Annotated in this window: 54 protein-coding genes and 1 pseudogene (1 of these 55 only partly in view); 26 read left to right on the top strand and 29 right to left on the bottom strand. The window is 68.6% G+C overall.

The window, feature by feature from the left end; genetic code table 11:
• The 3 genes from VFQ64_RS11645 to VFQ64_RS11635 all read right to left on the bottom strand — a co-directional run.
• Positions 1-1121, bottom strand: partial view of a Do family serine endopeptidase gene (locus VFQ64_RS11645; protein ID WP_325103492.1) — the 5' portion only. The gene continues 430 nt to the left of window position 1, outside the view; 1121 of the gene's 1551 nt are visible here — the first part of the coding sequence; its start codon is at positions 1119-1121; the stop codon falls past the left edge of the window.
• Positions 1122-1265: 144 nt separating this feature from the next.
• Positions 1266-2138, bottom strand: coding sequence for a protease modulator HflC (locus tag VFQ64_RS11640; protein ID WP_325103491.1), 873 nt, complete (start codon positions 2136-2138; stop codon positions 1266-1268).
• Entirely contained in the window at positions 2135-3256 is a 1122-nt protein-coding gene (locus tag VFQ64_RS11635) for a protease modulator HflK (RefSeq protein WP_325103490.1), read from the bottom strand. Before VFQ64_RS11635 ends, VFQ64_RS11640 begins: the two co-directional genes overlap by 4 nt.
• A 58-nt stretch (positions 3257-3314) precedes the next feature.
• On the opposite strand from VFQ64_RS11635, the gene VFQ64_RS11630 reads away from it, so the two are divergent.
• The 3 genes from VFQ64_RS11630 to VFQ64_RS11620 all read left to right on the top strand — a co-directional run bounded on the left by VFQ64_RS11630 (position 3315) and on the right by VFQ64_RS11620 (position 5283).
• Positions 3315-4256, top strand: coding sequence for an Mrp/NBP35 family ATP-binding protein (locus tag VFQ64_RS11630; RefSeq protein WP_325103489.1), 942 nt, complete (start codon positions 3315-3317; stop codon positions 4254-4256).
• Between the two features lie 125 nt (positions 4257-4381).
• The gene (locus VFQ64_RS11625; RefSeq protein WP_325103488.1) at positions 4382-4813 is read left to right on the top strand and encodes a CoA-binding protein; all 432 of its coding nucleotides are present in this window, start codon (positions 4382-4384) and stop codon (positions 4811-4813) included.
• 29 nt (positions 4814-4842) lie between these two features.
• The gene (locus VFQ64_RS11620) at positions 4843-5283 is read left to right on the top strand and encodes a hypothetical protein (RefSeq protein ID WP_325103487.1); all 441 of its coding nucleotides are present in this window, start codon (positions 4843-4845) and stop codon (positions 5281-5283) included.
• 205 nt (positions 5284-5488) lie between these two features.
• Here VFQ64_RS11620 and VFQ64_RS11615 read toward each other — a convergent pair whose 3' ends face one another.
• Genes VFQ64_RS11615 through VFQ64_RS11605 form a run of 3 tightly spaced genes read right to left on the bottom strand, consistent with a single transcriptional unit; the run spans position 5489 to position 7502 of the window.
• Positions 5489-6796 carry a homoserine dehydrogenase gene (locus VFQ64_RS11615; RefSeq protein WP_325103486.1) on the bottom strand — a complete coding sequence of 436 codons (1308 nt, stop codon included), beginning with the start codon at positions 6794-6796 and terminating at the stop codon, positions 5489-5491.
• A gap of 2 nt (positions 6797-6798) precedes the next feature.
• Positions 6799-7035 (bottom strand): hypothetical protein, encoded by a 237-nt coding sequence (locus tag VFQ64_RS11610; RefSeq protein ID WP_325103485.1) that lies wholly within the window; start codon positions 7033-7035, stop codon positions 6799-6801.
• Positions 7032-7502, bottom strand: a complete 471-nt coding sequence (locus VFQ64_RS11605; RefSeq protein ID WP_325103484.1) for a vgr related protein — start codon at positions 7500-7502, stop codon at positions 7032-7034. The genes VFQ64_RS11610 and VFQ64_RS11605 overlap by 4 nt, the downstream gene beginning before the upstream one ends.
• Positions 7503-7627: 125 nt before the next feature.
• On the opposite strand from VFQ64_RS11605, the gene VFQ64_RS11600 reads away from it, so the two are divergent.
• Positions 7628-9577: an OPT family oligopeptide transporter gene (locus tag VFQ64_RS11600; RefSeq protein ID WP_325103483.1), complete on the top strand. Its 1950-nt coding sequence runs from the start codon at positions 7628-7630 to the stop codon at positions 9575-9577.
• On the opposite strand, the gene VFQ64_RS11595 is transcribed toward VFQ64_RS11600, so the two are convergent.
• The 4 genes from VFQ64_RS11595 to queF form a co-directional block, all read right to left on the bottom strand.
• Positions 9574-10251, bottom strand: a complete 678-nt coding sequence (locus VFQ64_RS11595; RefSeq protein ID WP_325103482.1) for a hypothetical protein — start codon at positions 10249-10251, stop codon at positions 9574-9576. The two genes, VFQ64_RS11600 and VFQ64_RS11595, sit on opposite strands and share 4 nt — an antisense overlap.
• Before the next feature lie 83 nt (positions 10252-10334).
• Entirely contained in the window at positions 10335-11618 is a 1284-nt protein-coding gene (locus VFQ64_RS11590; protein ID WP_414712898.1) for a glycoside hydrolase family 130 protein, read from the bottom strand.
• A 48-nt stretch (positions 11619-11666) separates the two neighbouring features.
• Positions 11667-13925, bottom strand: coding sequence for a glycosyltransferase family 4 protein (locus VFQ64_RS11585; RefSeq protein WP_325103481.1), 2259 nt, complete (start codon positions 13923-13925; stop codon positions 11667-11669).
• A gap of 122 nt (positions 13926-14047) precedes the next feature.
• Positions 14048-14506 (bottom strand): preQ(1) synthase, encoded by a 459-nt coding sequence (queF, locus tag VFQ64_RS11580; protein ID WP_325103480.1) that lies wholly within the window; start codon positions 14504-14506, stop codon positions 14048-14050.
• Positions 14507-14549: 43 nt separating this feature from the next.
• On the opposite strand from queF, the gene VFQ64_RS11575 reads away from it, so the two are divergent.
• The 4 genes from VFQ64_RS11575 (at position 14550) to VFQ64_RS11560 (ending at position 19414) form a co-directional block, all read left to right on the top strand.
• On the top strand, positions 14550-16097 hold the full coding sequence (locus VFQ64_RS11575) for a cryptochrome/photolyase family protein (RefSeq protein WP_325103479.1): 1548 nt from the start codon (positions 14550-14552) through the stop codon (positions 16095-16097).
• 21 nt (positions 16098-16118) lie between these two features.
• Positions 16119-16970 (top strand): 3-mercaptopyruvate sulfurtransferase, encoded by an 852-nt coding sequence (gene sseA / locus VFQ64_RS11570; protein WP_325103478.1) that lies wholly within the window; start codon positions 16119-16121, stop codon positions 16968-16970.
• Between the two features lie 200 nt (positions 16971-17170).
• On the top strand, positions 17171-18364 hold the full coding sequence (gene metC, locus VFQ64_RS11565) for a cystathionine beta-lyase (protein ID WP_325103477.1): 1194 nt from the start codon (positions 17171-17173) through the stop codon (positions 18362-18364).
• A gap of 162 nt (positions 18365-18526) precedes the next feature.
• Positions 18527-19414, top strand: coding sequence for a TorF family putative porin (locus VFQ64_RS11560; protein WP_325103476.1), 888 nt, complete (start codon positions 18527-18529; stop codon positions 19412-19414).
• Between the two features lie 55 nt (positions 19415-19469).
• Here the strand turns inward: VFQ64_RS11560 and VFQ64_RS11555 are convergent, their stop codons facing one another.
• From VFQ64_RS11555 to VFQ64_RS11505, 11 genes are all read right to left on the bottom strand, one after another.
• On the bottom strand, positions 19470-19877 hold the full coding sequence (locus VFQ64_RS11555; RefSeq protein ID WP_325103475.1) for a DUF3035 domain-containing protein: 408 nt from the start codon (positions 19875-19877) through the stop codon (positions 19470-19472).
• Positions 19870-20427, bottom strand: a complete 558-nt coding sequence (gene lspA / locus VFQ64_RS11550) for a signal peptidase II (RefSeq protein WP_325103474.1) — start codon at positions 20425-20427, stop codon at positions 19870-19872. The genes VFQ64_RS11555 and lspA overlap by 8 nt, the downstream gene beginning before the upstream one ends.
• Positions 20424-23339, bottom strand: a complete 2916-nt coding sequence (gene ileS / locus VFQ64_RS11545) for an isoleucine--tRNA ligase (RefSeq protein WP_325103473.1) — start codon at positions 23337-23339, stop codon at positions 20424-20426. Before ileS ends, lspA begins: the two co-directional genes overlap by 4 nt.
• Before the next feature lie 109 nt (positions 23340-23448).
• Entirely contained in the window at positions 23449-24426 is a 978-nt protein-coding gene (locus VFQ64_RS11540; protein ID WP_325103472.1) for a bifunctional riboflavin kinase/FAD synthetase, read from the bottom strand.
• Positions 24427-24537: 111 nt separating this feature from the next.
• Positions 24538-25020: a dihydrofolate reductase gene (locus VFQ64_RS11535; RefSeq protein WP_325103471.1), complete on the bottom strand. Its 483-nt coding sequence runs from the start codon at positions 25018-25020 to the stop codon at positions 24538-24540.
• Positions 25017-25148, bottom strand: a complete 132-nt coding sequence (locus VFQ64_RS11530; RefSeq protein ID WP_325103470.1) for a hypothetical protein — start codon at positions 25146-25148, stop codon at positions 25017-25019. Before VFQ64_RS11530 ends, VFQ64_RS11535 begins: the two co-directional genes overlap by 4 nt.
• Before the next feature lie 63 nt (positions 25149-25211).
• Positions 25212-26006: a thymidylate synthase gene (locus tag VFQ64_RS11525; RefSeq protein WP_325103469.1), complete on the bottom strand. Its 795-nt coding sequence runs from the start codon at positions 26004-26006 to the stop codon at positions 25212-25214.
• A 64-nt stretch (positions 26007-26070) separates the two neighbouring features.
• Positions 26071-26775: a class I SAM-dependent methyltransferase gene (locus VFQ64_RS11520; protein ID WP_414712897.1), complete on the bottom strand. Its 705-nt coding sequence runs from the start codon at positions 26773-26775 to the stop codon at positions 26071-26073.
• Between the two features lie 9 nt (positions 26776-26784).
• Entirely contained in the window at positions 26785-27912 is a 1128-nt protein-coding gene (gene prfB / locus VFQ64_RS11515) for a peptide chain release factor 2 (protein ID WP_325103467.1), read from the bottom strand.
• A 72-nt stretch (positions 27913-27984) separates the two neighbouring features.
• Positions 27985-30474, bottom strand: coding sequence for a penicillin-binding protein 1A (locus VFQ64_RS11510; protein ID WP_325103466.1), 2490 nt, complete (start codon positions 30472-30474; stop codon positions 27985-27987).
• A gap of 67 nt (positions 30475-30541) precedes the next feature.
• Positions 30542-31780 (bottom strand): N-acetylmuramoyl-L-alanine amidase, encoded by a 1239-nt coding sequence (locus VFQ64_RS11505; protein WP_325103465.1) that lies wholly within the window; start codon positions 31778-31780, stop codon positions 30542-30544.
• Between the two features lie 469 nt (positions 31781-32249).
• On the opposite strand from VFQ64_RS11505, the gene VFQ64_RS11500 reads away from it, so the two are divergent.
• From VFQ64_RS11500 to VFQ64_RS11475, 6 genes and pseudogenes are all read left to right on the top strand, one after another.
• Positions 32250-35045, top strand: a complete 2796-nt coding sequence (locus tag VFQ64_RS11500) for a ribonuclease E/G (protein ID WP_325103464.1) — start codon at positions 32250-32252, stop codon at positions 35043-35045.
• Between the two features lie 198 nt (positions 35046-35243).
• Entirely contained in the window at positions 35244-36608 is a 1365-nt protein-coding gene (locus VFQ64_RS11495) for a M48 family metalloprotease (RefSeq protein WP_325103463.1), read from the top strand.
• Positions 36605-37303, top strand: a complete 699-nt coding sequence (locus VFQ64_RS11490; RefSeq protein WP_325103462.1) for a DsbA family protein — start codon at positions 36605-36607, stop codon at positions 37301-37303. The genes VFQ64_RS11495 and VFQ64_RS11490 overlap by 4 nt, the downstream gene beginning before the upstream one ends.
• A gap of 93 nt (positions 37304-37396) precedes the next feature.
• Complete coding sequence (locus VFQ64_RS11485; protein WP_325103608.1) at positions 37397-38326, top strand: ABC transporter ATP-binding protein; 930 nt, start codon at positions 37397-37399, stop codon at positions 38324-38326.
• A complete protein-coding gene (locus VFQ64_RS11480; protein ID WP_325103461.1) occupies positions 38323-39084 on the top strand; it encodes an ABC transporter permease in 762 nt (253 codons plus the stop codon). The genes VFQ64_RS11485 and VFQ64_RS11480 overlap by 4 nt, the downstream gene beginning before the upstream one ends.
• Before the next feature lie 3 nt (positions 39085-39087).
• A pseudogene (locus tag VFQ64_RS11475) lies at positions 39088-39741 on the top strand (DUF429 domain-containing protein); the annotation flags it as partial.
• Between the two features lie 108 nt (positions 39742-39849).
• Here VFQ64_RS11475 and VFQ64_RS11470 read toward each other — a convergent pair.
• The 4 genes from VFQ64_RS11470 to VFQ64_RS11455 form a co-directional block, all read right to left on the bottom strand.
• Positions 39850-40605 carry a CPBP family intramembrane glutamic endopeptidase gene (locus tag VFQ64_RS11470; protein WP_325103460.1) on the bottom strand — a complete coding sequence of 252 codons (756 nt, stop codon included), beginning with the start codon at positions 40603-40605 and terminating at the stop codon, positions 39850-39852.
• Positions 40598-41584, bottom strand: coding sequence for a class II fructose-bisphosphatase (gene glpX, locus VFQ64_RS11465; protein ID WP_325103459.1), 987 nt, complete (start codon positions 41582-41584; stop codon positions 40598-40600). Before glpX ends, VFQ64_RS11470 begins: the two co-directional genes overlap by 8 nt.
• A 71-nt stretch (positions 41585-41655) precedes the next feature.
• Positions 41656-42483 (bottom strand): 2,3,4,5-tetrahydropyridine-2,6-dicarboxylate N-succinyltransferase, encoded by an 828-nt coding sequence (gene dapD / locus VFQ64_RS11460; RefSeq protein ID WP_325103458.1) that lies wholly within the window; start codon positions 42481-42483, stop codon positions 41656-41658.
• The gene (locus VFQ64_RS11455) at positions 42480-43157 is read right to left on the bottom strand and encodes a pyrimidine 5'-nucleotidase (RefSeq protein WP_325103457.1); all 678 of its coding nucleotides are present in this window, start codon (positions 43155-43157) and stop codon (positions 42480-42482) included. Before VFQ64_RS11455 ends, dapD begins: the two co-directional genes overlap by 4 nt.
• Positions 43158-43264: 107 nt before the next feature.
• Here VFQ64_RS11455 and VFQ64_RS11450 point away from each other — a divergent pair, with 107 nt between their 5' ends.
• Positions 43265-45577: a S8 family peptidase gene (locus tag VFQ64_RS11450; RefSeq protein WP_325103607.1), complete on the top strand. Its 2313-nt coding sequence runs from the start codon at positions 43265-43267 to the stop codon at positions 45575-45577.
• A gap of 152 nt (positions 45578-45729) precedes the next feature.
• Positions 45730-46350 (top strand): glutathione S-transferase family protein, encoded by a 621-nt coding sequence (locus tag VFQ64_RS11445; RefSeq protein WP_325103456.1) that lies wholly within the window; start codon positions 45730-45732, stop codon positions 46348-46350.
• Positions 46351-46462: 112 nt separating this feature from the next.
• Here the strand turns inward: VFQ64_RS11445 and VFQ64_RS11440 are convergent, their stop codons facing one another.
• Together VFQ64_RS11440 and VFQ64_RS11435 are read right to left on the bottom strand one after the other, a co-directional pair.
• On the bottom strand, positions 46463-46765 hold the full coding sequence (locus VFQ64_RS11440; protein WP_325103455.1) for a hypothetical protein: 303 nt from the start codon (positions 46763-46765) through the stop codon (positions 46463-46465).
• Positions 46766-46784: 19 nt separating this feature from the next.
• Complete coding sequence (locus tag VFQ64_RS11435) at positions 46785-47333, bottom strand: hypothetical protein (RefSeq protein WP_325103454.1); 549 nt, start codon at positions 47331-47333, stop codon at positions 46785-46787.
• Between the two features lie 123 nt (positions 47334-47456).
• On the opposite strand from VFQ64_RS11435, the gene VFQ64_RS11430 reads away from it, so the two are divergent.
• Positions 47457-48149, top strand: coding sequence for a DUF1013 domain-containing protein (locus VFQ64_RS11430; RefSeq protein WP_325103453.1), 693 nt, complete (start codon positions 47457-47459; stop codon positions 48147-48149).
• Positions 48130-49236, top strand: a complete 1107-nt coding sequence (locus VFQ64_RS11425; protein WP_325103452.1) for an MBL fold metallo-hydrolase — start codon at positions 48130-48132, stop codon at positions 49234-49236. The genes VFQ64_RS11430 and VFQ64_RS11425 overlap by 20 nt, the downstream gene beginning before the upstream one ends.
• A 9-nt stretch (positions 49237-49245) precedes the next feature.
• Here the strand turns inward: VFQ64_RS11425 and VFQ64_RS11420 are convergent, their stop codons facing one another.
• Positions 49246-49701, bottom strand: a complete 456-nt coding sequence (locus tag VFQ64_RS11420; protein ID WP_325103451.1) for a hypothetical protein — start codon at positions 49699-49701, stop codon at positions 49246-49248.
• Positions 49702-49773: 72 nt separating this feature from the next.
• Complete coding sequence (locus VFQ64_RS11415; RefSeq protein WP_325103450.1) at positions 49774-49989, bottom strand: CsbD family protein; 216 nt, start codon at positions 49987-49989, stop codon at positions 49774-49776.
• Positions 49990-50148: 159 nt separating this feature from the next.
• Between VFQ64_RS11415 and VFQ64_RS11410 the strand changes: the two genes are divergently transcribed.
• The 8 genes from VFQ64_RS11410 to tgt all read left to right on the top strand — a co-directional run bounded on the left by VFQ64_RS11410 (position 50149) and on the right by tgt (position 56898).
• Positions 50149-50397 carry an exodeoxyribonuclease VII small subunit gene (locus VFQ64_RS11410; RefSeq protein WP_325103449.1) on the top strand — a complete coding sequence of 83 codons (249 nt, stop codon included), beginning with the start codon at positions 50149-50151 and terminating at the stop codon, positions 50395-50397.
• Positions 50398-50407: 10 nt separating this feature from the next.
• Positions 50408-51304, top strand: a complete 897-nt coding sequence (locus tag VFQ64_RS11405; protein WP_325103448.1) for a farnesyl diphosphate synthase — start codon at positions 50408-50410, stop codon at positions 51302-51304.
• Positions 51305-51402: 98 nt separating this feature from the next.
• A complete protein-coding gene (gene coaD / locus VFQ64_RS11400) occupies positions 51403-51903 on the top strand; it encodes a pantetheine-phosphate adenylyltransferase (protein WP_325103447.1) in 501 nt (166 codons plus the stop codon).
• 62 nt (positions 51904-51965) lie between these two features.
• Positions 51966-52718: a peptidylprolyl isomerase gene (locus tag VFQ64_RS11395; protein ID WP_325103606.1), complete on the top strand. Its 753-nt coding sequence runs from the start codon at positions 51966-51968 to the stop codon at positions 52716-52718.
• A 7-nt stretch (positions 52719-52725) separates the two neighbouring features.
• A complete protein-coding gene (gene queA, locus VFQ64_RS11390) occupies positions 52726-53766 on the top strand; it encodes a tRNA preQ1(34) S-adenosylmethionine ribosyltransferase-isomerase QueA (RefSeq protein ID WP_325103446.1) in 1041 nt (346 codons plus the stop codon).
• 991 nt (positions 53767-54757) lie between these two features.
• A complete protein-coding gene (locus tag VFQ64_RS11385; protein ID WP_325103445.1) occupies positions 54758-55102 on the top strand; it encodes a metalloregulator ArsR/SmtB family transcription factor in 345 nt (114 codons plus the stop codon).
• Positions 55103-55189: 87 nt separating this feature from the next.
• On the top strand, positions 55190-55588 hold the full coding sequence (locus tag VFQ64_RS11380; protein ID WP_325103444.1) for a DUF6006 family protein: 399 nt from the start codon (positions 55190-55192) through the stop codon (positions 55586-55588).
• A gap of 176 nt (positions 55589-55764) precedes the next feature.
• Positions 55765-56898: a tRNA guanosine(34) transglycosylase Tgt gene (gene tgt, locus VFQ64_RS11375; RefSeq protein ID WP_325103443.1), complete on the top strand. Its 1134-nt coding sequence runs from the start codon at positions 55765-55767 to the stop codon at positions 56896-56898.
• Positions 56899-57048 lie beyond the last annotated feature (150 nt).

Here is a 57048-nt window from a genome sequence, read left to right as displayed (position 1 = left end):
TTGGCACGGATCACGTCGAGACGCGCCGTGCCGCCAGGCGGTACCGCCGCGACCAGCCGCGACAGGCTCTGATCAGGGGTGACCGGGGTCCCGTTGACCCGCGTCACCACGTCGGCGGCACGCAAGCCCGCGCGCGCCGCCGGGCCGGTCGGCTCGACCCGCGCGATGATCTCGCCCTGGTTCTTGGGGATACCCAGCGCGGCCGAGTAATCGTCGTTGATCACGCCGCCCAACGTCACGCCGATATAGCCGCGCGAGACGCGCTGGCCCTTCATCAGCGTGTCAATGATCGGCTTGGCCTGCTCCGCAGGGATCGCAAAGCCTATACCGATATTGCCACCAGCGCCCGAGCCCAGGATTTGCGAGTTGATGCCGATCACGTCACCCTGCAGGTTGAACATCGGCCCGCCGGAGTTGCCCTGGTTGATCGCCGCGTCGGTCTGGATAAACTGGTCGTAGGCGCCGAGCCCGGTCGAGCGGTGCAGCGCCGAGACGATGCCAGCGGTCACCGTGCCACCGAGCCCGAACGGATTGCCGATCGCCACCACCCAGTCGCCGACCCGCGCCTGCTTCGAATCGCCGAAGCGCACGAACGGCAGCCCGCGCGCGTCGATCTTGAGCAGTGCCAGATCAGAATCGGGGTCACGCCCGATCAGCCGCGCGGTGTATTCCTTGCGGTCCGGCAGGGTGACGGTGATCGCGTCCACGGTAGCGCCCCGCGCGCCGGGCGCGACGACATGGTTGTTGGTGACGACATAACCGTCCGCCGAGATGATGAAGCCCGAACCCAGGCTGGCACCCTCGCGCCGGGTGGGGGCGCCGCCGCCCTGCCCCTGTCCCTGGCCGAACAGCCCCTCGAACGGCGTGCCGCTGAACGGGTTCGCCTGGGTCTGCTGGACGATCGTCTGCTTGGTGGAGATGTTGACCACCGCCGGCTGCAGCTTCGCGACCATGTCGGCAAAGGACAGCGGCGCGCCGGGACGCGGCGCGGCGGCCTGGATGGTGCCGGGCTCGTTCTGGGCGATACCGGGCATCGTCTGTGCGTCACCCGGCTGAAGCGCCAGGGTGGCGGTAGCGCCCCCGAGGAGGAGCGCGGAAGTGATGGCGAATGCGTAGCGCACTGGGGGAGTATCCTCTTCGCTGAGGTCCTTGGGACCACATCTGTAATCGCCTCGAGAGGCTGAATGCTTATTGAATGTGGGCTCAGCGAATGCCGATGCAAGAAGGGCCGCTACTTCCCTCTCCCGCGGGGGGAGAGGGAAAGATCAATCCTGCCCACGCCCGCCGAACTGCCGCAGATAGCTGTTCCCCGGCGACAGGATGATCGACGTCGCGCCGTTGCCCTCCGTCGGTCCGCCATCGGCACCGAACGTGCGGCGATAGCTCTGCATCGCGCGGTAGAAGTCGTATGCGCTCGCGTCCTTGTTGAACGCCTCGGCATAGATGCGCGCGGCCTCGGCGTCGGCGCGCGCACGGATGATCTGCGCCTCGCGCTGGCCCTGCGCCCGGATCGTCGCCGACTGCTGCTCGCGCGCGGTGCGCATCGCCTGCAGCGTCGAATCGAGCGGCGAGCCGGTCGGCAGATCGGCATGCTTGATCCGCACGTCGACGATCTGCACGCCATACTGACTGGCGAGCCGCTGCAGCCCCGCCTGGATGTTGTTCATCACGACTTCGCGATCGCGCGTCAGCAGCACCGCAAAGGGCTGACGGCCGAGTTCGTTGCGAATCGCGTTGCCGAGCAGCGGTCGCAGCGACTCTGTCACCCGCGCCTCGGTGCCGGCGGTGATGACCATGCGCAGCGGGTCGACGACGCGGAAGCGCGCGAAGGCGTCCACCTCGAGCCGTAGCTGATCGGACGACAGCACCTGCTGGTTGTCCTGCTCGACGTTGAGCACGCGCTTGTCCACCCAGACGATGCGGTCGAGCAGCGGGATCTTGGCGATCACGCCCGCGCCCGTCCGCCCGAACACCTCGCCTGGCCGGTATTCGTTGACCGTCCGCACCGGGTTCTGGAGCCGCAGCACCACCGCCTGCTCTGTCTCCGGCACGATCGCGAACGTGGACGCGGCGATGATGACGGCGAACAGCGCCGCGATGCTGAGGAACACCGGATGGCGGAGAATGGCGGCGTTCACTGGGCTGCTCCCGCCTGCGGGGCAGGCTGTGCGGTCTGTACGCTCGGCTCCACCAGCCGCCGGTTGCGGTCGAGCGGCAGGTATGGCGTCACGCCCGGCGTCTCGACGATCGTCTTGTCGGTCTTGGCGAGCACGGCTTCCATCGTTTCATAATACATGCGGCGGCGCGTCACCTCGGGGGCAAGGCTGTACTGCTCGTAATAGGCGTTGAACGACGCGGCCTCGCCCTGCGCCAGCGCCAGCTTCTGCTGTGCGTACGCCTGCGCCTGGTTGCGCAGCGTCGAGACGTACTGCTGCGCCGCCGTCACGCCCTTGAACGCGTCGTTGACCGCCTCGGGCGGATCGGCCTGGCGGATCGCGACGCCCTGGATGCGGATGCCGGAATTATATTCGTCCAGGATCTGCTGCATGCGGATCTGCACCTGGCTTTCGACGCCCGCGCGACCCGGGCCGATCGCCTCGTCGAGCGTCACGTTGGCGACCGCCTCGCGCACCGCGCTCTCCGCCGTCGCGCGTACCGTCGCCTGCGGCTCGGCGAGCTGGAAGATGTAGTCCTCCGGGTTCGCGATGGTCCAGCGCACCTGATAGGCGAGGTCGACGACGTTGCGGTCGCGGGTCAGCACCAGATTCTCGCCGCCGCCCTCGGGGAACACCTCCTCGCGGATCGCCGACACGTCGACCTTCTGCACGCTCGCGAACGGCGCCGGCGCAGTCAGCTGGATGCCCGGCTCCAGCGTGCCGCCGTAGCGGCCGAAATAGGTCACCACCGCGCGCTGCTGCGGCGCGATGTTGTGGAACGACGTGAAGATCAGCCAGATCATCAGCAGGATGCCCGCGCCGATCAGCCACAGCGACTTGGCGTTGGGCCCGCCCGGCAGGCCGGTGAACGGATTGCCGCCCCCGCCACCGCCGCCGGCGGTACGCGCCTTGCGCAGGAACTCGTCGAGCGCGGTCGGCCGCTGCGGCGGCTTGCGCCCACCCGGCGGCACCGACCAAGGATTGCGCGGGCCGCCGCCGCCGCCGCCCTCGCCACCATCGCCGCCGCCGCCCCAGGGGCCCTTTGGCGTGTCGATCGAGAAGATGCGGGGTCGCGCGAACAGGCGCTGAAGGAAGTTCATGATGCTTTTATAGGGACGCGGGCTCGCGAAAAACAGTGGGCGCTCCTATGCGCCTGCCATGACCGATCAACACAGGATAACGGCGGCGATCAGCGCGGTCGCGGGCGAGCGCGCCAGCGTGCGCGTTGACGGCGAAGGCCGCGTCGGCGTGGTGCTCGACGCCACTGGTTTGGGCCAGGCCGAACGCGACGCGCTGGAGCAGCGCATCCGCGTGGCCGCCGGTGTCGCCGACCTCCGCATCGTCGTCACCGCCGCGCGCGTCGAGCGTCGCCTGATCGCGGTCGCCAGCGGCAAGGGCGGGGTCGGCAAGTCCACCCTCGCCGCCAACCTCGCCATCGCGCTGATGCGCGGCGGCAGGCGCGTCGGCTTGGTCGACGCGGACATCTACGGCCCCTCGCAGCCGCGGCTGATGGGCGTCGAGGGCACACGACCCACCGCGCGTGACAAGCGGCTCGACCCCGTGCCGACGCCGTCGGGCGTGCCGCTGCTGTCGATCGGCCAGCTGGTCGAACCCGGCAAGGCGATCGCGTGGCGCGGTCCGATGACCGCCGGCGCGCTCAGCCAGCTGGTCGACGCCGACTGGGGCGCGGTCGACACGCTGGTCGTCGACCTCCCCCCCGGCACGGGTGACGTCCAGATCACGATGATCCAGAAACACCGGCCGGCCGGCGCGGTGATCGTCTCGACCCCGCAGGACCTGGCGCTGATCGACGCGGCCCGCGCCATCGACCTGTTCCGCACCGCCGGCGTCCCGATCATCGGCCTGGTCGAGAACATGGCCGGATACGCCTGCCCCCGCTGCGGAGAGTTGTCCGATCCCTTTGGCCAAGGCGGCGCAGAGGCGGCCGCCAAGGCACTCGACATCCCCTTCCTCGGCCGCGTGCCGCTGGAGATCGGTATCCGCACCGCGTCTGACGCGGGGCAGCCGCCGGCGTTGCGCGAGGACCGAGTGTTCGCCCCGATCGCAGCACAGATCGCGGAGTGGCTGGCGACCAACTGAGCACATCGTCATGCTGAACTTGTTTCAGCATCCATGCGCGACGGGTTGCCCGGGGCAGCGTCTCGCATGGACCCTGAAACAAGTTCAGGGTGACGGAGGTTGATGCGGCAACCGGAGGACGAACCATGCCCCTCACCACCGACGCCGAGATCAAGGCCCTGCTCGAATCCGCCCGCACCATCGCGCTGGTCGGCGCCTCCGATCGCCCCGACCGCCCCTCCTACCGCGTGATGGCGACGCTTCAGCAGCACGGTTACCGCGTCATCCCCGTCAACCCGCAGATCACCGGCGAGCACGTCCATGGCGAGTTCGTCTTCCGCGACCTCCACCAGCTCGGCGACCGGATCGACATCGTTGATATCTTCCGCCGCTCCGACGCGGTCGGCGAGGTGGTGGATCAGGCGATCGCAATCGGCGCCAAGGCGGTGTGGATGCAGCTCGGCGTCATCGACCAGCTCGCCGCCGCCCGCGCCGAAGCGGCGGGACTGCAGGTGGTGATGGACCGCTGCCCCGCCATCGACATCCCGCGGTTGGGCGTCGCGACGATCGCCGCATAAGCGCCGCATTGGCCGGGCACCCTGCCGCGATGATGATCCTGGCTCTTCTGCTTCAGGCCACGACGCCGGCCACCGGTGCCGCGCCCCCGGAGAAATTTTCGATCCTCGCCGAACCCTGCGCGCCGATCGTCCGTGACGGGCAGGAAGTGGTGGTGTGCGGCAACAACCCCACCGCGTCGCAGCGCCTGCCGCTTCCGGCAGAGGCGGTATCCACCACCGGCGTGCCGTCGAACAAGTATCTCACCGGCACCGGCGCGCTCGCAGCTGAGCCGGCCCCCTGCGCTACCCTGCAGGGCGGTTGTCAGGTCGGCTTCGGCCCGCCGATCGGCCTGCTCGTCGGCGCCGCGGTCAAAGGCGTCGGCAATGCCCTCAAGGATCGCCGCGAGGCAAAGGCGAAGCAGCGCGACGGCAACCGACGCGTGGCGATCGACCTCGCCGCGACGGGTCCGGCGGGGCGGATCGAACCCTGATGGGAAGACGGAACACGGGTAGGGCGCACGACACCCTGCCTCCCGTGCCACCCTCCGCGGCGAAAGCCGGGGCCCAGATCGGGTATCCGGCAAATCCAGCTTCGCATTCCCGGCGCGGCCGACCGGGCCCGGGCGACCGCCGGGGAGGTCACGGTCAGGCCCGCCGGAATTGCTCCCTACTTCCTACTCTCCACTCCCCACTCCCCTACCCTAGGATCGGCATCCACAACGGCTGCCCAACCAGACTGACACTTCCGCGCAGCCGCTCTAGCGCCGCCGCCACGCATCGCTCCGGCCCCTCATGAGTGACGATCGCCACCAGCACGGTGCCGTCCGAGCCGGAGTCCGATGGCGCCTCGCGCTGGATCAGGCTGGCGATCGACACGCCCGCGTCGCGCATCGCTGCCGCGATCTCCGCCAGCACGCCGACCCGGTCCGCCACCGCGAAGCGCAGATACGCGCGTCCCCGCCGCTCGCCGCTGTCCACCGCCGCCGCCTCGCTCAGCGCCGCCGCGGGCATCGCATAGGGCGGCCCGAACTCGCCGCGCGCGATGTCGATCAGGTCCGCGACCACCGCGCTCGCGGTCGGCCCGTCGCCGGCGCCCGGCCCCTGGAACAGCAGCCGCCCGACAAAATTGCCCTCCACCACCACCGCGTTGGTCGAACCCGTCACATGCGAGAGCGGATGGTCGAGCGGCACCAAATGCGGATGCACCCGCTGGAACAGACCCCGCCCGTCGGCTTCGGCCACCCCGATCAGCCGCACCCGGTGCCCCAGCGCCGCGGCCTCGGCGATGTCGGCGCTGAGCACCTGGCGGATGCCGCTCGCCTCGACCGCGCCGAACGCCGGCTGCGTGCCGAAGGCGAGGCTGGCGAGGATCGACAGCTTGTGCGCGGCGTCCACCCCGTCGATATCGAAGCTGGGATCGGCCTCCGCGAAGCCGCGCGCCTGCGCCTCGCCCAGCACGTCGGCGAAGTCGCGGCCGGTCGCTTCCATCTCCGACAGGATGAAATTGCAGGTGCCGTTGAGGATGCCATAGACGCGGCTCAACGCATTGGCCGCCGCACCTTCGCGGATGCCTTTCACCACCGGCACCCCGCCCGCGACCGCCGCCTCGAACTTGAGCGCCACGCCCGCGCCCTCCGCCGCCTGCGCCAGCTCCAGCCCATGATGCGCCAGCATCGCCTTGTTGGCGGTGACCAGGCTCTTGCCGCCCGCAAGCGTCGCCCGCGCCAGCGTCAGCGCCGGCCCGTCGGCGCCGCCGATCAGCTCCACCACCACGTCCGCCCCCTCGTTCCGGGCCAGCGCCGCCGTGTCGTCCACCCAGGCGAACCGGTCCAGATCGAACCCCCGGTCCTTGCTCCGATCGCGCGCCGACACCGCCACCACCTCGATCGCGCGCCCGGCCCGGCGCGCGATCAGCGCGGCGTTGGCATCGAGCAGTCGCACCACGCCGCCGCCGACGGTGCCCAGCCCGGCCAGCGCCACGCGCAACGGCTTGCTCGTGTCCATCGTCATGCGAAAAAGCGCGCGGTCAGCCGACGCCAGGCGAGTGACAATGCCGCATAGAGCAGGATGGCGATGACGATGACCGCCAGGTTGGTGCCGATCGTTGCGCTGTCCGGGGCGGGTGGGGACGCCGGATTCCGGTCGCCGCGAAAGAGCGCGTCGGCATAGACGACGGCAAAGGCGACCCACCAATAGATCGCGGTCAGCACACTGCCGGCAAGAGCGACGATGGACCGCTTCATCGGCCGCTCCTCGGCAAGAAGGGAATGACACGCTCATAGTCCGCCAGTGCACCGCTGCCATGCACCGCCGGCAACCCGTGCCGCAGACGATAATAATCCCCCACGATCGAAGCCTGCACCTCGATCCCCTGATCGAGGAACCTGAGCGACGACTGTGACAGATCGCCATAATCATAGTTGCGGTTTAGGATGCCGCGCGTCCGCACCCACATGCCCTGCTGGCTCTGCCAGACATGGGTCAGCTCATGGATCAGCCATGCCGCATCCGACGCGTTACCCGAGAAGTCGGGCTTGTAGGATTCTACCGGGAAGTAGATCTGGCCATTGGGCGTGATGGCGACATCGGCGGGCTGGAAGAAATACGCCTTACCGCGATTGACGATCACCTTCGCGTAATCGATCGCGGCCCCGAAGATGGTTCTCGCCTCCCGGATTTCACCCGCCGTAAGCTGGCGTGACTCACTCATCTCTTGTCCTTCGGCGCGACGCCCGATTTGCGTGGAAGGAATAGCCGATTGCGGCAAGGGCGCAACGCCCGACCTCGGCCGTTCGCCACCTTGCTCGTCGGACCCTTTGCCGTAAGGTCCGCGACATGGTCACCGTAAGCCGCCCTACCGCCGAACTCACCCTCCGCGGCATCATGCTCGGCGGCGTCATCACGCTGCTGTTCACCGCCGCCAACGTCTATCTGGGGCTCAAGGTCGGGCTGACCTTCGCCACCTCGATCCCAGCGGCGGTGATCTCGATGGCGATCCTGCGCTATCTGCCCGGCGCGACCATCCTCGAGAACAATATCGTCCAGACCGTCGCCTCGGCCGCGGGCACGCTGGCGGCGATCATCTTCGTGCTGCCGGGGTTGGTGATGATCGGCTGGTGGAACGGCTTTCCCTTTCTGCTCACCGCCGGCATCACCGCGACCGGCGGGCTGCTCGGCGTCATGTTCTCGGTACCGCTGCGTCGCGCGCTGGTGACCGGCAGCGACCTGCCTTACCCGGAGGGTCACGCCGCCGCCGCCGTGCTCAAGATCGGTGCCGGCAGCCGCGAGGGCGAGGCGGAAAGCGCCGCCGGGCTCAAGGTCATCAGCGTCAACGCCCTGGTCGCCGCGGCTTTCGCGATCCTCACCCAGACCCGACTGGCGGCGGGCGAGGCGACCACCTTCCTGCGCGTCGGCAGCGGCGCGACCACGGTCTCCGCGGGGTTGTCCTTCGCCCTGATCGGCGTCGGCCACCTGGTCGGGCTGTCGGTGGGTCTCGCGATGCTGACCGGCATAGTCATCGGTTTCGGCGTCGCGCTGCCGCTGTTGACCGCCGCCGCGCCCGCCGTGAGTGATATCTCGACTTGGGTCGGCGGCGTGTTCCGCAGCGACGTTCGTTTCCTCGGCGCCGGCGTGATCGGCGTCGCGGCGCTGTGGACGCTGGTCAAGATCGCCGGCCCCGTGCTCGGCGGCATCCGTTCCTCGATCGCGGCGAGCCGAACGCGCGGGGGCGACGCGGCGATCGCGCTGGAGGAGCAGGACCTGCCCTTCCCCGTCATCGTCGGCGGCTCGCTGCTGATTCTCGTCCCCATCGCCTGGCTGCTGTGGACCACACTCGCCGGCGGTCCGCTCGAACCATTCGCGCTGACGCTGATCGGCGGCGCGCTCCTCTTCGTACTCGTCGCCGGGCTCGTGATCGCGGCGGTGTGCGGCTACATGGCCGGGCTGATCGGCGCATCCAACTCGCCCGTGTCCGGCATCGGCATCCTGTCGGTGCTCGCCGCCGGGCTGATGCTGGTCGGGCTGTTCGGTCGCGATCAGCCGCCCGCCACCACCGAGGCGCTGGTCGCCTATGCGCTGATCGTCACCGGCATCGTCTTCGGCGTCGCCACCATCTCCAACGACAATCTCCAGGATCTGAAGACCGGCCAGCTGGTCGGCGCGACGCCGTGGAAGCAGCAGGTCGCGCTGATGATCGGCGTGCTGTTCGGCTCGCTCGTCGTGCCACCGGTGCTGCAGCTGATGATGACTTCCTTCGGCTTTGCCGGGATGCCGGGCGCGGGGCCGAACGCGCTGGCGGCACCGCAGGCAGCGCTGATCTCCGCGCTGGCGAAGGGGGTGCTGGGCGGCGACCTCAACTGGACGATGATCGGCTATGGCGCACTGGTCGGCGCCGGCGTCGTGCTCGCCGACGAGCTGCTCGGCCGCGCCGGCAAGCTCCGCCTGCCGCCGCTCGGCGTCGGCTTGGGCATCTACCTGCCGATGGCGGTGACGCTGCCCGTCGTGCTCGGCGCGGTGATCGGCACCGTCTACGAGGGCTGGGCGCAGCGGCAGCGCGACCCCGACTACGCCCACCGCATGGGCGTGCTGACCGCAACGGGCATGATCGTCGGCGACTCGCTGTGGGGCGTCCTCTTCGCCGGCATCGTCTATGCGAGCAACAGCGACGCCCCGCTCGCAGTGATGGGCTCGGACTTCGAAACCGGCGGCCTGTTCGTCGGCCTCGCCGTGTTCGGCGCACTCATCGCCTGGCTCTACCGCCGTACCCGCCGCGCGGTGCTGGCTTAGTCGCTGACGGTCCAGCCCTGCTTTGTCTCACGCCCGCGCACCGGCTGCGCGGCGCGGAGTGCTGCCGCCTGACGCTCCGACGCGCTGGGCTCGATCGGCAGCGTCAGCACCGGCATCGGCACCGGCATCGGCACCAGCTGCACCGCGCCCACTCTCGCCGCGGGTCGGGCGGTCGCCACGACCGCGCCAGCGCCGAACCCGGAATAGATGACGCGCCGACCATAGCGGTCGATGTGGTCCGTCACCGCCACGCCCCGCTCGAAGCCACTGTCACCCGACAGCCGCCGCAGCACGGCGGCGACATCGGCGGTATAGCAAGTGCCGGGCTTCTTCGACCGGCATGCCGTCGGCGCGGCGGGACTGCGGCTCGGCAGCACGTCGAGCTCGGCATAGGACAGGCCCGGTCCCCGCGACGCCTTTCCGCCTAGGAACTGGACATAAGGGTAGCCGGCTTCGCGCGCCCGCTCGGCGGCGCGGTATACGGCCATGTCGACGCCGTCCCCCCGCCGGGTGCGCGCCTTCACCCGCCACACCCCGTCCTTGGCGAATTCGTCTTCATAGCCGAACTTGTAGCCGATCCCCTTCCACCGTTTGGCGGGACCATAGTCCGATTCCTGCGCCGCGGCGTGGCCGGCGAAGCTCAGGGCGGCGAGACAGATCAGGATGCGTTTCATGGGGCGGGCTCCGGGTGCAGGCACGCTGCCTAGCCCGCACCGCTTAACCTCGGGTCAAACCCGATGGTTACCGCGCGCGCCGTTCACATCGCCGCCAGCAGCTCCTTGATCGACACGAACGCGAATCCGATCGAGCTGTCGGCGATACCGTACGGCAGGAACAGCTGGTCGCCATGCTTCATCGCGCCACAGGAATAGACGACGTTGGGTACATAGCCCTCCCGGTCCTGATCCTTCGCCGCTAGGATCGGCTGCACGGTGCGGCCGAGCACCTTGGCCGGATCGTTCTTGTCGAGCAGCGCCGCGCCGATCGAATATTTACGCATCGCGCCGACGCCGTGCGTCAGCAGCAGCCAGCCTTCGTCCAGCTCGATCGGAGGGCCACAATTGCCGATCTGCACCAGCTCCCAGCCGAACTTCGGCGTCAGGATCTTGGCCCCGTCCTCCCAGTGGGTCAGCTGATCGGACTTGAGCAGGAACAGGTTCTCGCCGTCGGACCGCCCGATCATCATATACTGGCCGTTCACCTTGCGCGGGAACAGCGCCATGCCCTTGTTGCGCGCCGCGCCGCCGGTCATCGGCACCAAGTCGAACGCGCGGAAGTCGCGGGTGCGCATCAGCTCCGACTGGATGACCGAGCCATTGTAGGCGGTATAGGTGCCGATCCACTCGACGCCGTCATCATCATGCTCGAAGCGGACGATGCGCAGGTCTTCAAGCCCCTTCGACTGGGCGGTGGTGATCGGGAAGATGACCGTGCCCGATAGCGTGCTGTCGCGATGCCGGTGGACCGTCACCGCACCCGTCGGCATCTCAGTCTCGCCCGTTCCGACCGCATCGGTGGCAGTGGCGAAGGGCGGCTCGGGGGCCAGTACCAGATGACCGTCTTCGGTGATGATCCCCTCGCGAAAGGCGACGGACGAAATGTGTCCCTCCCCCACCGCGCGCATCGACATCAGCATCCGCTGCGACCCCGCGGGCATGCCCGACTGGTCGAAATGCGGCACCGCGCTGGGGTTCATCAGCGCGGCGGCGGCATAGCTGTATTCGTGACAGAAATAGGCACCGATCAGCTGGCGTTTCTCGTCGCCGATCTCCTCGCCCTTCAGGTCGAGCATGTCCTCGATCTGGTCATAGCGCGTCATGAACACGCGCCGGGTCTGCCAGTGACGCGCCTCAAAGTCCTTGAGCACGATCTCCAGCTGGTTGCGCGCCTCCTGCGGGGTCATCTGCAGGACTTCGCCGACCAGCCGCTCGGTCCGGCTCGGCGGCCCGCCATGCCCGCCCCAGGCAATGTGGAACGGTCGCACCACGACGCGCGACGGGTCCGCATGCAGCCGGAAGTCCTGGTAATGGATGTCGATCAAGGAAGCCTCGTCTGCACTCGCGCCGGAACCGGCCGGCGCGAGACGAGGCTACGCAGCGGCGTGGCTGGGTTCTGGCACGTTCGCTTGGGCCTTTCCAAGCCCGGAAATGGCACAGGACGCGAGTTGCAGCGCCAAAATCGACTCGGCACCTTGATTGCGGTTAAGTCCCGTCGGCATCAGCCCGTCGAAGCAGCCGCCATCCTCCGCGCTCGCGAGCGGCAGGTCGAGGTCGTTCGCGCCCAGAAACCAGTGGTAGGCACGCTCCGCCTCCGCCACCCAGCGCTTGTCGCCGGTGGCACGATACGCCTCGACACAGGCATCGACGGTCGCCTGCGCCTCCAGCGGTTGCTGGTCGAACTGCAGCGGCTCCGCATAGGGGCGGTGGAAGCTTTCGGTGCCGACGGCCCGGAACCGACCCTCCGGCGAGGTCTGCTTGCCGACGATCCATTCAAGCGTCGACAGCCCGCATTCGATCAGGTCCTGCCGCTCCAGCGCGCGTCCCGCCGCGATCAGCCCCTGCGGCAGGCGGGCATTGTCATAGGCGAGCACGATTTCGAACCACTGCCATTCCGGCCGTCGCGCTTCGTCGAGCATCGCGCGATGCGTGTCGGGGAAGCGGCGCAGGATCGACAACGACAGCTCATGCCCCGGTCGCGCCTCCAGCATGGCGGCAGCGCCGAGCATCGCGAACGCCTGCGCCCGCAACGAGCCGAGCTCGAGCGCCAGGCTCGCGGTCTCGTCGAACAGCACGGTCGCCCAGTCACGGTGCTTCTTCTCGCAGCCGTCGCGCGCGGTGACACCCAGCGCCCACAGCGCGCGGCCGTTGGAATCCTCCGACCCGACATCCTCGCACCAGGTCCGGTCGAAGCGCATGAAGTTGCGATACCGCCGCGCCTCCGGGTTCCAGGCGTACTGGACGAACGAGGCATAGATCGTCGTCCACTTGTCGCGCTGCACCGGATCGAGCTCGGGCATCGCGCTCATCAGCATCAGCGCGCGGGCATTGTCGTCGATACAATAGCCATGACGCCGGTCGGGCACCGAATAGATCGAGTGCTGCAGCATGCCCGTGGCGTCGCTCATCCGCTCGACTGCCGAGAAGTCGGGCGCGAGCGGCTTTGCCAGCTGGGTCCGGGCTGCGAGCCGGCGCGGCCGCGCGGCGACCGCCTCTCGTGTCGCGGCCATCGTCGCTTCCGCCAGCCGCGGCCAGATCATCGTCCGCCCGCGCGCATAGGCGCGCTCCGACAGAGCGCGACGGCCGGCGTCATCGGACAGCAGCCGATCGATTGCACCCGCGAAACCCGCGACATCGTCGAACGGCACCAGCACGCCATGCTCCTCGTCGAGGATCTCGGTGGCATGGACATATGGCGTGGAGACCACCGCCTTGCCGACGCCGACCGCATAGGACAGCGTCCCGCTCGTGATCTGCGCCGGGTTCTTGTACGGGGTGCAATACAGGTCGGCCGCCTGCAGATAGTCGATCAGCCGATCATAGACGACGAACTCGTCGATAAAGGCGACATGGTCCGCGACCCCGCGCTCGGCGGCCAGCGCCTTCAGCCGGTCACGATACGCCTCGCCCTCCTTGGCGACCAGATTCGGGTGGGTGGCGCCGAGCACGACATAGAGCAGGTCGGGATGCCGGTCGGCGATCGCGGGCAGCGCCTCGATCACCGTCTCGATGCCCTTGCCCGGCGACAGCAGGCCAAAGGTGAGGACGACCTTGCGCCCCTCCCAGCCGAACCGGTCCTTGATCGTGTCGGGATCGACCAGTGCGCGGTCGGGAACGCCATGCGGGATCATCACGATCTGGCGCGGGTTGGCGCCGTAGACGCGAGTCAACAGGTCGCGCGCGCGCTCCGCCATCACCACCACGCGCGCGGCACGTCGCAGCAGTCCCTCCATGACGCGGCGCTGATCGGCGTCGGGCTGCTCCAGCACCGTGTGCAGCGTCACCACCAGCGGCAGCGTGGTGCGATCGAGCAGCGTCAGGATATGCTCGCCGGCCGGACCGCCGAAGATGCCGTATTCGTGTTGCAGCCAGATCGCGTCGGCCCCGGTCGCCTCGATCCGCCGCGCGGTTTCCGAATAAGCGGCGCGGTCCTGCTCGGCGATCGTGGCGGTGACTTCGGGCGGATAGTCATAGCGTCCGGGGCGGTCGTCCATCGCATAGACGTCGACTGCCACGTCGGGGCAGCGCGCGCGCATCGCATGGAAGACGTCGGTTGTGAACGTCGCGATGCCGCATTGCCTCGGCAGGAAGTTCCCGATCAGAGCGATCCGCCTGATGTCCGCCTTATGCATTGTCGCTAAACGCCTCCGCCTTGGGTCGAACCTTGCTCCGGGATGAACAATCAAGACGGAATATGGTTGCGTTCATGCTGCATTGCAACACGCGCTCGGTCGCGCGCCCGCGCCACTTCGGCTCAGCCGCGACCGCGGTATGAAGGCACCCCCTGGTCTGGTAGCCACAGATCAGCAGGTGGCGCGCCCGACTGCCAGAACACGTCGATCGGGATGCCGCCGCGCGGATACCAATAGCCGCCGATCCGCAGCCAGGATGGGCCCATCTCCGCGAACAGCCGCTCGCCGATGCCCACCGTGCAGTCCTCGTGAAACGCCGCATGATTCCGGAAAGCCCCGAGAAACAGCTTCAGCGACTTCGACTCGACGATCGTCTCGCCCGGCACATAATCGATGACGAGGTGCGCGAAGTCGGGCTGTCCCGTCACCGGGCACAGGCTGGTGAACTCAGGGACGGCGAAGCGGACGAGGTATGTCGTTCCCGGCCGCGGGTTGGGCACATAATCGAGCACCGCCTCGGCAGGTGATGCAGGTAATCGGCTCGGCTGGCCGAGGTGTAGGGGCTGGTTGGAGTCCATCATCGCCTTCCCATTTAGCGGGTGCAGCAAGGAATTGCGAACGCCCGTGCCTGTCCTCGTCCCCATCCTCGGCGACCAGCTCTCCCCCGACATCAGCGCCCTCCATGGCGCCGACCCAGCGACCACGGTAGTGCTGATGGTCGAGGTCGCCGACGAGACCACCTACGTCCGCCACCACAAGCAGAAGCTCGCCTTCATCCTGTCCGCGATGCGTCACCATGCGGCGGCCCTGCGCGAGGCGGGCTGGCGGCTCGACTATGTCGCGCTGGACGACCCCGACAACAGCGGCAGCTTCACCGGCGAGGTCGCCCGCGCGATCACCCGCCACGCCCCCGACCGCATCTGTGTCACCGAAGCGGGCGAGTGGCGCGTCGCCGCGATGCTCGACCAGTGGCAGACGCTGTTCGGTATCCCCGTCAAGGTCCGCCCCGACACCCGCTTCCTCGCCGGTCATGCCGAGTTCGCGGATTGGGCAGACCGCCAGAAGGGCCGCCTGGTGATGGAGGGCTTCTACCGCCGGATGCGCGAGAAGACCGGCCTGCTGCTGGACAACGGCAAGCCCGCCGGCGGCAGGTGGAACTTCGACAAGGAGAACCGCAAGCCGGCGAAGGGCGACCTGTTCATGCCGCAGCCCCTCGCCTTCGCACCCGACGCGATCACCGCCGAGGTGCTCGATCTCGTCGCGCGCCGCTTTCCCGACCATCCGGGCAGCCTCGACGGCTTCGACTGGGCCGTCACCGCCGCCGACGCCGAACGGCAGGCGGACGTCTTCTTCGCCCAGGCCCTGCCGCTGTTCGGCGACTTCGAGGACGCGATGCTGACCGGCGAGCGCCATTTGTGGCACTCGATCCTTTCGCCCTATATCAACGCCGGGCTGCTCGACCCTCTCGACCTGTGCCGCCGCGCCGAGGCCGAGTATCGCGCCGGCCGTGCGCCGTTGAACTCGGTCGAGGGCTATATTCGCCAGATCATCGGCTGGCGCGAATACATGCGCGGCATCTACTGGTGGACCGGCCCCGACTATGTCCGCCGCAACTATCTCGAACACACGCGCAACCTGCCGAGCTGGTACTGGACCGGCGACACCGACGCGCATTGCCTGAAGGAAGCGATCGGCCAGACGCTCGCCACCGCCCACGCGCATCATATTCAACGGCTGATGGTCACCGGCAATTTCGCGTTGCTGATCGGCGCGGACCCGGCGCAGGTGCACCAATGGTACCTGGAAGTGTACATCGACGCATACGAGTGGGTGGAGCTCCCCAACACGCTGGGCATGAGCCAATATGGCGACGGCGGCCTGCTCGGGACCAAGCCGTACATCTCGTCGGGCGCCTACATCACCCGCATGTCCGATTACTGCGGCAAATGCCGGTACGACGTGACCAAGCGTGTCGGCGAGGATGCCTGCCCGTTCAACGCGCTTTACTGGGATTTCCTCGCCCGGCATGAGGACAAGCTGCGTCCGAACCCGCGGCTGCGGATGCCGTACCGGACCTGGGATCGCTTCTCGCCCGCGGCACGGCAGGCAACCCGTGCACAGGCGGCGGCGTTCCTCGACAATCTCGACGCACGCGGCCCCGGCGGCTACTGACCGGCAAACAGGAGAACATGCATGGACGCGCTGGTAACGACGGATTGGCTGGCTAACGAGCTCGGCGCGAGCGATCTGCGCGTCGTCGACGCGACCTATGTCGACGCCGCATCGGGGCGCGATGCAGCGGCCGAATATGAAAAGGCGCACATTCCCGGCGCGGTGTTCATGAACCTGGGCGAGCTGCGCGACACCGACACCGACCTGCCGATGATGCTGCCGCGCCCGGAGAAGTTCGCCAGCCGGATGCAATCGTTGGGCCTGGGCGACGGCAGCCGCATCGTCCTCTACGACGACTCGCCTTGGAAGACTTCCGCGCGCGCCTGGTGGATGCTCCACACCTTCGGCGCGCACGACGTCGCGATCCTCGACGGCGGGCTGGCCAAGTGGAAGGCAGAGGGCCGCGACATTGCGTCGGGCAAGGAACAGCTCCGCCACCGCCACTTCACCGTCTGGGCCGACGACAAGGGCGTCCGCACGCTTGAGCAGATGAAGGCGCTGCTCGCGTCCGGCCCAGGAGAGGAGGGGGAACAGGTGCTCGACGCGCGCTCCGCCGCCCGGTTCACCGGCGAAGAGGCGGATCCCCGCCCCGCCACCCACGCCGGCCACATGCCCGGCGCAAAGAACCTGCCCTATACCGGCATCTTCAACGCCGACGGCACCTACAAGACCGGCGACGCGCTGCGGCAAGCATTCGAGTCCGCCGGCATCGACCTCGATCGGCCGATCGTCACCACCTGCGGCTCGGGCATCACCGCCTCGACGCTGGCCTTTGGCCTCCACCTGCTGGGCAAGGACGCCGCGCTGTACGACGGCAGCTGGTCGGAATGGGGTGCCGACCGCACGACGGCGAAGGTGATGGGCGCGGCCTGATTTCCCGCTGTCCTACAGGCCTGCTTATGGTCATGAGGCGCCCATGACCTTGTCCGAGCCCGCCTTCCACTCCACCCGCGGCGGCGCGGTGAGGCGAGGAACCGACATCGGAGCCATAAACTTCGACAAGTTCGAAGCGCGGGCGGGGAGCGGCAAATCGACGTCGAGCGCGCCAACTTCGACAACTTCGGGGCGCGGCCGTGGACGATGACGACCTCTCCCCCGCCACGCGCGTCGTCACCGCCGGCCGGCGGGCGGAGTGGACGCAAGGGATCGTCAACCCGCCGGTGTGGCGCGCATCGACCATCCTCTACGACGACGTCGCGCATCTCCGCGCGGCGGCGGGCAAGGACTCGCACCACCGGCTCTATTACGGCCGGCGCGGCACGCCGACGCAATGGTCGCTCGCCGACGCGCTGACCGAACTCGAGCCGGGCGCGCAGGCGACCTTCCTCTACCCGTCGGGCGTGGCGGCGATCGCCGCCGCCTTGCTGTCGGTGCTGTCGACCGGTGACGAGCTGCTGCTGGTCGACTCGGCCTATGATCCCACGCGCAGCCTCGCCAACGGGCTGCTCAAGCGCATGGGCATCACCACCCGCTTCTTCGACCCGCTGATCGGCGCCGGCATCGCCGAGCTGATCGGCGAGCGCACCCGCGCCATCCTGCTCGAAAGCCCCGGCAGCCTCACCTTCGAGGTCCAGGACGTGCCCGCCATCACCGCCATCGCGCGCGCGCGCGGGATCGTGACGCTGCTCGACAACACCTGGGCGACGCCACTGCTGTTCCCGGCGATCAAGCACGGCGTCGACCTGTCGATCCTCGCCTGCACCAAATATGTCGTCGGCCACTCCGACGCGATGCTCGGCGCCGTCACCGCGACGCCGGAGCACTGGGTCAAGCTGCGCGACACCAGCTTCCAGCTCGGCCAGGTCGCGAGCCCCGACGACTGCTGGCTCGGCAGCCGCGGCTTGCGGACGATGAGCGTGCGACTCGCGCAGCACGGCCGCGCCGCGTTGGCGATCGCGCAGTGGCTGCAAACGCGGCCCGAAGTCGCCGAGGTGCTCCACCCTGCCCTTCCCTCCTCTCCGGGGCATGAGGAGTTCGTGCGGGACTTCGCCGGTGCCAGCGGGCTGTTCTCCTTCACCTTCGCCGGCGGCACCGATGCGGCTCGGGCCACGTTCGTGGATGCGCTGCGGCTGTTCGGCATCGGCTACAGCTGGGGCGGCTTCGAGAGCCTCGCACTTCCGGTCGATCCGGATCGCCACCGCACCGTCACGCGGCCGCCCCGCGCCGGACTGATGGTGCGGCTGCAGATCGGCTTGGAGGACACGGGCGATCTGATCGGCGATCTCTCCCGCGGCTTCGACGCCTGGCACGCTGCACTGCGGCAGTAGAGCAACAACTGTTCCACAAACGCCTTCTACACGCACGGAAGTTGTTGCCGCATTCGCCGACGCCTGTCATCGCCCATCCAACGCGACCGACGCTGCTCGACCCGAACAGAAGCAGCGCGCGCGTGCAGGCGGGGACATCGTTTCCAACGAAAGGGAAATTCGATGCGCTTCACCACCCTCCTCTGCGGCAGCGCCATGCTCGCCGTCGCCGCCCCTGCCTTCGCGCAGGACACGGCCGTCCCTCCCGGCGTGTCCACTGACACCGCCGGCGAAACCGCTCCGCCCGCACCGATCACCGTATCGGGCTCCGCCACGTTCGTCTCCGACTATCGTTTCCGCGGCGTCTCACAGTCCGATAAGGATCTCGCGGTCCAGGCCGGAATCACCGTCACTCATGAAAGCGGCTTCTATGTCGGCGCATGGGGCTCCAATCTCGCCGGCTGGGGCACCTTCGGCGGCTCCAATGTCGAGCTCGACCTGATCGGCGGCTACAAGCTGCCGGTCGGCAACGGCGGCACGCTCGATGTCGGCCTGACCTGGTACATGTATCCGGGCGGCGCGGACGAGACCGACTTCGCGGAGCCGTATGTGAAGCTGTCGGGCACGATCGGACCGGCCAGCCTCACGGCCGGCGTCGCCTATGCACCGCAGCAGGAAGCACTGGGGCGCTGGTACGCCAATGGCGCGGCGGCGGCGGCGGGCGTCTTCACCGATCCGGGCGACAAGGAGGACAATCTGTACCTCTGGGGCGACTTCGCCGCCGGCATCCCGGCGACGCCGTTCACGCTGAAGGCGCACATCGGCTATTCGGACGGCAACAACGGCCTCGGACCCAACGCGACGTCCGTCGCGCCGACCGGCAAATATTGGGATTACTCGATCGGCGCAGAGGCGACGTTCAAGGGCCTGACGTTCAACGTCAGCTATGTCGACACCGACGTCAGCACCGCCGACGCGGCCTATCTGCAGCCGTCTTTCAGCCGCGGCCAGGACGGCACGGGCTCGATCGCCGACGGCATCATCGTCGCTTCGGTCACCGCCGCCTTCTGAACCGGAAGCTCCCGCCTCGGCGGGAGCTTCTCCTTTGCGGCGTCGGTCGGTGCCGTTACTTCGGCGCGGTGGCCCGCGCGTCCTGTCCGTCGCCTTCGGGCGCCGCGACGATGTCGCGCGTCGTCGATCCCTTGTCGACGACGCTGGTCTTGGCATCGATCGACGAGCGGATACCCGGCTCCGCCGCGTCGCGACCGGCCGCGCCGATCACGTTCTGCTCGGAAGCACTGCGCGCGGCCGTGCCGCCGAACAGCGCGTCGAGCGCCTGCTGCGAGGGGTTGTTGTCCTGCGGCCGCGCAGCACCCGGCGCCGGCGGCACCAGCGCATAGTCGGGCGGGATCACCAGCGGCGCCTGCCGTGCGACGGCGAACTCGTCGGGGCCCGAGCCCAGCCGCCGCGCGCCGCACCCGGAGAGGAGGGCCGCACAGGCCAGGCCCGCGATCAGCGGCATCATCTTACGCATTCGAACTCTCCACATCGGCACGGCCGTCGCGCCCAAGCAGGGCGCGCACCAGCAGCACGAGCACCCCTATCGTAATCGCCGCGTCCGCGACATTGAAGACCAAAAAGGGTCGCCATTCTCCGAAGTGCAGATCGGCGAAGTCGATCACGCAGCCCGGATACTGGACCGCGCCCGCGGTGATCTTGCCCAGTACGCCCTCGGGGATGACGCGGTCGGCGATATTGCCGATCGCGCCGCCGAACACGCAACCCAGCGCCAGCCGGTCCGCCGCGCTCTTCTCGCGCCACAACCACACCAGCACCGCGATCGCGATCCCGGACGTCACCAGCGTCAGCGCCACCCGCACCCATTGCGTGTCGCTATGATCGCCAAGCAGCCCCAGCGACACGCCGCAATTGGCGAGGAAGGTCAGCCGGAACACCGACGTCACCTCGCGCGAGGCGCCGAGATAATCGAGGTCCAGCCCCTCGGTGACCCAGTATTTGGTCACCTGATCGAGCACGAAGACCAGCGCGGCCGCGATCAGCGCCGCGCGCGGAAAGCGGCTCACGCGACCACCGTCGTGCATCGCGCGCACAGCCCGTCGTCCACGTCGGGCAGATGCCGCCAGCACCGCTCGCATTTATCGAACGCAGTGCGCGCCACCGCCAGCTCACCCACGTCGACCCGTGCGACGATGAACGCCTCCGCCAGCGCCTCCGCCGTCAGGGGCAGCGCGGGCACATGCACCTCGGCCTCCAGGCTCGACCGCACCGTCTTCTCCCGCCGCAGCGGTTCGATCGCCTCGGTCACCTGCGCCCGCAGCGCCAATACCTCGTGCCACTTCTCCGCCAGACCCGTATCGGCCTCGACCGTCGGTAGCTCCGGCCATTCGAGCAGATGCACGGACCCGTCCTCGGACGGATAGCGCGCCTGCCACACCTCCTCGGCGGTAAAGCACAGCACCGGCGCCGCCCAGCGCACCAACGCATGGAACAGCGTATCGAGCACGGTGCGGTACGCCCGCCGCTTCGGGTCCGCCGGCGCGTCGCAATACAGCGCGTCCTTGCGCACATCGAAGAAGAAGGCCGACAGCTCCTCGGCGGCGAAATCCGTCAGCAGCCGCATGTAGCGGTTGAAGTCATACCCCTCCGCCGCCGCGCGCAGCTCGCCGTCGAGCATCGCCAGCCGGTGGAGAATATACCGCTCCAGCTCCGGCATCTCCGCCGCCGCGACCCGCTCCGTCTCGTCGAACCCGTCGAGCGCGCCGAGCAGATAGCGAAACGTATTGCGCAGCTTGCGATAGGCGTCGGACGCGGTCGCCAGCACCTCCTTGCCGATCTTCACGTCCTCGAAATAGTCGGTCGACGCGACCCACATGCGCAGGATGTCCGCGCCGCTCTCGCCGATCACCTTCAGCGGATCGACGACGTTGCCCAGCGACTTGGACATCTTGCGCCCCTTGTCGTCGAGCGCGAAGCCGTGGGTCAGCACCTCATCATAGGGTGCCCGTCCCCGCGTGCCGCAGCTCTCGAGCAGCGATGACTGGAACCAGCCGCGATGCTGGTCGGAGCCCTCGACATACAGGTTCGCGCGCACCCCCTCGCCATAGCGCGCCTCGATCGTGAAGGCGTGGCTGGAGCCGGAGTCGAACCACACGTCCAGAATGTCGCGCTGCGGCTCATAATCAGCAAGATCGTGCTCGGACCCGAGCAGCGCCTGATGATCGGCGGTGAACCACGCATCCGCGCCCGCCCGCTCGAACGCCGCGACGATGCGCGCGTTGACGGCGGGATCGTTCAGATACGCCCCCGTCTGCCTGTGGACATACAGCGCGATCGGCACCCCCCACGCCCGCTGGCGCGAGATCACCCAGTCGGGACGCCCCTCCACCATCGCCCGGATACGGTTCTCGGCGCGGCCGGGCACCCACTTGGTGCGCGAGATTGCATCAAGCGCGAGTTCCCGGAGCGTGGGAGCGTTGGACCCATGCCCTTCGACTTCGCTCAGGGCGAACGAAGATTGGGAGGCCGCCCCCACCCCGTTCGTGCTGAGCGAAGTCGAAGCATCGCTAGCATCCTCGCCACCTCCGTTCGTGCTGAGCGAAGTCGAAGCACCTCGCCCACCGTCCATCGGGATGAACCATTGCGGCGTCGCGCGCTGGATCACCTTGGCCTTCGACCGCCACGAGTGCGGATAGCTATGCTTGAAGTCGTCCGACGCCGCGAGCAGCGCCCCGGCCGCGCGCAGGTCCGAACAGATCGGACCGTCGGCGGCGACGAACTTCTTGTTGATGACCGAGCCCTGGCCGCCCAGCCACGCCCAGTCCGCCCGGTACATCCCCGCGCCATCGACCGCGAACACCGGGTCGATGCCATGCTGCTTGCACAGCAGGAAATCGTCCTCGCCATGATCCGGCGCCATGTGGACCAGCCCAGTGCCCTGATCGGTGGTGACGAAGTCCCCCGGCAACATCGGCCGCGGCCGGGCGAAAAACCCGCCGAGCTCGTGCATCGGGTGACGGACTACCGCGCCCGCCAGCTGATCGCCCGAGATTGAGGCGAGCGGCGTCACCGTGCCGACGCTATCGCCGATTTTCAGTACGACGGGGTGCCCGATCCGTGTTCCGAAGCTATCGAGCAGGTCCTTGGCGACCAGCAGTGTGTGCGGGCCCTCCGCCATGTCGTCGAAGCGAACGAGCAGATATTCCACCGTCGGCCCATACGCCAAAGCCTGGTTCACCGGGATCGTCCACGGTGTCGTCGTCCAGATCACCGCATGCGCGCCGACCAGCTCGGGCGCGTTCGGCGCCTCGACGATCTCGAACGCCACGTCGATCTGCGTCGACACGACGTCCTCATACTCGACCTCCGCCTCGGCCAGCGCGGTCTTCTCGACCGGCGACCACATCACCGGCTTGGCGCCGCGATACAGCTGGCCGCTCTCGGCGAACTTGAGTAGCTCGCCGACGATGGCCGCCTCCGCCGCGTGGTTCATCGTCAGATACGGGTCGGCCCAATCGCCCATGACCCCCAGCCGCTCGAACTGCGCGCGCTGCACCGCGACCCACTTCTCGGCATAGGCGCGGCACTCGGCGCGGAACTGGTCGACCGGCACCTGGTCCTTGTCGAGCTTCTTGGCGCGATAGGCCTCCTCGACCTTCCACTCGATCGGCAGGCCGTGGCAGTCCCAGCCCGGCACATAAGGCGCGTCCTTGCCGAGCAGGGTCTGCGAGCGGACGACGATGTCCTTCAGCACCTTGTTCATGGCATGGCCCATGTGGATGTCGCCATTGGCATAGGGCGGGCCGTCATGGAGGATGAACCGCTCCCGCCCGGCGCGCTCGCGCCGCAGCCGGTCGTAGAGGCCGATGGTCTTCCACCGATCCAGGATCGCCGGCTCCTTGGCGGCGAGGCCGGCCTTCATCGGGAAGTCTGTCTTCGGCAGGAAGACGGTGTCTCTGTAGTCGCGCTGGTCAGTCATGGATGCGCGGGCCTTAGCGTAGGATGTTTCCTACGTCACCCGGCCACACCCGCCGTCATGCTGAACTCGTTTCAGCATCCATGCGCGACCGCCGGCAACTGGCCCGACGTTAAACGTCGCATGGACCCTGAAACAAGTTCAGGGTGACGGACAGCTTGGATGACCCCGCGAGCACCGCCCGCGCCCGCGCGCAGTCCTGCTCCATCTGCGCGGTCAGCGCGTCCAGCCCATCGAACTTCGCCTCCGGCCGCAGATACTCGACCAGCTCCACCTCGATCCGTTGCCCATAGAGATCGCCCGAGAAGTCGAAGAAATACGGCTCCAGCAGCTCCTTGGGCGGCTCGAACGTCGGCCGCACACCCAGGTTCGCGGCGCCATCCAGCACCCGTCCGTCGGGCAACCGCCCGCGCACCGCATAGATGCCGTAGGCCGGCCGCAGGTAACGATCGAGATCGAGGTTCGCGGTGGGATAGCCCATCGTGCGGCCCAGCTTGTCGCCATGCCGCACCACGCCTTCGATCGCGAACGGCCGGGTCAGCAGCCGCGCCGCCGCACCCGGGTCGCCGGCCTGCAAGGCATGGCGGATGCGCGACGACGATACCGGCACCCCGTCCAGCGCCACCGGCCCCACCGTCTCCGCCGCGAAGCCGTGCTGCGCGCCCAGCGTGGCCATCACCGCCGTGTTGCCGCGCTTGGCATAGCCGAAGGTGAAGTCCTCGCCGGTGACGACACCGCCCACGTCGAGCCCGTCGACCAGCCGCTCCGCCACGAACTGCTCCGCCGTCAGCGCCGCCAGCGCCGCATCGAACCGAAACACTACCATGGCATCGGCGCCGGCGACCGCGAACAGCCGCTCGCGCTGGTCGAGCGTGGTCAGCCGGAACGGCGGTGCGTCCGGGCGGAAGAACCGCACCGGATGCGGATCGAAGGTCGCGACCAGCGCCGGCCGCCCCGCCGCGCGCGCGCGCTCGATCGCACGCCCGACCACCGCTTGATGCCCCAGGTGGAAGCCATCGAAATTGCCGAGCGCCACCACCCCGCCCCGAAGCTCGGCCGGGGCCGCGATGTCACCTGCGAGGCGCTGCATGGGAGAGGCTATAAGGGGCGGACTCGCTGCCTTCTACCCCTCCCCGACGGAAGGCGGGGCCCAGTCCGCGGCGCGGCCGACTGGACCCCGGCGTCTGCCGGGGAGGGTGTCCTATCGGTGCTGAAACTGCGGCCGCTCCAGCGTTACGAAGCTGTACCCCGGCCGCTCCCCCTCCGCGGCATGATCCTCCCGCGCCACCTCGCGCCATCCGGCGAAGGACGGCACCGCCGTATCGCCGTACGGCGCCGCGTAGACCTCGGTCAGCTCCACCCGATCCGCCCGGTCCAGGAACAGCGCAAACACCTCCGCCCCCCCGATCACCGACATCTCTTCGCCCGCCAAGGCCAGCGCATGCTCAACCGAATGCGCCACCTCCGCCCCCGCCGCCGTCCAGCCTCGGTCGCGGGTCAGCACGATGTGCCGCCGCCCCGGCAGAGGTGCGGGAAAGCTCTCAAAGGTCTTGCGCCCCATGACCATAGGCTTGCCGAGCGTCAGCGCCTTGAAGCGCCGGAGGTCCGCCGGCAGGTGCCAGGGCAGCCCGCCATCGCGCCCGATCACGCCATTGTCGGCGCGCGCGAGCACCAGCACGATCATCCGTGCCGCGACCCCTCGACGGTGGCCGCGATCGTCAGCCCCTTCGCCGGATCGTAGCTGGCCCGCTCAGCCAGCTGCATCAGCGCGACCGCTAGTGCCGCCACGATCAACGTCCGCCCCATGTCCATATTCGCCTCCTCTGCAATCTCGCAACTACAGATGTAATCGATCCGCTGAACTGTGTCTGAACGTCAGACCGCCACGGGTGCCCTGATGTGCGGCTGCGCCTCATAGTCATGCAGCACGAAGTCCTCATACTCATACGCGTCGATCGACGGCGCGCGGCGTGTGATCTCCAGCCTTGGCAGCGCACCGGGCTCGCGCCCAAGCTGCAACCGCGCCTGCTCCAGGTGGTTGAGGTAGAGGTGGCAGTCGCCACCCGTCCAGATGAAGTCGCCCACCGCGAGGCCGCACTGGTCCGCCAGCAGGTGGGTCAGCAACGCATAGCTAGCGATGTTGAACGGCACGCCCAGGAAGATATCGGCGGAGCGCTGATAAAGCTGCAAAGACAGCTTGCCGTCGGCGACATGCGTCTGGATCAGGCAATGGCACGGCGCCAGCGCCATGGCGTGCAGATCGCCGGGGTTCCAGGCGGAGACAATCTGGCGGCGCGAGTGTGGCTCGGTCCTGATCTGCTCCACCAGCCCGGCGATCTGGTCGATGTGCCGCCCGTCCGCGGTCACCCAATCGCGCCACTGCTTGCCATAGACCGGCCCCAGTTCGCCGTCCGCGTCCGCCCATTCATTCCAGATGCTGACCCCGCGCTCCTGCAGCCAGTGGACGTTGGTGTCGCCGCGCAGGAACCACAGCAGCTCGACGAAGATCGAACGAAGGTGCAGCTTCTTGGTCGTCAGCACCGGAAATCCGGCCTGCAGGTCGAAGCGCATCTGCGCCCCGAACACCGACAGCGTCCCCGTCCCCGTCCGGTCCGCCTGCCGCGCGCCGGAGTTGAGCACGCGCGCCATGAGGTCGAGATACTGCTGCATGCGAGGAGCCTAAGCCGGTGGCGTCTGAGTCGCTACAAAATCCTCTCCGTGAACCGGCGAGGATCTACGCCGCCCGGCACCCCTTTATCGCCTCCGGCGCGGGCCGTGCGCCCTTCACGCGGAACGTCGCCAGATACCCTCCCGCTGACGGCATGTCCTGTCGCGACACCTGTTCATAGCCGACCGCCGCGAACTCGCAGGCGAGCAGCGCCGGCGGGGTGCCGTGGTTCGCGGTCGGGCGGTCGGCGTCGACCACCACCACCATGCCGTCGGGCTTCAGGCTCGGCCGCATCCGCCACAGGAACTCATAGGGCTGCTCGATCTCGTGGTACATGTGCACCATCAGGATGCGATCGAAGCTGGCGTCGGGTAGCTTGGGATCGGCAGGCTCGCCCAGCCTGACGCTCACCGTCGCGAGTCGCTCGCGCGCGACCCGCTGCGCCAGCGCGTCGCGGGTCGCGGGGATGATGTCCTCGGCCAGCACCCGTCCTTCCGGTCCGACCCGCTGTGCGAGACGGATTGTGTAATAGCCTTCGCCGGCACCGATATCGGCGACCGTCATGCCCTTGGCGATGCCGGCGCGGTCCATCACGGTGTCCGCTTCCTTCAACCGATCCCGCGCCTCTTCGGTCGACCAGCGCGAGGAGACGATGGTCGCGACCGGCCGGTGCGCGGCGGGGAATGGGTCAGGCCGCTTCGCCTGCTGCTTCAGGATCGGCTGCGCCCCGTCGCACCCGGCGAACAGGCAGACCAGCGCGAGAGCGATCACCCGGCGCACCTAGTCCACGTCTTCCACCGCGACCTTCTCGCCGGTCACGCGCTGCGACAGCGCCGCCGCCATGAAGTCGTCGAGGTCGCCGTCCAGCACGTCGCTGGGCGAGGTGGAGGTCACGCCGGTGCGCAGATCCTTCACCAGCTGATACGGCTGCAGCACATAGGAGCGAATCTGGTGGCCCCAGCCGATGTCGGTCTTGCTGGCGTTCTCGGCATTGGCGGCCGTCTCGCGGATCGCCAGCTCGCGCTCGTAAAGGCGCGCGCGGAGCTGGTTATACGCCTCCGCCTTGTTCTTGTGCTGCGAACGCTGGTTCTGACACTGAACGACGATGCCGGTGGGGACGTGCGTGATCCGCACCGCCGAATCGGTGGTGTTGATGTGCTGCCCGCCCGCGCCGGACGCGCGATAGGTGTCGATACGCAGGTCGCTCTCGTTGTATTCGACCTCGATATTCTCGTCGACGACCGGATAGACCCAGACGCTGGCAAAGCTCGTGTGCCGCCGCGCCGCGCTGTCGTACGGGCTGATGCGGACGAGCCGGTGGACGCCGCTCTCGGTCTTGGCATAGCCGAACGCGTTCTCGCCCTTGAGCAGCAGCGTCGCGGACTTGATCCCGGCCTGTTCGCCCGAATGCTGGTCGATCAGCTCGACCTTCAGGCCGTGGCGCTCGCCCCAGCGCGAATACATGCGGCTGAGCATCCCCGCCCAGTCCTGACTCTCGGTACCGCCGGCGCCGGCATTGACCTCGATATAGGTGTCGTTGCCGTCGGCCTCGCCGGCGAGCAGCGCCTTCACCTTGTCGCGGTTGGCGCGCGCGGCGAGCTCGGCCAGGCTGCGTGTGCCGTCCTCCGCCATCTCGGCGTCGCCCTCGGCATCGGCCATCTCGATCAGCTCGACGGTGTCGTTGAGCTCGCTCTCGATCGCGCGGGTGGCGGCGATCGCCTCGTCCAGCCGCCGGCGCTCGCGCATCACCGCCTGCGCCGTCTTCGGATCGTTCCACAGCGCCTGGTCCTCGACCCGCGCGTTCAGCTCGTCCAGGCGCCGGAGCGCGCGATCCCAGTCCAGGAAGCGGCGCAACAGCGCCAGTGCCTCGTTGATCTGGTCGACATGGGCCTGCGCCTCGGCGCGCATCGGTGTTCCTGACTTCGATAACAGCGTCACCCGAACAGCGGGGACGGCAAATATGGTAGGCTGGGGAGCGACCTAGTAAATGCCCCCCTCCCTCTGCAAGAAGTCACTTTCCTTTGGTCTGGCGCGAGGCCGTGTCCGCGGAGCCGCGGCGGTGGGCGCGGCCGCGGGGGCCGCCTCGCTTCGCCGGCTGGCGCGCCGGGGCTCGCTCTCGGGCTTGAACGCTTCCCAGATCACGGCGGGCTTGGGGTCACTGGTCGGCCAGGCGCCGAACACCGGCTGGCCGCTCATGCGGTCGATCCGGACCATGCGGATGCCCGGCGGCGCGCGGAACGGCATCGGTTCCATGCCTTCATAGGCCTTGGCCGCAAACTGCTTGAAGATCGGCGCGGCGAAGGTGCCGCCCTGCACCCCGCCGAGATTGGTCGGCTGGTCATAGCCGATATACAATCCGCCGATGAACTGCGGGGTGCCGCCGATGAACCAGACATTGGTCGGACCGGTCGTGGTCCCGGTCTTGCCGAACATCGGCCGCCCCAGCTCGCGCAGCGTGGTCGCGGTGCCGCGCTGGATCACACCCTCGGTGATGTGGACCATCTGAAACGCGGTCAGCGGATCGATCACCTGCCTCGTGCGGGGCAGCGGCCGCGGCATCGGCTGGCCGTTCCAGTCGGGCGCGTTGCAACCGTCGCAGGCGCGCCAATTCTCCGGCCAGATCACCTTGCCGTGCCGGTCCTGCGCGAAGTCGATCAGGCTCGGCTCGTGCGCGCGGCCGTGATTGGCCAGCGTGGCATAGGAATTGACCATCTTGAGCACGGTGGTGTCGCCCGCGCCCAGTGCGAACGACAGATAGGGGGGGTAGTCGCCGATCCCCATCCGCTTGATCGTCGCGACCACGCGGTTCATCCCCGTCGTCGCGGCGGTGCGCACCGTCATCAGGTTGCGCGACTGCTCGATCCCCCAGCGCATCGTCTTCGGCCCGGCGCCCGCCTGGTTTTCGAAGTTACGGAAGCATTTGTTGCCGAGGTTGGCGCCCTGATAAACGCAGAACGGTCCGTCGACGATGATCGAGGCGGGCGTCATCCCATGCTCCAGTGCGGAGGCATAGACGATCGGCTTGATCGTCGATCCGGGCTGGCGCAACGCCTGTGTGGCGCGGTTGAAAGACTGCAGCCGCGCGTCGAACCCGCCCTGCATCGCTAATACGCGGCCCGTCGCCGGCTCCTCGACCACGAAGCCGCCCGACACGCGCGGCACCGAGCGCAGCGCGAAGCTGCCGCCGTTCGGGGCCACCGCCAGGATGTCGCCGGGCTTGATCGCGCGCCAGGCGTTACCGCCCTTGCCGACCAGCGGCATCGCCGCCGCGCTGTCTGGCATCGTGCCCTCCTCGCCGGTGGCGAAGCCCAGCCGCCAGCCGCCGCCCTCGCGGGCGATGGCGATGGCGGCGCGCCAGTCCTTATAGTCCAGCCCGATATTGGTGTTGAGCAGCATCTGCCGCCAGTTGCCATCATCGATGTCACGATGCGCCAGTGGCCCGGCCCATCCGCGTCCGGCGGCATAGCGCAGCAGCCCGTCGCGCAACGCCTGCTGCGCCAGATCCTGCAGCCGGCCGTCAAGGGACGTCCGCACCCACAGCCCGCCCGCATAGACGCTGAACGGTCCGTCGCGATCGGTTTCGCCATATTTACCGATCAGCAGGCGCCGCACCTCCTCGGTGAAATAGCTGCCCGCCCGCTCGTTACGCGGCGGCTGGCGCGGCGCGGCGCCCAGCGGCTCGCCCTGAGCTTGCGCGGCTTCGGCCGGCGAGATGAACTCGTTCTCCGCCATCTCGCGCAACACCCAGTTGCGGCGGTCGAGCGCGCGCTGCGGGTGACGCACGGGATCATAGTTGGACGGTCCCTTCGGCAGGATCGCCAGGTACGCCATCTGCGGCAGGCTGAGCTGCTTCAGCTCCTTGTCAAAATAGGCATGCGACGCCGCCTCGACCCCGAAGGCGTTACGGCCGAGCGCGATCTGGTTGAGGTAGAGCTCCAGGATCTGCTGCTTGGTCAGCGTGCCCTCGATGCGATAGGCGAGGATCGCCTCGCGCATCTTGCGGACATAGCTGACCTCGCTGGACAGCAGCAGATTCTTGGCCACCTGCTGGGTGATGGTGGACGCCCCGATCGGGCGGCCATCGTTGCGCAGGTTGGTCCAGAACGCCGATAGGATCCCCAGATAGTCGATGCCGCCATGCGTGAAGAAGGTCTTGTCCTCCGCCGCCAAGAACGCCTTGACCAGCAATGGCGGATATTCGGCGAAGCTCAGCTCGACGCGGCGTTCGCGCGCATAGGACTGAATAGGAGTACCGTCGCTGCCCCGGATATTGGTCGGCAGCGGCGGCTCATAGCTGCGCAGGGAGTCGACGGACGGCAGGTTCCGCGCGAACAGGAACCATCCGGCGAGGATCGCCAGCCCGAACAGTAGCAGCCCCCAGGCGCCGAGCTTGCCGAACCGCCGGACCCAACGGCGCTGGCCGAAAGCGCGAACGCGCGGGGAAAGTGCGGGGGGGAACGCAAACGTCATGACAGAGCGGGGCGTTAGCAGGTTCGGCGGCGGGTCGAACAGCCCCCGCCTGCATCAAAGCCGCGCCCTACCGCGCCGCCATCCGCCGGGCGAAATGCACCTCGACCGCCTTGGTCACGCTTTGCGCGATGCGCTCGCGGCCCTCCTTTGAGTTGAGGAACTCGGCGTCGTTGGGGTTGGAGATATAGCCGGTCTCGAACAACACGCTCGGTAGGTCGGGCGCCTTCAGCACCATCAGCGAGGCCATGCGGTGGAACACCGGCTTGACCGGGATCAGCGGCTTGGCCTCGCGGCCCAGCAGGCGTGCGAAGCCGGCCGACTGGTTCATGGTCTCGCGCTGCGCCAGGTCGATCAGGATCGAACGGACATCGGCGCCAGCACCGCCCAGATCAACGCCGCCGATCACGTCCGCCTTGTTCTCGCGCGCCGCCAGCCGGGCGGCCTCCTTGTCCGAGGCAACTTCGGAAAGGGTATAGACCGACGCGCCGCTCGCGCTTTCCACGCCGACGCTGTCGCAATGGACGGAGATGAACAGGTCCGCCTTCAACCGCCGCGCGATCCCATAGCGTTCGCGCAGCACCAGATAGCGGTCGTCCTCGCGGGTCAGCGCGACGCGGACGCGGCCGCTCGCCACCAGCTCGTCGCGGATCGCCTTGGCGATGCGCAGCGTCGCGTCCTTTTCGCGCAGGCCGGTGTGCGGGCTGATCGCGCCAGGGTCGACGCCGCCATGGCCCGCGTCGATCACGACCAGTGGCCGCCGATCGCCGCCGCGGACTTGCGGCAGCGGGGCGGGCTTGGCGGGCGGGGGCACCGCCACCGAGATCTTGTATTTCGGCCGGCGTCGGTCGCCGAAGCTGAACGGGAAATAGTTGGATGAGCCCGCTTGGCTGGCGGCCGCGAAGGTCGCCTCGGAGGCGGCCTGAAGCTCCAGCGTCAGCTCGCGCCCGCCGCGGCCGAACTGCGCGTCGCCGATGACGGCGGGCTGGCCGAGTTCAAAGGTGATGCGCGCGCCGACCCTGCTCTTGGCCTGCGTAATCCGCGCGACCGGACCCGACGCGGCACCGCCGCGTCCGGGCGTCGCATCCGCCACGTCTACCAGGATCTGCCGAGACGCCGCCGCGATCGTGCTCGCCGCATTGGCCACCGGCCCGTCGAAGCGGATGACGATCCGCCCGTCGGCCACCCGCACGCTCTCCACCGCCGCCGCCCAGGCCGCGCCGGGAGACCATGCAAGTGCCAATGCGAGCAGGCTGAGCATCGCACGACCCTGCCGCGCATACCCCGCCTGCGTCCAGCCCCAACCCATACGCGTTACCCTTTCCGAACGGCCCTCCCCGGCCGTCGTTCGAAAGGATGAATAGCGTCGCGTCTGCCACCGCCTGCTTCACAGGAACGGTTAAGCGCGCGTTCGCCATTCGTTGTTCCAAGGCGAGAGGATCGCCTCGCTTGAGCCGGTTGCGATGCGGTAATCGCGGTGCTACCGATGTCGCAGCGCCCCTTGGCCCCTCCGGGCCGACGCCTTGGGCGCCATCTTCGGCCGCCTCTACCATCTCGGCTAAGGGCGGCCAGCCAGGTTGACGCTCGCATGATGCATTTATCCCGTCCGCAACCCCTTCCGGCTCCGGCCGGCGGGTGTGCGGGCGTGGGCCCGGTCTCCGGGCGTGCAGCGCGAGCAGACGCACTTCACCAAACCCGCGCGCGGAGCGACCGCTTCGCCGCCCCCTACCGACGCGCGCGCCCGCTTTCTGACGAGGCGCGCGCGTGGAGAACCACACATGACCACGCGTATGCTGATCGACGCACGCCACCGGGAAGAAACCCGTGTGGCGGTCGTCAAAGGGAACCGGATCGAGGAATTTGACTTCGAGTCCGCCGAGCGCAAGCAGCTCAAAGGCAATATCTATCTAGCCAAGGTCACCCGCGTCGAGCCGTCGCTGCAGGCGGCGTTCATCGACTATGGCGGCAACCGCCACGGCTTCCTCGCCTTTAGCGAGATCCATCCCGACTATTACCAGATCCCCAAGGAGGATCGCGAGGCGCTGCTGCGCGAGGAGGCGGAGCACGCCGCCGAGGAAGCGGACATCCGCGCGCGCCAGGATGCCGAGGACGACGGCGAGGATTACGACGACGAGGACGACGACCACCATGACGAGGTGACCGCGCTCGGCGACGACGAGCCCGATCATAGCGAAGAGCATGACGCCGAGGAGGAAGGCACCTCCAAGAAGCCGCGTGGAGGCGACGAGGTCGAGGCGCTGCGCCAGCGCCGCATGAATCTGCGCCGCCGCTACAAGATCCAGGACGTGATCCGCCGCCGCCAGGTGCTGCTGGTCCAGGTCGTCAAGGAAGAGCGCGGCAACAAGGGCGCCGCACTCACCACCTATCTATCGCTCGCCGGCCGCTATTGCGTGCTGATGCCCAATACGTCGCACGGCGGCGGCATCAGCCGCAAGATCAGCAACGCGGGCGACCGCAAGCGCCTGAAGACGATCATGGCGGATCTGAAGCTGCCGCCGTCGATGGGCTGCATCGTCCGCACCGCCGGGCTGCAGCGCACCAAGGTCGAGATCAAGCGCGACTTCGACTATCTGGCAAGGCTGTGGGACGGCATTCGCGAAGAGACGCTCAAGTCGGCGGCACCCGCGGTCGTCTATGGCGACAGCGACCTCATCAAGCGCGCGATCCGCGACATCTACAATGCCGGCGTCGAAGAGGTGATCGTGGAGGGCGAGGAGGGCTATCGCCAGGCAAAGGACTTCATGCGGCTGCTGATGCCGTCACATGCCCGCCGCGTGAAGCAATATGCCGACGCGGTGCCGCTGTTCCAGCGCGCCGGGGTCGAGGACCAGCTGGCGGCGATGTACAACCCGGTCGTGCAGCTGAAATCGGGTGGCTATCTGGTCATCAACCCGACCGAGGCGCTGGTCTCGATCGACATCAACTCGGGCCGTTCGACGCGCGAGCATAATATCGAGCAGACCGCGACCGCCACCAACCTGGAGGCCGCGCAGGAGATCGCGCGGCAGCTGCGCCTGCGCGACATGGCGGGGCTCGTCGTCATCGACTTCATCGACATGGACAACGGGTCCAACGTCCGAAAGGTCGAGAAGGCGATGAAGGAGGCATTGAAGGACGACCGCGCCCGCATCCAGGTCGGCCGCATCTCCTCCTTCGGCCTCATGGAGATGAGCCGTCAGCGGCTGCGCACCGGCGTGCTGGAGGCATCGACGCGAATGTGCCCTCATTGCGAGGGCACCGGACTGGTCCGCACCGCCGCGTCCGCCGGCTTGTCGGCGCTGCGCCTGATCGAGGACGAGGCGGCACGCGGCCGCGGCTCGTTCCTGACGCTGCGCGCGTCGCAGGAAGCGGCGATCTACGTCCTCAATCGCAAGCGCGCGGATATCGCCGAGATCGAGGACCGTTACGGCGTTCAGGTCGAGATCCTGCCGGACCGCGAAGAGGAAGGCGCGCGCATGGCCGTCGAGGCCTCGGGCCCGCCGCCGGCGCATGCGCCCCGCATCGAGGCGCTGGTGGTCGAGGAGGAAGAGGACTTCGCCGACGAGATCCCGGACGAGATCGAGGTCGAGGAGGATGCCGGCGATGACGAGGAGGAGGCCGGCGAGGCCCGTCCGCGTCAGCGCGAGGAGCGCGCGCCCAGGGACGAAGGCGAAGGCGGGCGCAAGCGTCGCCGTCGCCGTGGTCGCCGGCGTGGTGGCCGCCCAGAGGAGGTCAGCGAGGCGCAGGGTCTTGCCGAGGACCAGACCGAAGCGGGTGCCGAGCCGGAGGCAGGTGACAGCGACGACCGCGCCGAGCCGGAGTTCGGCGAGCAGCCGCGCGCCGATGGCGAGAGCGAAGGCGGCGAAGGCCGCCGCCGTCGTGGTCGACGCGGACGCCGCGGTGGGCGTCGCGACGAGGCTCAGCCAGAGGCGGAGACCGCGACCGATCCGCAGTTCCCCGTGGACGATGCGGACGCCGACGCGGACGAGCCGGAGACGATCGAGGCGGCCGATGCCGGCCACGTCGTCAGCCCGCTCGACCTGCCGACCCACGAGGAGGACGCCAAGCCCAAGACCCGGCGGCGGCCACGTTCGCGTGCCGCGGCCGCGGAAGCGACGGCCGCGGAGGCGTCAACCGAGATTTCGGTCCAGGCCGAGCCCGAGTTCGTCGGCGAGCCCCCAGCGAAGCCGCGCCGCTCGCGCCGCAAGGCCGTCGTCGCCGACGATACTGCGTCGAGCGAAGCGGAAGCCTCCGTTCCTGCGTCGGTTGATCCGGAAGCCACCACTACACCCGTGGCGGACGGCGAGTCTCCCGCCGACGACAAGCCGAAGCGCCGCTCGCGCCGCAAGCCCGTCGAGGCGGAGCCGGAGCTGCCGGTGATCGCCGAAGCTCCCTCCGCAGCGCCGGTCGCACCCGCGGTGGAAGCGCCCCCCGCGCCGCCCGCCGCCGCGAACGATCCCGACGAGGTGACGCTCGCCACCGGCCAGGATGGTACGCTGCCTGCCGACAATGTGGCCGACGAGTCCGCCGGTCCGCCACGGCGCGGCTGGTGGCAGCGCACGTTCGGGGCCTAAGGTCGCATCAACCTTCCCTGGCGGATGCCGGGGTCCAGTCGGCCGCTGCGGACTGGACCCGGCATCGGGAACTCTCCGCGGGAGTCCCGCTTCATCTCGACTAGGCCAGCCCACAGACGGAGCGGACTTCCTTCACACCGGGTTCACCGCGCCGCTTCCACCTGTCGTCCCATCGCCAACTATGCCATGTCCCGCCCGATGAAGCGCTTGACCGCCTCCCTCGCCACCGTGGCGCTGCTCTGGGCGCAGCCCGCCGCCGCGCAATCCGTGTTGCGCGACGCCGAGACGGAGGCGCTGTTCTCCGACATGGTGTCCCCCCTCGCGACCGCCGCCGGAATGGGCGCCCGCGACATCAAGGTCGTGCTGATCCAGGACGACAGCATCAATGCTTTCGTCGCGGGCGGCCAGATCATCTACATCCATTCCGGCCTCATCCAGGCGGCGAGCAATGCCAACGAGGTGCAGGGCGTGCTCGCGCATGAGCTCGGCCATATCGCCGACGGCCACGTCGTCCTGGGCGCGGCCGGCGCGCGGCCCGCCATGGGCATCTCGCTGTTGTCGATGGTGCTGGGGCTCGCCGCCATCGCCATGGGTGGCGGCGAGGCGGGCGCGGGCATCCTCGCGGCCGGTCAGCAAGCCGCGCTCGGCAAATACCTCGCCTTCAGCCGCGTCCAGGAGGCGACCGCCGACGCCGCCGGGCTCAAATACCTCAACGACGCCGGCATCACCGGCGTCGGGCTGCTGACCTTTTTCAAGAAGCTCCAGCAGCAGGAATATCGCGTCGGCGTCGGCAATATCGACCCGTTCATGCAGACCCACCCGCTGTCGGGCGCCCGCCTGGCGACGCTGACCGGCGCGGTCCAGGCCTCGCCTGCCTTCCGTACCCGCGCCGATCCAGACATCGAGGAGCGCTTTCGTCGCATCAAGGCGAAGCTGATGGGCTATGCGATGCCGCCGGCGCGGACGCTGCGGGATTATCCGGAGACGGACAGCTCGATCTATGCCCGCTACGCCCGCGCCTACGCCTATCACAAGGGCGGCTTCCCGGACAAAGCCGACGCGGAGGCGACCGCGCTGGTCCGCACCAAGCCCGATGATCCCTACTTCCTCGAGGTGCAGGGCCAGATCCTGCTCGAGGCCGGCAAGCCGCGCGACGCGCTCGCCCCGCTCAAGGCCGCGACCGAGGGTTCGCGCTACAACCCGCTGATCGCCACCACCTATGGCCACGCGCTGATCGCGACCGAGGACAAGACCTTCTATCCCGAAGCCGTGCGCGTGCTGCGCATCGCGGTGGCGCGCGACGACGCCAATCCGTTCGGCTGGCAGCAACTCGGCACCGTCTACGAGCGCACCGGCGACATTACGCGCGCCGCACTCGCCACCGCCGAGCGCGCGCAGGTCACTGGCGATCACCGCACCGCGCGGGCCAGTGCCCAGTATGCGCTGGCGAACCTGCCCCCCAACACCGCCGACTGGATCCGCGCGCAGGACATCGCGATGACGTCCAAGAACGAGCTGTGCGACGACGACAACAAGAAGCAGAACAAGCGTCTGTGCAAGTGACGCGCGCGACCTTGCCGCTGGTCGCGTTGGTCGGGGCGCTGGTTGGCGGCGTCGGCGTCTACGCCCTGAGTGCGCGGGCGGAGGGAGGCATCGGCCCGGAGGTGCGCGCCTATCTCCTCGACCATCCCGAGGTCATCACCGAGGCGATGGCCAAGCTCCAGGATCGCGAGAGCGGCCGGCTGGTGGCGCAGAACCGCGAAGCGGTGGTCCGGCCCTATCGGGGCGCCTGGGCCGGCAACCCGCGGGGCGACGTCACCGTGGTCGAGTATTTCGACTATAATTGCGGCTATTGCCGGTCGAGCGCTCCGCTCGTTCAGCAGCTGATCGCGCGCGATCCGCAGGTCCGCATCGTCTATCGCGAGCTGCCGATCCTGTCGGACAGCAGTCGTGCCGCCGCGCGCGCCGGCCTCGCCGCCGCGTTCGCCGGGCCCGAGCGATATCGCCGCTTCCACGCTGCGCTCTACGCCGCCGGTCCGGTCAGCGACGGGACGATCGCCGCCGCCGCGCGCGTCGCTGGCGTCGACCCCGCCCGCGTCCCCGCCGACGCCGAGGCGGAGATCGGTCGCAATCTGGAGGTCGCGAGCAAGCTCAACCTCAGCGGTACACCGAGCTGGGTAATCGGCGACCGCGTCCTCCAAGGCGCGCAGCCCCTGGAGGCGCTCGAGGAGGCGGTGCGCGCGGCGCGGATCAACTAGGCCCGTCTTCCAACCTTTGCCGGAAGGGAGCGCGACTTGGAAACTCTCGTCGCGGCGTTCGACAACCCTTTCCCACCCCGCTACCCCTATCCCGTGCCCGAACCGATCCTCTCCGTCGTCGGCGTCACCAAGATCTATGCGAGCGGGGTCACGGCCCTCCACCCGACCGACCTGACGATCCGCAAGGGCGAAATCTTCGCGCTGCTCGGCCCGAACGGTGCGGGCAAGACCACCCTCATTTCGATCATCTGCGGCATCGTCACGCCCACCGCCGGCACGATCACCATCGCCGGTCACGATGCGTTGAGCGACTACAAATCCGCCCGCCGCGCGATCGGGCTGGTGCCGCAGGAGCTGTCGGTCGACATGTTCGAGACGGTGTCGGCGACGGTCAGGTTCAGCCGCCGCCTGTTCGGCCACTCGGCCAAGGACGCCCACGTCGAGGAGGTGCTGCGCGATCTGTCGCTGTGGGACAAGCGCGACGCCAAGATCATGGAGCTGTCGGGCGGGATGAAGCGCCGAGTGCTGATCGCCAAGGCGCTGGCGCATGAACCCGACATCCTGTTCCTGGACGAACCCACAGCGGGCGTCGACGTGGCGCTGCGCCGCGACATGTGGAAGCTCGTCCACAGGCTGCGCGAAAAGGGCACCACGATCATCCTCACCACCCATTATATCGAGGAGGCCGAGGAAATGGCCGACCGCGTCGGCGTCATCGACAAGGGCCGGCTGCTGCTCGTCGAGGACAAGGCGGCGCTGATGCAGAAGCTCGGCAAGCGCGAGCTGACGCTGACGCTGGTCGACCCGCTTGCCGCGATCCCGGACAGCCTATCCGGCTGGGAGCTCGCGCTGGAGGACGAGGGCCGCACACTGCGCTACCGTTTCGATGCGACTGCGGAGCGTACCGGCATCCCCTCGCTCCTCACAGCGTTGCGCGACCAGGGCATCGGCTTCAAGGATCTGGAAACGAGCAAGTCGAGCCTCGAGGACATCTTTGTCGACTTGGTGGGGGAACGGCGATGAACCCCCATTCCGTCTGGGCGATCTACCGGTTCGAGATGGCCCGCGCGCTGCGCACGCTGTGGCAGTCGCTGGTCACGCCGGTCCTCACCACCAGCCTCTACTTCATCGTATTCGGCGGCGCGATCGGCAGCAGGATGCAGGCGGTCGACGGCGTCGCGTACGGGAGCTTCATCGTCCCCGGCCTCATCATGCTGTCGCTCCTCACCCAAAGCATTAGCAATGCCTCGATCGGCATTTACTTCCCGAAGTTCACCGGCACGATCTACGAGATCCTGTCCGCGCCGGTGTCGGCGTTCGAGCTGGTGATCGGCTATGTCGGCGCGGCCGCGACGAAATCGGTGGTGCTCGGCCTCATCATCCTGGCGACCGCCGCGCTGTTCGTGCCGCTGCGGATCGAACACCCGTTCGCGATGCTCGCCTTTCTGCTGCTCACCTCCTTCGCGTTCAGCCTGTTCGGCTTCATCATCGGCGTCTGGGCGAATGGCTTCGAGCAGCTGAACTTCGTGCCTGCGCTGCTCATCACGCCGCTGACCTTCCTCGGCGGCAGCTTCTATTCCATCGACATGCTGCCGGAGCCCTGGCGCACCGTCAGCCTGTTCAACCCCGTCGTCTATCTCGTCAGCGGCTTCCGCTGGAGCTTCTTCGGCGCGGGCGACGTCGCGATCGGCGTCAGCCTGGCCGTCACTTTCGGCTTTCTGCTGCTGTGCCTGGGCGTGATCTGGTGGATCTTCCGAACGGGTTGGCGGCTGAAGAACTGAGCCATGTCGACCGTCCTCGGCATAGACGCTGCCCGGACCGCGCGACAGCCGAGCGGCGTCGCCTTGGCCGAAAAGCGGGGCGATCACTGGCACCTGATCGCGGCAGAGCCTTCCTACGCGCATTTCCTTGCCCTGGCATCGGGCACCGCTCTGTCGACGCGACCAACCGGCTCGCTGCCGGACGCGGCGGCCCTGATCGGGGCGGCAACCACCATCACGGGCGCACCGCCTACGCTGATTGCGATCGACATGCCTTTGGCGAACACACCGATCCTGAAAAGGCGGACCGCCGATGACGCCGTGTCGCGAGCTTTTGGCGGACGCAAATGGGGGACGCACAGTCCCAGCGCCGAGCGACCCGGCGCCATCAGCGATCGCCTGAGCGCCGACTTCGCTGCACTTGGCTATCCGCTACGCACCACGACGATTGCGACGCCCGGGTTGATCGAGGTCTACCCTCACCCGGCGATCCTGGAATGGAGCGCCGCCGCCGAGCGCATACCCTATAAGCAAGCGAAGACACGGACCTACTGGCCCGATGCGCCGCTCGACGAGCGCAAGCTGCGACTGGCGGAGGTCTGGCGGCGCATCATCACGGTGCTGGACGAACGGGTCGCGGGCACGGCCGCACTGCTGTCCCGGTCGAACTGTTCGGGCAAGGCGATGGAGGACGCGCTCGACGCGATCATCTGCTGCGGCGTGGCGTCGACGCGTTGGCGGGCGAGGCGGTGGCCTTCGGTGATCAGCAGGCCGCGATCTGGATCCCTATGGCGAGGCACCGCTCCGCCGCCACGCCCCCAGCAGCAGCGGCCGCACGAACAGCCCGTTCAGGTCGATCAGCACATGCAGCAGCACCGGCAGCCACAACAGTCCGGCCATGAGGTAGACGGCGCTCAGCACCAGGCCCAGCACGGTGGTCGCCACCACCCCGGGCCAGCCCTGATACAGGTGCAGCACACCGAACAGCAGCGCCGTGGCGGCGAAGGCAAGCATCGCGCTGCCGGTCAGCAGCGTCAGCAGCAGCGGCACGAACAGCCGGAAGGTCACCTCCTCCGTGATGCCGGCGGTGACCGACAGCAGCGCCGCCGGGAGCAACTCCGCCCGATTGCGCGGCAGGATCGCGCCGATGTCGCCGATCGTGCCCACCGGCCGGTCGGACCGTCGCAGCCGCGTGAGGACCACCACCGCTGCGGTCCCGAGCACCAACCCCAGCCCGGCGCTCGCTATCATCATCCGCAATGCTTCGCCAGCGACATGCGGCAACCAGGCGGCGGCGCGCGCGAACTCCGGCGGCATCCGCGTCAGCGCCTCCGAGCGGCCAAGCAGCAACAGCCCCGCCAGTGACGGCAGCGCAAAGGCGATCCAAGGCTTCACCGTCCAACGCCAGTATCGCTTTTGCCGCGAGCCGGTATCAGCCAGCCCCTGAAACACGCGCCAGCTCGCCAGATCGCCTTTCAGGAACCACCACACCGCCGCGAGCTGCACAGTTAACAGCGCGGCGACGGCGACGCGTTCAGCCAAGCCGGTGCTCGCCCTTCACCCAGCGCACCGTGCCCGACGAGGCGCGCATCACCACGCTCTCGGTGGTCATCTTGCCGGCCTTGCGCTTGACCCCCGCCAGCAGCGAGCCGTCGGTGACGCCGGTCGCGGCGAAGATGCAGTCGCCCTTGGCGAGGTCGGTCAGGTCGTACTGCCGGTCGAGGTCGGTGACCCCCCACTTGGCCGCGCGACCGCGTTCGTCGTCGTTGCGGAACAGCAGCCGCCCCTTGAACTGCCCGCCGACGCAGCGCAGCGCCGCCGCCGCCAGCACCCCTTCGGGCGCGCCGCCCGACCCGATATAGATATCGACCGTCGTATCCGGGTTGGTGGTCGCGATCACCCCCGCCACGTCCCCGTCGGGGATCAGCATGATGCCGCAGCCCAGCTGCCGCAGCTCCGCGATCAGCGCCTCGTGGCGCGGCCGGTCGAGCACGCAGGCGATGATTTCCGACGCGGGTACGCCCTTCGCCGCCGCCACCGCGCGGACGTTCTCCGACGGACTCTTGTCGAGATCGATGATCCCGTCGGGATACCCCGGACCGACCGCGAGCTTGTCCATGTAGACGTCGGGTGCGTTGAGCAGTCCGCCGGCCTCCGCGATGGCCAGCACCGCGAGGCTGTTCGGCCCGGCTTTGGCGCAGATCGTCGTCCCCTCCAGCGGATCGAGCGCGATGTCGATCTTGGGTCCGCCGTCCTGTGCCGACCCAACTTTTTCGCCGATGAACAGCATCGGCGCCTCGTCGCGTTCACCCTCGCCGATCACCACCGTGCCGTCCATCGGCAACAGGTTCAGTGCCTCGCGCATCGCTTCCACGGCGGCGGCGTCGGCCGCCTTCTCGTCGCCATGGCCGACCAGCGTCGATGCCGCGATCGCTGCCGCCTCGGTGACGCGCACCATCTCCAGCACCAGCACCCTGTCCAGAGCAGAACTGGGGTCGAGCAGCTGGGTGGTGGCAGTCATGTTGCGTCCTCGCTAGATTCGATGGCGCGGTAAGCGGCGCAGCGCGACGTGTCGAGACGCGAGCATACGGCTCAGTCGCGCAACAGCTCGTTGATCCCGGTCTTGCTCCGCGTCTGCGCATCGACGCGCTTGACGATGACCGCACAATACAGGTTCGGCCCACCCGGATTTGTCGCCGACGGCGCGGTGCCCGACACGACGACGCTATAGGGCGGCACCTCGCCGAGGAATACCTCGCCGGTGGCGCGGTCGATGATGCGGGTTGACGCGCCCAGATACACGCCCATCGACAGCACCGCGCCCTCGCCGACGCGCACGCCCTCGGCCACCTCCGACCGCGCGCCGATGAACGCGCCGTCGCCGATGATGACCGGATCGGCCTGCAGCGGCTCAAGCACCCCGCCGATCCCGGCACCGCCAGAGATGTGGACGTTGCGACCGATTTGCGCGCAGCTCCCCACCGTCGCCCAGGTGTCGACCATCGTCCCCTCGCCGACATAGGCGCCGATATTGACGAAGCTCGGCATCAGCACCGCGCCCCTGCCGATGAAGGCGCCGCGGCGGACGATCGCTCCGGGAACGGCGCGGAAGCCGGCGCCGGCGAAGCGGTGCGGGCCCCATTCGGCGAATTTCGAAGGCACCTTGTCCCACCAGTGGGCGCCGCCGGGGCCGCCGGCAATCGCCTCCATCGGGGACAGGCGGAAGGAGAGAAGCACGGCTTTCTTGAGCCATTGGTTGACGGTCCAGCCTTCCTCCCCCTTCTCGGCGACCCGGGCCTCGCCCGAATCGAGCAGCGAGAGCGCCGCCTCCACGCTTTGCTTCACCTCGGCGTCGCCGGCGTCGAGCGACTCGCGCCGTTCCCAGGCCTCCTCGACGACGGCTTTCAGCGTTTCGTTCATGCCCCCTGCCCTCCGGTGATCTCGGCCAGCCAGTCGCCGATATCGGTAATGCGGTAGTCGATAAAGGCCGGGTCGGCGTCGTGGCTCGCCTGCTCCGAGCCGTTGTCGACCCAGACGGTGGTCATTCCGAGCCGCTTGGCCGGCACCAGGTTCCTCGCCATGTCCTCGGCGAAGAGCGCGCGCTCCGGCGCGATGGCGTGGCGCTCGCACATCGCCGCATAGGCCCTCGGGTCCGGCTTGGGCACATAGTCCATGGCGTGGATGTCGTGGACCCCGTCAAAGGCGTTGGCGAGGCCGAGCCGGTCGAGGACCCGGCGGGCATAGGTTTCATCGCCGTTGGTGAAGACGAACTTGCGGCCCGGCAACCGGTCGAGCGCCGCAACCACCCTGGGATCGGCGGTGAGCCGGGCGAAATCGATGTCGTGGACATAGTCGAGAAAATCCCTCGGCTCGACTCCATGCTCCTTCATCAGCCCGGCCAGCGTCGTGCCGTGATCGCGGAAGAAGCCCTTCTGGACGATCCGCGCCTGAGCCGGTGTGCAGCCGAGCCGTTTTGAGATATATTCGCCCATTCTCACGTCGATCAGCTCGAACAGGTTGGTCGAGGCGGGATAGAGGCTGTTGTCGAGATCGAAGATCCAGCAGTCGATCGAGGCAAGCGGAGGAGGGAGCATCGGCGCCTCATAGAGCGCATCGGGCCTTCAGCAAATTGAAAGCATTGGAGGAATAGGGTAGGTCGTGAAATCTCCAAAATTTTGAAACACTTAGGCAGGGGACCGTGATGAACGCCAGGCTCACACGTAATGCACTGCTCTTGACCGTGTGCGCGGCCGGGCTCCTCCTCTCCGGCTGTGGCGGAGGCGGCGGCAGCGGCGGCGGCGGCCCGGCTCCCATTGCCGCGCCTCCCCCGGCTCCTCCGCCGCCCCCTGCTCCGCCGCCGCCGCCACCGCCGCCGCCACCGCCTTCCTCCGGGGTGAATTACGCCGACAGCGAATATGCCCGGTCGAACGGCGCCAGCAGCCACTCCAGCATCTCGGCCTACAACAAGGACGGGACCGGGCAGGGCGTAAAGATCGCCATCATCGACAGCGGCATCAACCCGAACCTTCCCGAATTCGCGGGCAAGATCGATCCGGCGAGCCGCGACGTCGCCGGCAGCCGAGGGATCGTCGACATGAGCGGGCACGGGACCGCGGTCTCCGCCGTGGCGGCGGCCGCCCGCGACGGCGACGGGATCATGGGGGTCGCCTTCAATTCCACTATCCTGTCGCTCAACACCCAGGGCACGAAGGGCTGCGGTTCGGACGAAGGCTGCGAGCACAGCGACGCGTCGATCGTCCAGGCCATCGACCTCGCGCGCCTGAACGGCGCCAAGGTGATCAACATCTCTCTGGGCGGCCCCGATCCCAGCCCCTCGGTGAACGACGCCATCGGCCGGGCCTCCGCGGCGGGAATCCTGATCGTCATGTCCGCCGGCAATTCCGGGAAGCTGCCCGGCGGGGAAAATCCGGAAGTCTTCGCCTTGACCGCGTCCGCGGCCGGCAACGTCATCATCGCGGGATCGATGGATTCCAACCGGATCATGGCGGCCTCCTCGAACAAGGCCGGCACCGGGGCCTCCCGTTATCTCACCGCCCTTGGGGTGCAGGTCCGGGCGCCGGACAATACGGGCGACTATTTCCTGTGGTCGGGCACCTCCTTCTCCGCACCGGTGATCAGCGGCGCCGCGGCCCTGCTCGCAAGCGCCTTCCCGACGCTGACCGGGCAGCAGATCATGGAGATCCTGCTCAGCAGCGCCGACGATGCGGGGGCGCCCGGCACCGATCCTCTCTTCGGCCGCGGGATCCTGAACCTGGACCGCGCCTTCCAGCCCCTGGGCACCCTCAGCCTCCCCGGCGGCCAGCCGGTCGACAGCGCCGCCGCCGGCCCCGGCCAGGGCGGCTCGACCGCGATGGGCGACGCCAAAGTGAGCGTCGCCGGGATGGTGGTTCTGGACGGCTTCTCCAGGGCCTACACGATGAACCTCGCCAGGGCGCTCCAGCGCGCGGAGCAGGACCGCCCCCTCGGCCAGGCGCTTCAGCCGGGCCTCAGCACCGCGACCGCGGGAGCCCGCGGGGTCGCCGTCTCGATCACCGTCGACCGCAAGCTGAGCGGGCAGCCGCAGGTCGGCCTCGCCCAATTGGGCCTCACCTACGAGGACGGCCGCAAGGCGCGGGTGCTTTCCGGGATCGCCGTCAGCCGGATTTCTCCGCGCCTGTCGGTGGCGATGGGCCTTTCCGAGAGCGGCAAGACGCTCGAGCGTCGGCTCAGCGGCCACTACCATGACGCCTTCCTCGTCGCCCGCGACCCGATGAGCCGCACCGGCTTCCAGGGCGATTCGGCGGGAAGCTTCGGTGTGCGCCAGCGGCTCGGCCGGATCGGGATGACCTTGACCGCCGAGCGCGGCGAGGTGCTCCAGCCCGGCTTCGGCCGCTCCGCGGCGCAGCCCCGCTACGACATGGCCGCGCTCGGCTTCGACCGGCGCCTCGGCCGCGCGCGGCTGAGCCTGGGCGCGAGCCGGCTCGACGAGCGCTCGACCGTGCTCGGCGCCCGCTTCTCGCCCCTTCTCGGCGTGGGCGGAGCGACGAGCTGGTTCGCCGATGCCGGCGCCGACTTCGACCTCGGCCGCGGCTGGGACGCTTCCGCGGGCTACCGCCGCGGCTGGAGCGCGATCCCGGCCGCCGCCGGGCTGGCGCAGGGCGGGCGGGTCGCCACCGACGCCTGGTCGCTCGACCTCGGGCGGGGCGGCGCGTTCCGGCCGGGGGACCGGCTCGCCTTCCGGATGATGCAGCCGCTGAGGGTGCGGTCGGGCGGGCTGGGGCTCAGCGTTCCGGTTTCCTACAGCTACGACAGCCTGAGCGCGGGCTATGAGAGCCGCTTCTTCAACCTCGCCCCGACCGGGCGGGAAATCGACTTCGAAGCGGCCTACGGCCTAGACCTGCTCGCCGGCGCCGGCCATCTCAGCGCCAACGCCTTCGCCCGGCGGCAGCCGGGCAATGTGGCCGAGATGGACGCGGATCTCGGGGCGGCGATCCGGTTTACCTTGGGGTTCTGAATTCCTCCCCGAGCTTGTCTCGGGGAGGGGGACCGCGCGAAGCGCGGTGGAGGGGCAATTCCGACTCAGCTTTACCCCTCCACCACGACGCTTCGCGCCGCGGTCCCCCTCCCCAGGCCAGCTGGGGGAGGAATGCGAGAGGAGCCGAGTGAATGACTGACGATTTGATCCTCCACGAATATTCGCAGTCGGGGAATTGCTACAAGATCCGCCTCACCGCCGCGCTGCTCGGCGCGCCGCTGGAGCGGCGGGAATATGACATCACCAAGGGCGAGACGCGGACTCCGCAGTTCCTGGCGACCGTCAATCCGAACGGCCGCATCCCGGTGCTCCAGATCGGCGACCGTTTCATCCCGGAAAGCAACGCCGCCTGCTTCTACCTCGCCGACGGTTCCGGCCTGGTTCCCCACGATCGCTTCGACCGCGCCGACATGCTTCGCTGGATGTTCTTCGAGCAATATAATCACGAGCCCAACGTCGCGACTCTTCGCTTCTGGCTTGCCTTCCTCGGCGAGGAGCGGCTGGACGAGATGCAGCGGGCGCTGATGCCTGCCAAGCGCGCGGCGGGCGAAGCCGCGCTTCAACTGATGGACGAGCATCTCGCCGGCCGCAGCCACCTTGTCGGGAACCGGCTCAGCCTCGCCGACGTCGCCCTCTACGCCTACACCCATGTGGCGGAGGAGGGGGGGTTCGAGCTTTCCCGTTATCCAGCGGTGGGCCGGTGGCTGGAGCTTGTGGCCGGGCAGCCAGGCTACCTGCCAATGAGCGCCTAGAGCTGATCCGTCATTGCGAGGAGCGCAGCGACGAAGCAATCCATCGGTCTCAGAGCCCATCCGGATTGCTTCGCTTCGCTCGCAATGACGAAGGGGATCCCCTTATCCAGGCTCAGTTGACGAAGATCGCGACCAGCAGACCGCCGACGGCGAGCGCGCCGACGCCGAGGATGACGGCGGCGCCGGTCAGCACCTTGTCGCCGGTGCTCTTGCGCTTCTTCTTCCTTGGCTCCTCGTCCTGAGCGGCCGCGGCCCGGGCCGCCATTGCCGGCGGCGCGTCGGCGAAGCGGAGCTCGGCGCCGCCCTCGAAGCGGGCCTGCTTCGCCGCCGGCGCTTCGTCCGGCCGATCCGCGGCCAGTGCCGGACAGGCGGCGGCTGCGAGTTGAGCGGCGGCCAGCGCCGCGATCGTCGTCATTCTCATCTTCATTTCACCCTCACTCGCTCTGGTCGCCAATGTAGTCGAAGATCAGCACTCCGCCGACGATGATGACGGCGCTGGCGCCGATCGCGATCCAGCCCGCGGTCGAAAAGCCCTGCTTGCGCCCGTCCGGCCCCGTCCGTCCGGCCGCAAGCTGCGTAAGCGGACGGCCCGCCAGGCTCAGCCCGAGCCTCGGATCGCGGCCGCTGAAGCCGAGCTCGGCGCCCCTGGCGAAACGGAGCTCGCCGGTCGTTCCGCTTCTCAGCGTCGAGGTCACGGCGAGTCCCGCCTGCGGCTTCTCCCGCCCGCCGCCGAGCGGCACCCGAAGCCGCGCTCCGGCAAAGGCGGAGACCTGGGCGGGCGTCGCGGCCCGGTCCTCATGCAGCTCCGCGGCGGCGGCCGGATGCGAGGCCGGAAGAACCTGAGCGGCCGCCACCAGGCCGGCGACAAGCATTTTTTTCATTCGATATTCCCCCACCAGGGCCGCGCCGCGGCGCGGCGGTTTCTCCCGATCTTCACTCAACAGGATGCCGGGAGGTGCGGCGGCGGATGTGGCCTCGCCCAAAAAAGACGGTTGCCCGGGAAGGCGGCATTCGCCTTGCCCTGCGCCGCCGCCTGCACTAGATCGCTGGGCAACGTAACGGCCGCTCCGGGAAGGGGCGGCCCTTCTTGTTTCTGGAGACCGACCGTGGCTCAGCCGCTCATGCCCCATGCGACCGCTTCCTGGCTGGTCGACAACACGTCGCTCACCTTCGAGCAGATCGCCGAATTCTGCGGTCTTCACATCCTCGAGGTGCAGGCGATCGCCGACGACACCGCCGCGACCAAGCTCACCGGCCGGGACCCGATCCGCGCGGGCGAGCTCAACCAGGACGAGATCGATCGCGGCCAGGCGGATTCGGAATACCGCCTGCGCATCCTCAAGGAGCCGGACCAGACCCGCCGGACCAAGGGCCCGCGCTACACGCCCGTGTCCAAGCGCCAGGACAAGCCCGACGGGATCGCCTGGATCATCCGCAATCACCCGGAGATCTCCGACGGCCAGATCGGCAAGCTGATCGGCACCACCCGAACCACCATCGCCGCGATCCGCGACCGCAGCCACTGGAACATCGCCAACATCCAGCCCAAGGATCCGGTGACCCTCGGCCTGTGCTCGCAGCGCGAGCTGGACGCGCTCGTCGCCAAGGCGGCGAAGGCCGCGGGGATCGAGCCGGCGGCGCAGGACCATCGCCTGGCCGGCGACCGCGAGGCGCTGATCGAGGAGCTGAGGCGCGAGCGTGACACCGCCGCCCGCGAGGCCGAGGCCGCGCACGCCGCCGAGGAAGCGGGCGTGTCCGCTCCCCGCGAGCCGACCGCCGATGACCTCTTCAAGAGCTGATCCCGCCACTCCCGACGTCTCACTGACCGACCCGGACGAGGCCTCCGGCCAGGCCTATACGCACAAGGGCCTCACCTACCCGCTCGGCCGCCGCGCACCCGGCGAAGGCGAGATCATCGCGCTTGCCGACGGTGTCGGCTGGGCGCGGCTGCCGATCCCCGGCTCGCTCAGGCATATCAACATCTGGGTGCTCGAGGACGGCGAAGGGGTGGCCCTCGTCGACACCGGCCTCGACATCCCCGCGTGCCGCTCGGCCTGGGAGGCCTTGATCGACGGTCCGCTCGCCGGACGTTCGGTCACTCGGGTGATCTGCACCCATTTCCACCCCGACCACATTGGCCTCGCGGGCTGGCTTACCGGTCGCTTCGCCGTTCCTCTGTGGATGACGCGCGGCGAATGGCTGTTCGGCCGCCTCCTCGCCAGCGACGTGCGCGAGGCGCCGCCGGCCGAGGCGATCGCCTACTGGCGCTCCGCCGGGTGGGAAGAGTCCCGGATCGAGGCGGAAGCCGCCAAGGGCTGGGGCCGCTTCGCCTCGGTGGTCAGTCCCATTCCGGTCGGCTTCGTCCGGATTCAGGATGGGGACCGCCTGCGCATCGGCGAGCGCGAATGGCGAATCCTCGTCGGAAGCGGCCATTGCCCGGAACATGCCTGCCTGATCGACGACTCGGCGGGGCTGATGATCGCCGGCGATCAGGTGCTTCCGAGGATCACCTCCAACGTCTCCTTGTCCCTGAGCGAGCCGCAGGCCGATCCGCTCGGCGAATGGCTCGCCTCGATCGACAAGCTGAAGGGCCTGCCCGACAGCCTGCTCGTCCTGCCGTCGCACGGCGAGCCTTTCACCGGCCTCCACGCCCGTCTCGACGCCCTCGATTTCGGCCATCGCGACCGGCTCGACGCGCTCCACGCCAAGCTCTCCGAGCCGCGGCGCGCCGTCGACTGCTTCGGCACCCTCTTCGCCCGCCAGATCGAGGACGGCATGCTGGGCCTGGCGACGGGCGAGGCCCTGGCGCACCTCAGGCGCCTCGAGGTGGAGGGCCGCGCGGTGCGCGAGGCGAAGGACGGCGTTCACTGGTACCGGGCGGCCTGACCGGCGCGCTCAGAAATAGTCGGCGATCAGCATTTGCCTGGTATCGCAGGAATAGCGGCCGTCGCCGGGATTGCGGATTACCGGGCCGCTGAAGCTGATGAACTGCCCGATCTCCCGGACCCTGGGTTTCCCGTCGGGCGTCGGGAGCTTGCCGATCAGCCGCCTGCCGTCGAAGGTCACTTCGGCTGGGACCACGAGACCGATCTCAGCGCCGCCCCCCACGTCCAGGAACAGGCAGCCGGGCCGGTAGCGCAGCGTCCCGGGCGTTCCCTCCAGAGCCGGCACCTGGTTCGCGCTGCCCGGCGCCTGCCGGTCGAACGCAAGCTCCCTCCGCTCCGCGGCGGAAGTCGCCGGGCTGGTTTCCGGAGCGGCGGCTTGGCCCCGCGGGGCCCCGTCGCATCCCGCGCAGAGCGTCAGGATCAGGGCTGCCCACGGGGCGGCGGCGAGGCGTCGCCGGGTTCGCATCAGGCGGGCCTCGCTAGAGCAGGATGCGGCGGATCTCTCACGGAGCCCGCCGCACCTCCTGCCGGACGAGGCCTACTTCTTGTCGCCAAAGGTTTCGCGAACCGCGTCCTTGGCTCCGCCCCAGGCGTTCTGAAGCTTGCCCTCCGCCTGGTCGGCCTGGCCTTCGCGCTTCATCTTCTCGTCGCCGAGAACGGCGCCGATCCCCTCCTTCAGATTGCCGCCCATTTTCTTCACGCTGCCCTCGGTGCGATCGGCGTCCGGGCCGATATTGTCACGATGATCGTTCATGTTGACGTTCCTTTTCCCACTAGATCCCAGACAACATGCCGGGAGGCTGAAAGGTTCTTCGGCGCTCCGCGCTTCATCACGGATGGCTTGCGCAGCGCCTCGCGTCCGCCCGCCCGCTCCCGCTTGACCCTCCGCCCGCGCCGGACCAAAGCTGAGTGGATGTCCGACCAGGCCCCCGCCATTTCCGAACTCAGCTTCGAAGCCGCGCTGAAGCGGCTCGAGGAGATCGTCCGCCGGCTCGAGAGCGGCGACGCGTCGCTCGACGAGTCGATCGATCTCTACGGCGAGGGCGACCGCCTTCGTCAGCAATGCGAGGCGCGCCTGCAGGCGGCGCAGGCGAAGATCGAGAAGATCCAGCTCGGCCGCGACGGGCAGCCGGGCGGCACAATCCCGTTCGACGCCGCCTGAGCCGCCGCGGATGGCGGAGTCGTCGCCTCTCTCCCGCGCGCTCGACGAGGTCCGCTCGGAGATCGACTCGTTTCTCGGCGGCTTGCTGGCGGTGCCGCCGGATCCGCGGGCCAGGCTTTACGAGGCGATGCGTTACGCCGCCATCGGAGGCGGCAAGAGGCTCAGGCCGCTGCTCGTCGTCGCTTCCTCCGCTCTCTTCCACACCGCTCGCGACCGCGCTCTCCGGGTCGGTGCGGCGGTCGAATGCATCCACGTCTATTCGCTGATCCACGACGATCTGCCGGCAATGGACGACGACGATCTGCGCCGCGGCAAGCCCACCTTGCACAAAGCTTATGGCGAGGCCACGGCGATCCTCGCGGGCGACGCGCTCCACGCCCTCGCCTTCGAGATACTGGCGGACGATTCCACTCATGAGGACCCCTTCGTCCGGGCCCAGCTGATCGGGGAGCTCGCCCGCGCCGCCGGCCCCTCCGGAATGGCGGGCGGGCAGATGATGGACCTGGCGGCCGCCGAGCAGGCTCTGGACCTCGCTGCGGTCACGCGCCTTCAGCAACTCAAGACCGGCGCCCTGATCGGCTTCTGCCTGGAGGCGGGAGCGATCATGGGAAAGTCGCCGCCGGAGCGCCGGATCGGCCTTCGCGGCTATGCCCGCGACGTCGGGCTGGCGTTCCAGATTGCGGACGACCTGCTCGACGAGGTGGGGCAGGAGGTGAAGACCGGCAAGAAGGTCGGCAAGGACCGGGACAAGGGCAAGGCGACCTTCGTCACCCTGCTGGGCCGGGATCGGGCGCGGCAGCAGGCCGAGCTGCTGGTCGGCCAGGCGATCGATCACCTCAAGAGCTACGGGGCGGAAGCCGATCTGCTCCGCTCGATCGCCCGCTTCGCGGTGGAGCGGGACCATTGACCCTTTCCGTCATTCCGGCGAAAGCCGGAAGCTCGTGGCGAAGAGGCCCCGCGGGTCCTAACTGAGGCCCCGGCTTTCGCCGGGGTGACGAGGAGCAGATGAGGACAGGAGTCTATCCGGGCACGTTCGATCCGCTCACCCTCGGGCACATGGACATCATCCGGCGCGGCGCGAAGCTCGTTGACCGGCTGGTCCTCGGAGTCACCACCAACCCCTCCAAGTCGCCGATGTTCTCGGTCGAGGAACGGATGGCGATGGTGCGCCGGGAGCTGGCGGGCCTCGGCGCGGACATCGAGGTCGTCTCGTTCGATTCGCTGCTGATGGACTTCGCCGAGCGGGAAGGGGCCTCGATGATCGTGCGCGGCCTGAGGGCGGTCGCCGATTTCGAATACGAATATCAGATGGCGGGCATGAACCAGCAGCTGAACGACCGCATCGAGACGGTCTTCCTGATGGCCGACGTTTCGCTCCAGCCGATCGCCTCCCGGCTGGTCAAGGAGATCGCCCTGTACGGCGGCGACATAAGCAAGTTCGTGCCGTCCGCGGTGGCCGCAGAGGTCGCCCGGCGGGTCGAGTCGGTCGGGCGCAAAGGGACTTGATCCGGAGCGGCGCGCGCGCGATATCGCCCTTGGGGCGGATTTATCCGGGGAATTACAGAAACATGCGTATCCTGACTTTGCTTGCCCTGCTGCTGGGCCTGTTTCTCGCGGGCTCGGCGACGGCGCAGGGCCTGACGCTCCCCCCGCCTACGCCCGCGCCGGAGCCGGAGAACACGCTGCTTCTGGATCTGTCGAGCGGCGGCCGGGTCGCGATCCAGCTTCGCCCCGACGTCGCCCCCAACCATGTCGCCCGGATCAAGGAGCTGGCCCGCAAGGGTTTCTATAACGGGCTCACCTTCCACCGCGTGATCGACGGCTTCATGGCCCAGGGCGGCGATCCCGCCGGGGACGGCACGGGCGGCTCCGACCTCCCCGATCTCAAGGCGGAGTTCAACGGCCTTCCCCATGTCCGCGGAGCGATCGCGGCGGCGCGCCAGGGGGCTCCGCAAGGGGCCGACGCGGCGGCGGTCGCGGCGGCGGAGAACAGCGCCAACAGCCAGTTCTACATCATGCTCGGATCGCGGCTTTCGCTCGACGGCCGCTACACCGTCTTCGGCCGGGTGATCAGCGGAATGAACTTCGTCGACGCCCTCGAACGCGGCGAGCCGCCGGAAAACCCGAGCGTGATCCTGCAGGCGTCGATCGCCGCCGACAACAAGGCCCCGCCGGCCCCCGGGCAGGTGCTCGCCTCGCCCGCGGCCGCGCTCCGCGCCGCTCCCCGCGGTCCCTCCGCCGCCGGCCCTGCGGTTCCCCCGCCGCCGTCGATCCGGCTTCCCGAATCGAAACCGAAGGCGCCACCGAAGAAGTCGCGGTAAGCTGCGGGTGCGGGTCGACGAATTCGACTTCGCGCTCCCGGCGGACCGGATCGCGCTCCGGCCCGCGATTCCGAGAGACTCGGCGCGCCTGCTGGTCCTGCACGGCGGCGGTCGGCCCGAGGACCGGCTGTTCGCCGATCTGCCGGGCCTGCTTCGGCCCGGCGACGTCCTGGTCTTCAACGACACCAAGGTCATTCCGGCGCAACTGGAAGGCCTTCGGGGCGAGGCGCGGGTCGGCGCGACGCTCCACAAGCGCGAAGGGCCGCGCTCGTGGCGCGCCTTCGTCCGCAACGCCAGGCGGGTCCGGGAAGGAGACCGGATCGACTTCGGAGGCGGAGTCGCGGCGCTCGCGGGCGGGAAGGCCGAGGACGGAAGCCTCCTGCTGACCTTCGAAGGCGAGGAGCCGGTCGACCGGCTGCTCGAGCGGGCGGGCCGGATGCCGCTGCCGCCCTACATCGCGGGCAAGCGCGAGGCCGATGCCCGCGATGCCGACGATTACCAGACGATGTTCGCGGCGCGCGAGGGCGCGGTGGCGGCGCCGACGGCGTCCCTCCATTTCACGCCTCGCCTGATGGAGGCTCTGGCCGCGGCCGGCATAGTCCACGAGACTCTGACCCTCCATGTCGGCGCGGGGACCTTCCTTCCGGTCAAGGCCGATGACACGGCGGACCACAAGATGCACAGCGAATGGGGGCGGGTCGACGCCGCCGTCGCGGACCGGCTCAACTCGGCGCGGGCCGCGGGCGGGCGCATCATCCCGGTCGGCACCACTTCCCTGCGCCTCCTCGAAAGCGCCGCTGGCGAGGACCGCCTCATCCGCCCCTTCGAAGGCGACACCGCCATCTTCATCACCCCCGGCTACCGCTTCCGCGCCACCGACGGCCTCATCACCAACTTCCACTTGCCCCGCTCGACCCTGTTCATGCTCGTCTCGGCGCTGATGGGGCTGGAGACGATGCGCGCGGCCTATGCCCACGCGATCGAGGAGGGCTACCGCTTCTACAGCTATGGCGACGGAAGCCTGCTGCTTCCGGAAGCGCGGAACTGAACGTCGGGACGGGCGACAGCCGCTTGCGCGCGCGGAGGGTGTCTGGGGTCTGGATGTTCCAGGCGAGCCCGATCCGTTCCAACGTTCGAATGAGGACGAAGCCCCAGTCGGACTGGCCGCGATAGAGGCCGATCCGGGCCGAGCCGGGAAAGGCGTGGTGATTGTTGTGCCAGGCCTCCCCCATGGTCGGGATCGCGGCCCAGGGGACGTCGTGCGCCTGAACTCCGGCGCCGTCGACGAGCCAGGTCTGCGGGCCGCGGCGATGGGCGAGGTGGCCGATGAACCAGTGGCCGGTGACGGAGGCGGAGACCCGGGCGAAGACGCCCCAGACGACGAAGCTCCAGCCGCCGATCAGGAACAAGGCGAGGGCGATCGGGGCCTGTTGAAGCATCCAGGTCGCCTCCAGGAAGCGGTGGAAGGGATCGCGGCCGATGCGGCCGAGGTCGAATCGGGGCGCCCTTTCCAGATCGAGCCGGCAATGCATCTGCCACCAGGCATCGATGAGCATCGGCCGGCGATGAGCGAGATAATCGTGGCAGCGGGGCTGGCGCTGCGCCCAGTCCCTAAGATCGTGGGTGCGGATCATCCAGAAGGGACCGCTCATCCCCACGCTCGTCCCGAACCAGGCGAGGCTCCGCTCAAGCCAGAGCGGGCATTCGAAGCTGCCGTGGATCATTCGCCGGTGGAAGCCGACCGAGTGTCCGAGGAGCAGGCCGGCGCCGGTGGTGAGAAGGAATATAGCGAAGGCGCTCGCCGAAAAGGTGAGCGGACCCAGGACCAGCGCTCCCGCCAGCATCGAACCGTTCCAGATCGAATGGACGGGATCCCATCGCACCGTGCCGGCCGACGGGTCGGCGCCTTCCTCGATCAGCGAATTGACGGCGTGCGGATCATGCGACTCGGCCATGACAAGCTCCAAGCAATTAAGTCATCACTTAATCACTGAAGCACTGCCCTTGCAAGCCTTTAAGCGACTCCTTAAATGAGTGGAATGCAGCGCGTCTTCGAAGCCTTGTCCTCCACCGTCCGGCGCAAGATCCTCGCCTATCTGACCCACGCCGACCTCACCGCCGGGGAGATCGCCGCGCGTTTCGAGATCTCGAAGTCCGCGGTGTCGCAGCACTTGGGAATTCTCGAGAATGCCGGATTGGTGACGAGCGAGAAGAAGGGGCAGTTCGTCCACTACCGGCTGGTGCCGGACAGCCTTGCAAACACTCTGAACACCTACCTTCAGCAGGTCTGCCCGGTATCCGGTCCGCTCAAGAAGGAGAGCGCGGAGATTGCCGCAAGCCGCCCCGCCGAAGGCGGTGGCCGGCAAGATTCCCCGCCGGAATAGCCGAGCGTACCGGCACCCGCCGGTTCGCTTGCTGCCGGCCTTCCCAATGCCTATCATCGCGCTCCAATTCTTCCAAGGGAGGAAGCGATGAGGGCGCGTTGGCTGTTGGTGGCGGCTCTGCTTGCGGCAGCACCCGCATTCCCCTCAACTGCAGGCCAGGTGGCGGGGGGCTGGTACATGGGCGACTGGCGGTGCACGCTCGACGGCAGGGCGACCCGAATGGTCTGGGACGTGGTGAGCGTCGATCATGGCAGCAGCCACGGCGACACCGGCACCAGCGTCGCCGGTGCTGAACGGCGCGGACGGTTCTGGGACCGGGGCTCTTGGGCCGGCCTCAGCCTCGACAGGGCGACCTCGACTACGGTCCATTTCAAGCATGCCGACGGCAACAACTGGTTCCTGAGGCGCATTTCCGCGACCCAGGCCCGGGGCAATTCGACCTGGAACGGCCGCGCCTACCCGCTTTCCTGCACCAAGATGCGCTGAGCTTCCGAAGCACCTCTCTCTGCAGGGGAGAGGGAGGGGCCCGCCCGCGGTGCGGGTGGGAGGGTGGGGGAAAGACCTGACCTTAGCAGGCCCTCACCCTGGCGCTTCGCGCCTGTCCCCCTCCCCTTCAGGGAGAGGGGTTCTTCCGGGAGGGCGATGGTGTAGGAGCCCCGGCGATGTCCGGACGCCCCCGCTTCGCCTTCTCGATCTCCGCGACGGACGGCGCCGCACGCGCCGGGACGATATCGATGCGCCGCGGCGATATCCGCACGCCGGCCTTCATGCCGGTGGGCACCGCCGCCACGGTCAAGGCGATGAAGCCCGAGGACGTCCGCTCGGCCGGGGCGGACATCATCCTCGGCAACACCTACCACCTGATGCTCCGGCCCGGAGCGGAGCGGGTGGCCCGGCTGGGCGGGCTGCACGCCTTCATGGGCTGGGACCGGCCGATCCTGACCGACAGCGGCGGCTATCAGGTGATGAGCCTGTCGGAGCTCGCCAAGGTCAGCGAGGAAGGGGTGGCGTTCAGGAGCCATCTCGACGGCTCGAAGCACATGATCAGCCCGGAGCGGTCGATGGAGATCCAGCGCCTGCTCGGCTCCGACATCGTCATGGCCTTCGACCAGCTGGTGCCGACGACCTCCACCCGCGAGGAGCAGGTGGCGGCGATGGAGCGTTCGATGCGCTGGGCCGGGCGGTCGCGGGAGGCGTTCGACAAGGGCGGCGATCACGCTTCGGGAGCGGCCTTGTTCGGCATCCAGCAGGGCGCGCTCGACGAGGGGCTTCGCCGGGCCTCGGCGGAGGCGCTGACCGGCATCGGCTTCGACGGCTATGCAGTGGGCGGCCTTGCCGTCGGGGAGGGGCAGGAGGCGATGTTCGCCTGCCTGGATTTCGCTCCGGGGCAGCTTGCCGCTGACCGGCCGCGCTACCTGATGGGGGTAGGCAAGCCGGACGACATCGTCGGCGCGGTCGAGCGCGGGATCGACATGTTCGACTGCGTCCTCCCGACTCGCTCCGGCCGCACCGGCCAGGCCTTCACCCGCGCAGGGCCGATCAACATCCGAAATGCCCGATTCGGCGAGGATTCCGCGCCCCTCGATCCTTCCTGCCCCTGTCCGGTCTGCGCCTCATGGTCCCGGGCCTATCTCCATCACCTCGTCAGGTCCGGCGAAATATTGGGGGCGATGCTGATGACGGAACACAATATCTGGTTTTATCAAGGTCTGATGAACGATCTCAGGGCCGCCATTTCGGAACGCCGCCTGGCCGCCTTCGCGGCTGGTTTCCGGGCCCAATACGGAGCCCGTTGACCCTCGCCCGGGTTGAAAATTTGAGATTCGTACCCATGTGGGGTAGGAGCGGCCCTGAGGGAAATTGCGATCTTCGGCGCGACGGTGGACCGGCTTACCGGCCCCGCGCTTGCCCTGGATCGGCGGCCGCACTAGAGCGCCCGTCCTTTT

The organism is Sphingomonas sp., from assembly GCF_035714405.1.
GTDB lineage: Bacteria > Pseudomonadota > Alphaproteobacteria > Sphingomonadales > Sphingomonadaceae > Sphingomonas.
This window is presented reverse-complemented; position numbering and strand designations above follow the sequence as displayed.

Coding starts and splice junctions, on each gene's coding strand:
- queF (WP_325103480.1), bottom strand. CDS start 14,506: ATGATGGACTCCAACCAGCCCCTACACCTCGGCCAGCCGAGCCGATTA.
- VFQ64_RS11440 (WP_325103455.1), bottom strand. CDS start 46,765: ATGACGACGATCGCGGCGCTGGCCGCCGCTCAACTCGCAGCCGCCGCC.
- VFQ64_RS11480 (WP_325103461.1), top strand. CDS start 38,323: ATGAACCCCCATTCCGTCTGGGCGATCTACCGGTTCGAGATGGCCCGC.
- sseA (WP_325103478.1), top strand. CDS start 16,119: ATGGACGCGCTGGTAACGACGGATTGGCTGGCTAACGAGCTCGGCGCG.
- glpX (WP_325103459.1), bottom strand. CDS start 41,584: ATGACTGCCACCACCCAGCTGCTCGACCCCAGTTCTGCTCTGGACAGG.
- VFQ64_RS11380 (WP_325103444.1), top strand. CDS start 55,190: ATGAGGGCGCGTTGGCTGTTGGTGGCGGCTCTGCTTGCGGCAGCACCC.
- prfB (WP_325103467.1), bottom strand. CDS start 27,912: ATGCGCGCCGAGGCGCAGGCCCATGTCGACCAGATCAACGAGGCACTG.
- VFQ64_RS11625 (WP_325103488.1), top strand. CDS start 4,382: ATGCCCCTCACCACCGACGCCGAGATCAAGGCCCTGCTCGAATCCGCC.
- VFQ64_RS11455 (WP_325103457.1), bottom strand. CDS start 43,157: ATGCTCCCTCCTCCGCTTGCCTCGATCGACTGCTGGATCTTCGATCTC.
- VFQ64_RS11495 (WP_325103463.1), top strand. CDS start 35,244: ATGAAGCGCTTGACCGCCTCCCTCGCCACCGTGGCGCTGCTCTGGGCG.
- VFQ64_RS11415 (WP_325103450.1), bottom strand. CDS start 49,989: ATGAACGATCATCGTGACAATATCGGCCCGGACGCCGATCGCACCGAG.
- VFQ64_RS11540 (WP_325103472.1), bottom strand. CDS start 24,426: ATGCAGCGCCTCGCAGGTGACATCGCGGCCCCGGCCGAGCTTCGGGGC.
- tgt (WP_325103443.1), top strand. CDS start 55,765: ATGTCCGGACGCCCCCGCTTCGCCTTCTCGATCTCCGCGACGGACGGC.
- VFQ64_RS11450 (WP_325103607.1), top strand. CDS start 43,265: ATGAACGCCAGGCTCACACGTAATGCACTGCTCTTGACCGTGTGCGCG.
- VFQ64_RS11555 (WP_325103475.1), bottom strand. CDS start 19,877: ATGCGTAAGATGATGCCGCTGATCGCGGGCCTGGCCTGTGCGGCCCTC.
- VFQ64_RS11505 (WP_325103465.1), bottom strand. CDS start 31,780: ATGGGTTGGGGCTGGACGCAGGCGGGGTATGCGCGGCAGGGTCGTGCG.
- VFQ64_RS11405 (WP_325103448.1), top strand. CDS start 50,408: ATGGCGGAGTCGTCGCCTCTCTCCCGCGCGCTCGACGAGGTCCGCTCG.
- VFQ64_RS11510 (WP_325103466.1), bottom strand. CDS start 30,474: ATGACGTTTGCGTTCCCCCCCGCACTTTCCCCGCGCGTTCGCGCTTTC.
- VFQ64_RS11425 (WP_325103452.1), top strand. CDS start 48,130: ATGACCTCTTCAAGAGCTGATCCCGCCACTCCCGACGTCTCACTGACC.
- VFQ64_RS11385 (WP_325103445.1), top strand. CDS start 54,758: ATGCAGCGCGTCTTCGAAGCCTTGTCCTCCACCGTCCGGCGCAAGATC.
- VFQ64_RS11525 (WP_325103469.1), bottom strand. CDS start 26,006: ATGCAGCAGTATCTCGACCTCATGGCGCGCGTGCTCAACTCCGGCGCG.
- VFQ64_RS11535 (WP_325103471.1), bottom strand. CDS start 25,020: ATGATCGTGCTGGTGCTCGCGCGCGCCGACAATGGCGTGATCGGGCGC.
- VFQ64_RS11560 (WP_325103476.1), top strand. CDS start 18,527: ATGCGCTTCACCACCCTCCTCTGCGGCAGCGCCATGCTCGCCGTCGCC.
- VFQ64_RS11395 (WP_325103606.1), top strand. CDS start 51,966: ATGCGTATCCTGACTTTGCTTGCCCTGCTGCTGGGCCTGTTTCTCGCG.
- ileS (WP_325103473.1), bottom strand. CDS start 23,339: ATGACTGACCAGCGCGACTACAGAGACACCGTCTTCCTGCCGAAGACA.
- VFQ64_RS11410 (WP_325103449.1), top strand. CDS start 50,149: ATGTCCGACCAGGCCCCCGCCATTTCCGAACTCAGCTTCGAAGCCGCG.
- VFQ64_RS11620 (WP_325103487.1), top strand. CDS start 4,843: ATGATGATCCTGGCTCTTCTGCTTCAGGCCACGACGCCGGCCACCGGT.
- dapD (WP_325103458.1), bottom strand. CDS start 42,483: ATGAACGAAACGCTGAAAGCCGTCGTCGAGGAGGCCTGGGAACGGCGC.
- VFQ64_RS11615 (WP_325103486.1), bottom strand. CDS start 6,796: ATGGACACGAGCAAGCCGTTGCGCGTGGCGCTGGCCGGGCTGGGCACC.
- coaD (WP_325103447.1), top strand. CDS start 51,403: ATGAGGACAGGAGTCTATCCGGGCACGTTCGATCCGCTCACCCTCGGG.
- VFQ64_RS11630 (WP_325103489.1), top strand. CDS start 3,315: ATGACCGATCAACACAGGATAACGGCGGCGATCAGCGCGGTCGCGGGC.
- VFQ64_RS11605 (WP_325103484.1), bottom strand. CDS start 7,502: ATGAGTGAGTCACGCCAGCTTACGGCGGGTGAAATCCGGGAGGCGAGA.
- VFQ64_RS11600 (WP_325103483.1), top strand. CDS start 7,628: ATGGTCACCGTAAGCCGCCCTACCGCCGAACTCACCCTCCGCGGCATC.
- VFQ64_RS11530 (WP_325103470.1), bottom strand. CDS start 25,148: ATGGACATGGGGCGGACGTTGATCGTGGCGGCACTAGCGGTCGCGCTG.
- VFQ64_RS11420 (WP_325103451.1), bottom strand. CDS start 49,701: ATGCGAACCCGGCGACGCCTCGCCGCCGCCCCGTGGGCAGCCCTGATC.
- VFQ64_RS11585 (WP_325103481.1), bottom strand. CDS start 13,925: ATGCATAAGGCGGACATCAGGCGGATCGCTCTGATCGGGAACTTCCTG.
- VFQ64_RS11500 (WP_325103464.1), top strand. CDS start 32,250: ATGACCACGCGTATGCTGATCGACGCACGCCACCGGGAAGAAACCCGT.
- VFQ64_RS11635 (WP_325103490.1), bottom strand. CDS start 3,256: ATGAACTTCCTTCAGCGCCTGTTCGCGCGACCCCGCATCTTCTCGATC.
- VFQ64_RS11610 (WP_325103485.1), bottom strand. CDS start 7,035: ATGAAGCGGTCCATCGTCGCTCTTGCCGGCAGTGTGCTGACCGCGATC.
- VFQ64_RS11595 (WP_325103482.1), bottom strand. CDS start 10,251: ATGAAACGCATCCTGATCTGTCTCGCCGCCCTGAGCTTCGCCGGCCAC.
- VFQ64_RS11445 (WP_325103456.1), top strand. CDS start 45,730: ATGACTGACGATTTGATCCTCCACGAATATTCGCAGTCGGGGAATTGC.